Genomic DNA, 55809 nt, shown 5'->3' on the forward strand with positions numbered 1-55809 from the left:
AAATCGAACGGAAATATGCTTGATCGGCTCATAGTTCCACCTTTTTTGCGCACCAATCTCGCTAAAAGGGTGAATTGATCAGCGCTTCCCTAGGGTGGAAATTGTGGGTGAAAGATGTGGGGTTCGCTGTTTCGAAGATACGTCCGTCCGTGGCATTAGCGAATATTTTGGCAGAGGAAGCAATGACTCCAGAGGCCATGGAGGAGGGGGAGGCGGTGGAACCCGCTCTCCTGATACCGGGCCGTCGACGCAAAATCAAGTTCCACCGCCTGCCGAAGACAATACCAAAACCTGTCCCGCAACCAAAAACCCGGTCATTCTTTCAACCGGCGAAAAGATCAAGGAAGAATTGGATTTCGCCGGATATGGCGAGTACGGCATGAGTGTCGGACGCACTTACCGCAGCAAAGAAGGTGGCGGCGGCCGATTCTTCGGCCCCAATTGGCTGTCGAACCTGGACGCGCCGCGCATCAGAATCGATACCGCTGCCGGCTGCACCATCAAACCAAGCGGCGAGTGCATTCCCAAGGCGGCATATATGACCATGCCTGACGGGACCAGATTCAACTACAAGATAGCAAAAACGAATAAGAGCGATTTCAACATCGAGAAAATCCTGATGATGCGGAAAGAATTTGACCGCAAGCAAAGGGTGTCAAAACCGGCGCAACCGCTTGCCGCTGGCGATGAGTATATTTTCCGCGCCAGCCAGGCTGCCTGGGCCGGAGAACTGATTTATACCGAAGGCGGTGGCTGGACGGTTTACAAAGACGACACCACTTACTTCTACAATGTGAATGGCTTGATCGTTGAGATTATCGACAACGCCGGCGCCTCGCAATCTTATATTTACCCCGCTAATTCCTTCAGTGTCAGCCGTATCTATGGCGCAGGTGGGCGGACACTCGATTTCACCTGGGCCGCTAGCGGCCGCGTGAGTACCATTCGGGATGCGGCAGGCAATACCTGGACGTATACCTATAACGCGGGCGGCATGCTGGCCTCGGTGAGTGCGCCTCCCAGCCCCGGCCAGCAGGCCGATGTACGGACGTATCACTATGAAAATGCCGACCCCACGCTGCTGACGGGGATTTCCATCAACAACGTCCGCTACAGCACCTACGCCTATCACGGCGACAAGCGCGTCAGCCAAAGCAGCCTTGCCGGCGGCGAGGAAAGCGAGAGCTTCGCCTATAGCGGCGACCAGACCATCGTCACCGATGCGAAAGGGCAAACTACCACATATGGCTTTCAAACCATCGCAGGTGAGAAGAAACTGGTCGCCGTCTCGCGCGCCGGCACCGCAACCTGTGGTGCGGCCAATGCGCAGACCACCTACCAGTCCAATGGCTATATCGATTCGGCCATCGATTGGAAGGGCAACCGCACCAAATACAATGTCGATGCCGCCGGACGTTTGCTGAGCGTTACCACGGCGGCAGGAACGGCCGATGCCCACACCACGACCAATATCTGGGACGGCAACAAGATTTCGCGCATCGATTATTCTGGCGCCGCAGGCAGTGTGTACCGCCGTGTCTCCTACACTTATTTTCCATCCGGGGCGGAGGAGGGCCGGGTCGCCAGCATTACCGACGACGACGTGAAGACAGGCAAGCAGCGCAAAACGACCTTCGCCTATACCTTTAACTCTGGGCTGATTGCCAGCCGCGTGGCAACGGATTATCTGCCGACAGGCGCCGTGAATACCACGCTGACATACGACGCCGCAGGCAACCTCGTCTCCCGCACCAACGCACTCGGCCATGTGGAGCGCTGGGCCGGCTATACGGCAGCGGGCGTCCCCGGTTCATATACCGACGCGAATAATGTCACCACTAATTACAGCTTCAATCCGAACGGCACCTTGCGCGCCACAACCCAGCTGCTGCCTGAAGGCAACCGCGTCACCAGCTATAGCTACAACAACAACCAGCAGGTGACGGACGTAGCCTATCCCGATGGACGCGTGGCACGCTTCCGCTATAACGCGGCGGGACGCATGGACCGGGTTGGTGATGCGCTTGGCCGGTTTGAATCCACCGCCATCAATGTCGGCGCCAACACCGTGCGCGTCAGCTCCGAGCGCCATGTGCCTGGCAACGGCTCGACGCCTGCGGCATCTTCCTCCGGCGAATTCAGCAGCACAGTCCAGCGCGACTCATTGGGCCGCGCCTACAATGCCCTGGGCAATGCCGGCCAGCGCCAGGAATACCGTTACGACAACAACGGCAACGTTGTGACCATCACCGATGCCGCCGGCCGCGTTACGCGCTACGAGTACGACGCGCAAAACCGCGTGACCCGCATGACAGCGCCCGATTACGGCGCCACGGTCTACGACTACGACGACGAAGGCCAGTTGCAATCGGTGCAGGATCCGCGCGGCCTCGTCACCTCCTACGCCTACAATGGATTTGGCGACCCCGTCCGCATTACCAGCCCGGACAGCGGCACCACGACTTACGATTACGACAGCGCCGGCCGTCTGCGCACGGAAAACAAGGCGAACGGCAAGGCTCTGGCCTACACCTGGGATGCCCTGGGCCGTCTGCAAAACCGCACGAGCGCCGGCTTTGGCGAATACTTTACTTACGACCAGGGAAGCTATGGCATAGGCCGCTTGAGTCGGATCGACGACACCACCGGCAATGCGACCTACCGCTATAACGCCGCAGGCGAACTGGTGGAACAGAGTAATTCCATTTACGGTTCCTCGCATACCACGAGCTGGACCTACGACAGCAGCGGCCGGCTGCTTAGGTTGAACTACCCGACCGGACTGGTGCTGAGCTATGGCTACGATGGCTACGGCCAGGTAAGCGGCATCAGCAGCAATCTGGGCGGAGCGTGGTCCACCATCGCCAACACCTTCCTGTATCAACCGGCCACGGGCCAGCGCTATGCCTGGAAGTTCGGCAACGGCCTGCCGCGCCTGGTGACGCTCGATACCGATGGCCGCATCCAGCAATTGGCCTCGCCGGGCAGGCATGGGCTGGGTTTCAGCTATACCAATGTGGATACGATCTCTGCCATTAGCGATAGCGTCAACGGCATCAGCACGGGCCTGGACTACGATGCGAACCAGCGCGTCAAGCTGGCCAACCGTGGCTCAGATGGCCAGTCGTTCAGTTGGGACGCCGTGGGCAACCGTACCAGCCATACCCGCCAGGGCGTCACGTATTCCTACACGATGGCATCGCAAAGCAACCGCCTCGATGCCTGGAGCGGTGGCGGCAAGTCGCGCAGCTTCGGTTACGATGCGGCAGGGAACCTGAGCAGCGAAAACCGGGAAAATGGTTCTCGCAGCTACACCTATGATGCCTTTAACCGGCTCGATGGCGTGCGGATCAATGGAGGTGAGGCTGGCGCTTATCGTAACAACTCGCTGAACCAGCGCGTGTACAAGTCGGCAGGCGGCTATGTCAGCCGCTTCATCTATAGCCCGTATGGCCAACTGCTGGCGGAAATCGGTCCGCAGGATACCAGCTATGTCTGGATCGGTGGCGAGCTGCTGGGGATTGCGCGTGCCGGTCAATTCTACGCCAGCCATAACGATCAGGTTGGCCGGCCAGAGGTGCTGTCCAATAGTGCGGGTACCGTTGCCTGGCAGGCAGCCAACACGGCGTTCGACCGGACAGTCGTGACTGATAATATCGGCGGCTTCAATGTGGGCTTCCCAGGGCAGTATTACGATAGCGAATCGGGGTTCTGGTATAACTGGCATCGGTACTATGATCCATCTTTGGGGCGCTATGTCCAGAGTGATCCGATTGGCCTCGACGGAGGAATTAATACATATGCGTATGTGGGAGGAAATTCTGTTCTATATACTGACGTCCTTGGTTTAGCCCCAAAGGATAAATATAAGACCATGGATTCTGCGGGGAAAAATGCTATTAGAGATATAAATTCTCTATCCATAAAAATAGATAGAGAGTTTATTGGTTGTATTTATTGCAATAAAGATGGGACTTTTTCATATGGCGCGCCAAGGAAAGGTACAGAAGTCAATGCTCCACCAGAATTTAGGTATTGCGATAAAGATAAAAAGCAAGTCGGGTGGTATCACACACATGCGGCATTTCGCGGAAATCATAAGAATGAAGTTTTTTCAGGCGCTGACCAGTGGTGGAGTGATAATAAGTATGGAGTGGGCTACTTAGGAACTCCCGCTGGTAATATTCTCAAATATTCGCCGAATGGAATACCGTTTGGAGGTGAGGCAATAAAAATAGGAGAAGTAAAGTGAAGAAGGCATCTTTTTTAAGATTGTTAGTATTTTCTGTTGCTATGTTTTTTTTTGGCGGAAGGTAGATCTTTTGAAAAATTTAAAGAATTGCAAGTTTCCGAGGTTGGCAGCGTCCCAAAAGGAGGGTTTTTTCCAAAAGATGGTTTTGTTTCAAATGAGGAGACCGCAATAGCGATTGCAGTGGCAATTTTAATTCCAATTTATGGGAAAAAAAATATTGATGCTCAGAAGCCATTTTCCGCAAAATTGAAAGGAAATACTTGGGTTGTGCAGGGTTCTTTTGAGAAATCTACTGGTGTGGCTGAGGTGGATATCTCAAAAAAGAGCGGTGAAATACTACGCGTCATTCACGGAAAATAAAGGTGATGTCCCTTATCTTTCTCGGGATGCAGTATTTTAGAAATTTGTGCGCTGGTAACGCTCAACCCTGCAGCATCTTCCTCCGGCGAATTCAGCAGCACAGTCCAGCGCGACTCATTGGGCCGCGCCTACAATGCTTTGGGCAATGCCGGCCAGCGCCAGGAATACCGCTACGACAACAACGGCAACGTTGCGACCATCACCGATGCCGCTGGCCGCGTTACGCGCTACGAGTACGACGCGCAAAACCGCGTGACCCGCATGACCGCACCCGACTACGGCGCCACGGTCTACGACTACGACGACGAAGGCCAGCTGCAATCGGTGCAGGACCCGCGCGGCCTCGTCACCTCCTATGCCTACAACGGCTTTGGCGACCCGGTCCGCATTACCAGCCCGGACAGCGGCACCACGACTTACGATTACGACAGCGCCGGCCGGCTGCGCACGGAAAACAAGGCGAACGGCAAATCCCTGGTTTACACCTGGGATGCCCTGGGTCGTCTGCAAAACCGGACCAGCGCCAACTTTGGTGAATACTTCAGTTATGACCAGGGAAGCTATGGCATCGGCCGCCTGACCAGGATCGATGACACCACCGGCAATGCGACCTACCGCTATAACGCCGCAGGCGAACTGGTGGAGCAGAGTAATTCCATTTACGGTTCCTCGCATACCACGAGCTGGACCTACGACAGCAGCGGCCGGCTGCTTAGGTTGAACTACCCGACCGGACTGGTGCTGAGCTATGGCTACGATGGCTATGGCCAGGTAAGCGGCATCAGCAGCAATCTGGGCGGAGCGTGGTCCACCATCGCCAACACCTTCCTGTATCAACCGGCCACGGGCCAGCGCTATGCCTGGAAGTTCGGCAACGGTCTGCCGCCCCTGGTGGCGCTCGATACCGACGGCCGCATCCAGCAACTGGCCTCGCTGGGCAGGCAGCGTCTACGGGCAAACTGCTTCGAATCGCACCACCCTGTTGGTTGAATAGTAATTTTGGCGGCCTACTATATTAGCGTGTATCATGCCGGCAGACATCGCTCAGGTTGATATTCATGGTATTTAGCTCGATCACCTTTTTATTTTATTTCTTCCCCTGCTTTCTTCTCTTATATTATTTCCTACCGTGGAAAAACCTGGTGCTGCTGCTCGGCAGCCTGGTGTTTTATGCCTGGGGGGAGCCGCGCTTTGTCCCCTTGCTGCTGTTGTCGGCGCTGCTGAACTACGGCTGCGGCTACCTGATTTCCCGCGCCGAGGCGCGCCGTAGGGCGGTGCTGATCGTCGGGGTGGCGGCCAATCTGGGTTTGTTGGCTTTCTATAAATACCTGGGCTTCTTCAGCGAGATTTATAACCAGCTGGCCGCACCCTGGCAGCGCAGCGTGGACTTGCCGGCCGTGGTGCTGCCCTTGGGGATTTCCTTCTTCACGTTCCAGGGTATTTCCTATCTGATTGACGTCTACCGGCGTGATATCGCGGTGCAGACCAGTTTCCTGAACTTTGCCATGTATAAGGCCATGTTCCCGCAGCTGATCGCCGGCCCCATCGTGCGCTACAGCCAGATCGCCAGCGAGATCGAACAGCGTCCCGTGCCCAATGAGCGGCTGTGGCGCGGCGTGCAACAATTTGTACTGGGCTTGGCGCAGAAAGTCTTGATCGCCAACGTCGTGGCACTGCCGGCCGACCATTTCTTCGGCCTGCCCACCAATCAACTGGCCTTGCCGGCGGCTTGGCTCGGCATCGCCTGCTATTCGATCCAGATCCTGTACGACTTTGCCGGCTATTCGAATATGGCGATCGGCATCGGCCATATGCTGGGTTTCAGCTATCCCCCCAATTTTGACCGGCCGTATTCGGCGCGCTCGATCACGGAATTCTGGCGGCGCTGGCATATCAGCCTGTCGAGCTGGTTCCGCGACTATCTGTATATCCCGCTGGGCGGCAATCGCGGCTCGGCGGCACGCACGTATTTCAACCTGGGCCTGGTCTTCCTGCTGTGCGGCCTGTGGCACGGCGCGGCCTGGACCTTCATCCTGTGGGGTGTGTGGCATGGCTTCTGGCTGATCGTCGAACGGGCCGGCCTGGGCGCCGTGCTGGCGCGCCTGCCTGGCCTGCTTTCCCAGGCATACACCCTGCTGTTGGTGATGCTGGGCTGGGTGCTGTTCCGCGCCGACTCTCTGCCGCATGCCTTGGGGTATTGGCGCGCCATGCTCGGCATGCAAACCCTGGACCCGGCCACCCAGCCCTGGCAAATGCACTTCAGTAATTCGGTCGCCAGCGCGCTTGCCATCGGCCTTCTGCTGGCGATCTGGCGCCGCGCCGAAGCGCGGCAGCCGGTAGACGGCGTCCGTGCCTGGCTGCTGGCCGGCGCCCGTCCGCTGCTGCTGAGTTTGGCCTTCCTGGTCAGCATTGCCAGCCTGGCCGCTGGCACCTATAACCCCTTCATTTACTTCCGTTTCTGATTATGGTCGCAGCTTCCCATTCTTTGCGCAGCCATATGGCCAAGGCCGCCGTGGTCTTGGTACTGGCCTTGCCCGCCATCGCCGGCCTGATGAAAGCCGACAAATCCAGCGCGGAAAACCGCCGCCTGGCGACGTTGCCCGCCTTGCCGCACAGCTGGCAGGAATTTCTGCGCGTGCCGGGCCAGCTGGACGCCTGGGCCAACGACCATTTCGGCATGCGCGATGGCCTGGTGCGCAGCATGACCCGGCTGCGCTACCGCCTGTTTGGCGAGTTTCCCACCTCCCAGGTGGCGCGCGGCCGGCATGGACGCAACTTCCTGGCCTCGCACAGCCCGGCATTGCCGCCATTCTCGGCGGTGACGGCCGCTTGCGGCATCGGCACCCGAGCGTCGCCGGGGACGGTGGAGTACATCAACCGCATGTTCGCCGATTTTCACCGCATGGGCCTGCAGCCGCGTTTGCTGATCGTGCCCTCGGTGCCGCCGGTATACAGTGCCGACATGCCAGCCTGGCTTGAGCAGCGTTGCGCCTCGCCGCAAACGCCGGTGACCCAGGTGCTGGACGATCCGCAACTGGTGGCCGAGGCGCGCCAGAATATCTACTACCCGCTGGGCGAGATGCGCGCCATCGCCGCGCGCGGCACTTCGCTATTCCCCAAGAACTGGTTCCACTGGTCAGGCCCGGGCCTCGGCGAGGTGGCGCAACTCAGTGTGCAGCATTTCTGGCAGGGGGCGGCCGGCGCCGCGCAGCCGCCGTTGCGCACGCGCGAAGACTGGCTGCAGTCGGATATCGCCCACCTCTTCCCGGGCTTGCATCTGGGTAGTGTGGTCACGCGGCCCGATTATGAAGCCTCGGGAGTGCAGGCCTGCCGCGGCGATGCTTGCTTCCCGGATTTGCAGGGGGTGGGCGACAAGCTGGGTGACGTATCGCTCTACCGCAATCCGGCGGCGCCGGCCCGCCGTCTGGTGCTGGTGACGGATTCCTTCGGCTCGATGGTGGCGGGCTGGTATGCCCGCCACTACAGGACGGTCGAGCACTTTGCCACCAATAATATGGGGCAGTTGAGTGCCGAGGAGATCGGCCGCCTGAAGCGCCATTTATTCGCCGATGCCGGCCAGACCGATCTCCTTTTCCTGTACCACGACGGCGGCGCCATTTACAACGTGCTGAAAGCCGGTGCCGAGCCGCTGCACCGCGATGCGGCCAGCACCGTGGTGGCGGCCCACTAAGATCCGGCATCACAGGAATGTCGCCGCGCTGGGCCGAGCGGCAGCGCCAGGCCCAGTATCCAGGCCATGGCCGGTGAACGCTGGAATTACGAGATTGCTGTTTGTGAAGGGGACTCCACCTCGGGATAGAGGTAGCCGGGCTTGATGGTACGGTGCTGAAATCCGGTGTCGGATCGCTGCACCGTGATGCGGCCAGATTGGCGATGGGTGCCGATGGACATTCTTTAACGCCTGTACCTGATCGCGCAAAGCAGCAGCGGCAAGCCTAGTCCCAGCATCCAGACCATGCCTGGCTCAGGCACCGGCGCCAGGTTGCCGCGGATTTCGCCACCGGTGAAGCTGGTGCTGTGAATATTGAAATAGCTGCGGCGCGACTGCAGGCCGGCCAGAAGGGCGGCCTCGGCCCCGAGGGTAGTGCCGCCATGGCTGGCGATGAAGGTCGGATTCCAGGTCGCGGCCAGCGAGGTGTCGAACGTGGCGTAGTAGCCGCCGTCGTGCACGCCGGAGGGGAAGCCGGTGAAGGTGGGCAGCATGGTGGCGACGCCGGCCGTGCCGCTCAGCGGAGCCGCCGTGCAGCAGTGGATATGGGCTGCCGCGCTGCGGCCGACCAGGCCGGCGAAGTCGGCGTCGATGGACAGGCTGTGGGCGGACAGGTCGAACACCACGGTGACGTGGCCACTGGCGGGCGAGGCATTGGGCGGCACTTCGGCCGCGCCGCTCAGGCTGGCGCTAAAGGTTTTGGGGGCGGCTGCGGCGCAACTGGCCGCCAATAGCAGGGCCAGCGCGGCCAGCCCTTGGGGGAGAGGCATCTTCATTTCAGGCTCCTAGGTGAACAGCGAACGCTGCTTTCCGGATCAGCCTGCTAGATCGGCGGCATCCGCGCGGCAGCTCAAGTATTCTCGCTGAGCCGGCAGGTGGCTTGCCACACGATACCTTTGGAAAAGACGGCCGCTCAGGCCTGCACCTGGCGGCAGAAGTCGAGCAGCATGCGCTCGCCTTCTGGCCAGGGGCCGTAGCCCGCGTCGCCGTTGATGTGGCCGGCCTCGCCGATCAGCACCAGTTTGCCGCCCCAGGCGGCGGCGAAGGCTTGCGCCCGTTCGGCGCTGACGTATTCATCCTTGGTGCTGGCGACCACGATGCTGGGGAAGGGCAGGGCCGCCATCGGCATGGGCTGGAAGCCGCTGGTGCAGTCGGGGTAGGAGGGCGCTTCGGTGTCGCTGGGCGCGACCAGGAAGGCGCCGGCGATCTTGTGCGCGCTGCCCGAGGCGGCCCAATACGACACCAGGGTGCAGGACAGGCTGTGCGCCGCTAGCACCGGCGGGCGCTGACAGGCGGCGATGGCGGCATCGAGTTCGCGCACCCATTCCGCGCGCTCCGGCGTTTCCCAGTCGCGGTGCGCGATGCGCCGCATCCAGGGATGGTTTTTTTCCCAGTGGGTTTGCCAGTGCAGCGGGCCCGAATTCCATAAACCGGGCAGGGTCAGTACCTCGAAATCCATTCCTTCTCCTCTTGGCTTAACGTACGCTTTGCAGCAGGAAGCTGGGTTGGCCGCAGCTTTTCTGCGAACGCTTGATGTCGGCCGCGCCGCAGTTTTGCGGCACGCCGTCCTTGCGGTAGCAGACGCGCACTTCGCGCAGGAAGCGCCCGCTGCCGCTGCAGAAGGGCAGCAGCGAGGCGTCCTTCAGCTTTGGATTAGCGGCGCGGAAGGCTTGCTGCAGTTCGGCCGCCGTGGTGCGCAAGGGCTGGGCCGGTTTTTGATAGGGGGCGGGGATGGCCAGGCCTTGTTTCAGCTTGGCCGACAAGGCCAGGTAGGCGCCAGGTGTCAGGCCGGAACAGGTGCCGTGCTTTCGCCACTCGTGCGCGATCAGGCGCGGCGAGGGATAGAGCGGCGCGTATTCGGCTTTAAGCTTTTCCGGCAGCTGCATGCGCGAGCAGCTTTCCGGATAGCCGTCGAGGAACTGCGGCCACAGGCCGTGCAGCACGAAGCCGAGCTGGCGGCCGGCGGCGCACTGCTCCTCGTCGTCCTTGCCGCGCGTGGCGCAGTAGTCGGGCGACCAGCTCAGCGACAGGGTGTAGTAGTCGAACACGCCGGGCTGCTCGCCGCGCGCCTGGGCGGCGCCGGGCAGGGCCAGGACGCCGGCCAGCAAGACGGCGGACAGGGCGGAAAACAGGGGCAGGCGGGCGGTTGGCATGATGGGTCTTCCAGAACAAATCAAAGCGCGGTGCGCAGGGCGAACAATTCCGGGAAGAGTACCACGTCGAGCATCTTGCGCAGATAGCTCACGCCCGCCGTGCCGCCGGTGCCGGTCTTGAAGCCGATGATGCGCTCCACCGTCGATACGTGGCGGAAGCGCCAGAAGCGGAAGGCCGTTTCCAGGTCCACCAGCTTTTCGCCCAGCTCGTACAAGTCCCAGTAGCGGTGCGGGTCGCGGTAGACTTCCAGCCAGGCCGCCTTCACCGACTCGTTGGCGACGGTGGGCAAGGTCCAGTCGCCGTCCAGGCGCGCGGCGTCGATGGCCAGGCCATGGCGCGCCAGCAGGCGTACCGCCTGGTCGTACAGCGAAGGCGCGCGCAAGGCGCGGTCGAGCAGGGCGTGGTGTTCCGGCGCCGATTCGTGCACGGCCAGCAGATTGGCGTTCTTGTTGCCGAGGATGAATTCGATCTCGCGGTACTGGTAGGACTGGAAGCCGGACGACGCGCCCAGATACGGGCGGATGGCGCTGTACTCGGGCGGCGTCATGGTCGCCAGCACGTCCCAGGCGTGCACCAGCTGGTCCATGATGCGCGCCACGCGCGCCAGCATCTTGAAGGCGGGCGACAGGTCGTCCTGCTGGATCTGGGCGCATACCGCGTGCATCTCGTGCAGCATGAGCTTCATCCACAGCTCGCTGGTCTGGTGCTGCACGATGAACAGCATCTCGTTGTGGTTGGGGGAGAGCGGGTGCTGGGCGCTGAGGATTTTGTCCAGGGCCAGGTAATCGCCATAGCTCATGGACTTGCTGAAGTCCATTTGCGCGCCATGCCATTGTGCGGCGGCTTTGTTTTCGTCGGTCATATCGGATGCTTTTCAGGTTACGGCGCCGCGTTCGGCATGCACATCATAGGCTTTCTCGTCGAGGATCTGCTTCAGGATCTCCACCGCATCCCACACATCGGCAAAGCTGGTGTACAGCGGGGTGAAGCCGAAGCGCATGATGGCCGGCTCGCGGTAGTCGCCGATCACGCCGCGCGCGATCAGGGCCGCCATCACCGCGTAGCCGTGGGCATGGGTGAAGCTGACCTGGCTGCCGCGCCGCGCATGCTCGCGCGGCGTGACCAGGCCCAGGCCGTGGCCGGCGCAGCGTTCTTCCACCAGGGCGATGAAGAGGTCGGTCAGGGCCAGCGATTTGGCGCGCACCGCGTCCATCGTGGTCTGGGCGAAGACATCCAGGCCGCATTCGACCATGGCCAGCGAGACGATGGGCTGGGTGCCGCACAGGGCGCGGCCGATGCCTTCGGTGGGCGCGAAGTCGGGCGCCATGGCGAACGGCGCGGCATGGCCCCACCAGCCGGACAGCGGCTGCTGGAAGCGCGCCTGGTGCTTGCGCGGCACCCAGGCGAAGGCCGGCGCGCCGGGGCCGCCGTTCAGGTATTTATAGGTGCAGCCGACGGCGAAGTCGGCGCCGTCGCGCTCCAGCGCCACCGGCACGGCGCCGGCCGAGTGGGCCAGATCCCAGACGATCAGGGCGCCGCGCGCGTGGGCCAGGGCGCTGGTGGAGGCCATATCGTGCTGGTAGCCGGTGCGGTAATTGACGTGGGTGAGCATGACGACGGCGGTGTCGGCGTCGATCGCTTGCGGCAGCTCATCCACCGTATCGACCAGGCGCACGCTGTAGCCGCGCTGCAGCCAGCCGGCCAGGCCTTGCGCCATATAGATATCGGTGGGGAAGTTGCTGCGCTCGGTGACGATGACGCGGCGTTCGCTGCGCGCCGGATCGCTGGCCTGCATATGCAGGGCGGCGGCCAGCACCTTGAACAGATTGAGCGAGGTGGTGTCGGTGACGACCACTTCGCCGGCGGCGGCGCCGATCAGCGGCGCCAGGCGGTCGCCCAGGCGCTTGGGCAGCTCGAACCAGCCGGCCGTATTCCAGCTGGTGATCAGGTCCTTGCCCCATTCGCGCGCGATGACGTCGCTGGCGCGGGTCAGGGCGGCCTTGGGCCGGGCGCCCAGGGAATTGCCATCCAGATAAATCACCCCGGCCGGCAGGTCGAAGTGTTCGCGCAGCGGGGCCAGGGCGTCCTGGGCGTCGCGGTCGAGACAGTCTTTGCGTGTCGTCATACGGCGTCTTTCATGAGGAAAAATACTTGAAGCTTGAACTAGAGCGGCAGTGTAACAATTTTTTTGCTGACAAAGTGAGCACATCGATGTATTTTTGCTATTATTGATGAAAGCTTTAAATCGCGCAAACCCGCATGGATACTGGCTTGCGCAGGTGTATGGACTTTTTTCGGAAAATTTTAATTTTTTTTTGCGTCCAACCCTAAAGTTCCTGCCGGGCTTGCCGTTACCCGGTATAGAAGTGCGGTAAAGGGCTTGCTGTTCGGCACTTTGGGATGGGCGAAAAAATTTTAAAATTTTTTGCGGAAAACCCTAAAGTTCTCCAAAAGTCTGCCGTTACCGGTTTAGATGTCGCAAAAAAGATGCACTGCGACACTCCGTTTTTACCCCTCGCTCGGGGAGTTTTCTTGAGCTTCAATCCGCCGCAAAGCCGCGCCAGCACTGGCGTGGAGCACCCATCGCCCTGCGTTTGTCAGACAAACGCTGACAGGGCGTGTCCGCCATTTCCTTACTGAAAATACAGAGAGTCGCCTCTTCTGCCTTCCTGCGCCCTCCAGCAGAATGTATCTCAACGGCAATGCACAAGCATTCCAGGCAGAAAATAAACGGATCAAGGAGAGGGAAATGACTGCTAACGATATGATGGCTGAAATTCGCGACGCCAACCTGAGCTACCTGATGCTGGCCCAGCAGATGATCCGCGCCGACAAGGTCACCGCCATCTTCCGCCTCGGCATCTCGGCCGACATCGCCGACCTGATCGAAGGCATGAGCAATGCCCAGATCCTGAAACTGGCCGGCGGCAATATGATGCTGGCCCGCTTCCGCTTCGACGATGGCGCCATCCTCTCCATGCTGACCAATTACAATAAGGACCGCGCCCTGGCCCAGTCGCACGCCGCCATCCTGATGGCCGGCCAGCCCGCCGAAGAAATCGCTTAAACCGAGGAGCCGGGATCATGTGCAAGAAGAGTGTGGTGTCGGACGCCCAGGAAATCCAGCTGGCCATCGAACTGATCAACCTGGGCGCGCGCCTGCAGCTGCTGGAGACCGAAGTCTCGCTGTCGCGCGAACGCCTGCTCAAGCTGTACAAGGAATTGAAGGGCATGTCGCCGCCGAAAGGCATGCTGCCTTTCTCGACCGACTGGTTCCTGACCTGGCAGCCGAATATCCACTCTTCGCTGTTCCTGAACATCCACAGCTTCCTGGTGCAGCACGCTGGCGCCAGCGGCATCCACGCCGTGATGAAGGCTTACCAGCTGTATCTGGAACAGATGCCGCCGGAGCCCGGCCAAGAGCCGCTGCTGTCCCTGACCCGCGCCTGGACCCTGGTGCGTTTCGCCGGCAGCAAGATGCTCGAACTCAAGCCTTGCGGCAAATGCCAGGGCAAATTCATCGTCAATGCGATGGACTTGAACGGCAGTTATGTCTGCGGCCTGTGCCATATGCCTTCGCGCGCCGGCAAGACCAAAAAGGCCAAGGATGCCGAAGCGCTGGCCGCCTGAGTTGCGCCTTCCTCCCTGTTTATATAGTCAAAGCCGGGGCAGCCGATGAGGCCGTCCCGGCTTTGGCGCGCTCCAGCCGTGCAAGCGCTGCTGATCCAGCTGCTGGCGCTGCTGCCGCTGGCGGCCCTGGCCATCGTGCTCGACACGGCCGGCCGCGGCCTGACGCTGCTGACGGCGGCCTTGCTGCAAGGCGGCCTGGCGCTCCTGATCACATGGCGGCTCGGCCTGGCGCCGTGGTGGCGCCCGATCCAGCTGCTGTTCCCCGTGGCCGTGCTGGCGGCCAGCGCCCTGGGTTTGCCGCCCGTGCTCTACCTGCTGCCCTTCCTGTTTTTGCTGGCCCTGTACTGGTCCACCTTCCGCACCCAGGTGCCGTACTATCCGTCCCACGCCGCCGTCTGGCGCGCGGTGGCGGCCGAACTGCCGCCGGGCAGGGCGCTCAAGCTGGTCGATATCGGCAGCGGCCTGGGCGGCATGACCCTGCACCTGGCGCGCCAGCGCCCGGACTGCGACTGTCTCGGCATCGAGCTGGCGCCGCTGCCCTGGCTGGTGGCGCGCCTGCGCGCCGCGCTGAGCGGCAGCCGCGCCCGTTTTGTGCGCGGCGATTACGAGCGCCTCGACTTGGCCCGCTTCGATATGGTGTTCGCGTATTTATCGCCGGCCGCCATGCCGGCCTTATGGCAAAAGGCCAAAAGGGAAATGCGCCAAGGCAGCTTGCTGATTAGTTATGAATTTGAAATTCCCTATTGCGAAGCCGACAAGACCATAGTTACCACAGAGGGTGGGCCGCCGCTGTTTGTCTGGGTAATTTAACTGTCTTTCTCTTGCCGGAGCGGCGTTTGCACGTTATTGTAGTTCCACTGTGGAATTATTCTGTTTTTTGACGTCATAACGTCCGTTTTCCTGGGAGTTTGCACACTTGTTAGTCATAGTCGGTTATCTCATCGTGATGGGCTCCGTGTTCGGGGGCTTCGCGCTGTCGGGGGGACACCTGGCGGCTCTGTTCCAGCCTCTGGAGCTGCTGATGATCGGCGGTGCGGCGCTTGGTGCTTTCTTCGTCGGCAATAACGGCAAGGCCATCAAGGCCACGCTGGGCGCGCTGCCCAGCCTGCTCAAAGGTTCGCGCTACACCAAGGAATTGTATATGGAGCTCATGTCGCTGCTGTTCGACGTGCTCTCCAAGGTGCGCAAGGAAGGCTTGATGTCGATTGAAGGCGATATCGACAAGCCGTCCGACAGCCCGCTGTTCAGTAAGTATCCGATGGTGCTGGAAGACCACCATATTGTCGAGTTCATGACCGATTACCTGCGCTTGATGGTGTCGGGGAATATGGACGCCTTCCAGATCGAAAACCTGATGGATAATGAAATCGATACGCATCACCAGGAAGGCCATGTGCCGGCGCACTGTATCGCCAAGCTGGGCGACGGTCTGCCGGCTTTCGGTATTGTGGCGGCGGTGATGGGCGTGGTGCACACCATGGAATCGGTGGGCATTCCGCCGTCCGAGCTGGGCATGCTGATCGCGCACGCCCTGGTCGGCACCTTCCTCGGCATTTTGCTGGCCTACGGTTTCGTCGGTCCGCTGGCCAGCCTGCTGGAGCAGAAGCTGGATGAGTCGACCAAGATGTTCCAGTGCGTGAAAGTGACCCTGCTGGCCAGCCTGAACGGCTATGCCCCGGCGCTGGCCGTCGAATTCGGCCGCAAGGTGCTGTACTCGACCGAGCGTCCGTCCTTCTCGGAGCTGGAAGAACACATCAAGAAATCGAAATCGAAGTAAGGCCGCAGGCGCGTATTATGGTGAATAAGACTGCACTGAGAAGGAAGGGTCATGGCTGAAGAGGGCATGCGGCCTATCATCGTCAAGCGCATCAAGAAGGGCGGCGGTGGCCACCACGGCGGCGCCTGGAAGATCGCGTACGCCGACTTCGTGACGGCGATGATGGCCTTCTTCCTGCTGATGTGGCTCTTGGGCTCGACCACCAAGGGCGACCTGAACGGCATTTCCGAATACTTCAAGACCCCGCTCAAGGTGGCCATGCAGGGCGGCTCGGGCAGCGGCGACAGCTCCTCCGTGATTCCCGGCGGCGGCAAGGACCTGACCCGGCGCGAAGGCCAGGTCAAGCTGGGCGACGACCCCACGGTGAAAAAGACGTATAACCTGACGGCGGCCAAAAAGGCGCTGGAGCAGGAAGAGGCGGCGCGCCTGCAGGTGCTCAAGGAAAAACTGGAAGAGAAGATCGAGAACAATCCGAACCTGAAGAAATACCGCAACCAGCTGCTGCTCGACTTCACCAGCGAAGGCTTGCGCATCCAGATCGTCGACGAGCAGAACCGCCCCATGTTCGCCCTGGCGCGCGCCGACCTGCAGCCGTATACGCGCGAAATCCTGACCGAGATCGCCCCCGTGCTCAACGACGTGCCGAACAAGATCGGCCTGTCCGGCCACACCGATTCGACCCCGTATTTCAGCGACGCCGGCTACAGCAACTGGGAGTTGTCGGCCGACCGCGCCAACGCTTCGCGCCGCGCCCTGGTGCAGGGCGGCCTGGGCGACGCCAAGATCCTGCGCGTGGTGGGCCTGGCCTCGGCCGCCCACCTCGACCGCAAAGACCCGTTCAACCCGATCAACCGGCGCATCAGCATCATCGTCATGAACAAGAAGGCGGAAGAGAGCGTGATGCGCGATGGCGGCAAGCTGGAAGTCGGCACGGACACCGACGCCACGCGCGAGGCGATCAGCGCCCCCGCGCCAGCCCCGGCCAGGAAATAAAACGAGCCTGCTGTACGAGAACGAGACTGTTATGACGAGAAAAAAAATCCTGGGCTCCCATGTGAAGCGCCTGCTGTCGGGTGTGTCCGACCACGGGCGGCGCCATTTGACCGAGGTGGAAACCGATCTGATCCAGACGAACCTGTTGCTGGAAGAAGCGATTGAAAAACTGTCGCGCAATTTCATGGCCATCCATGATGCCGTCAACGCCCAGCAAGCGACCATCGAGTTGCTGCTGCAAGGCGGCACGCCGACCCCGGAAGACAAGCAGCGCCTGCAGGAAATGAACGAGCAAGTGAGCACCTATGTGAACGCGGCCATCACCAGCATGCAGTTCCAGGACATGACCAGCCAGCTGATCGACCGCACCTTGAAGCGCGTCACCGGCCTGCGCGAATTCCTCGGCACGCTGGGCGCGCATGGCGCGGAAATGCTGCCGGAAAGCGATAACGACGAGATTGTGGATTTGCTGGGCAAGGTCAGCATGGCGCTGGCGATCCAGAGCCTGGAGCTGCGCAGCGTGCTGCGCAAGGCGGTCAGCCAGAAGCACCTGGAGAGTGGCGACATCGAGCTGTTCTGACAGCAGCGGCGCCGGACAACGGTAACACAGTGGGCCTGGGCCCGAACCTAAAATAGTGAGATAAGAAGATGGCTAAAACAATACTTGCAGTTGACGACTCCAGCTCGCTGCGCCAGATGGTCGCCTTCAGCCTGAAGGCCGCCGGCTACCAGGTGGTGGAGGCGGTGGACGGTCAGGACGGCCTGGAAAAAGCCAAGCAGCAGACCGTGGACCTGGTGCTGACCGACCAGAACATGCCGCGCATGGACGGCCTGCAACTGATCAAGCTGCTGCGCGAACAACCGGCCTATGCCAAAGTGCCCATCCTGATGCTGACCACCGAATCGTCCGATGAGATGAAAGCCAAGGGCCGCGCCGCCGGCGCCAATGGCTGGCTGGTCAAGCCTTTCGACCCGCAACGTCTGATCGAGGTAGTCAAGAAAGTTATCGGTTGAGGTGGGCGCCATGAGCTTTGTTCTTGACGGAGTCGCGCCATGACCATCGATATAAGCCAGTTCTTTCAGGTCTTCTTCGACGAGGCCGAAGAGCTGCTGGCTGAAATGGAAAGGCTGCTGCTGGCCGTCGACGTGGAAGCGCCGACCGAAGAGGATCTGAACGCGATCTTCCGCACCGCGCACTCGGTGAAGGGCGGCGCGTCCACCTTCGGCCTGAGCGACATGACGGAAGTGACGCATATCCTGGAAACCCTGCTGGACCGCATCCGCAAAGGCGAGATGGCGCTGACCGGCGAGCATGTCGACGCCTTCCTGGCGGCCAAGGATATCCTGAAGATGCAGCTGGACGGCCACCGCCTCGGTTCGGCCGTGGACCAGGATGCGGTGGGCGATGTGCGCATGATGCTGCAATCGCTGGCCCAGGACGTGCACGTGGCGGCCCTGGCCCCGGTCGCGCCCTCGTTCCAGAGCGCGCGCGACAGCGCGGCGGTCGACCACAGCGGCGGCGCGCGCTACCGCCTGGAACTGCCGAAGATGGACCACCGCGAGGTGACGGCGCTGGCGGCCGAACTGGGCCTGCTGGGCCACGTCACGGTGACGCCGCTCGACCACGACCGCAACGCCATGGTGGTGACCACCCACGAGAGCCTGGACGATATCATCGCCATCTGCTCCTTCGTGCTGAATACCGAAGACATGAGCGTGACCGAGCTGCCGGCCCTGACGCCGGAGCAGGAAGCGAAGGAGCGGGCGGAACGGGCGCGCGTCGAAGGCGAACTCGGTTACGGCTTCTTCGACCCGGTCGACACCGCGCCAGCGGCGCCGGCGGCCGGCCAGGGCGGCGATCCGGGCTACGGCTTCTTCCAGCCGCTGGACGAAATCCGCGCCAACGCCGGCGCGGCCGGCGAGGATGCGCAAGGTTATGGCTTCTTCCAGCCGCTGGAAACCATCCGCGCCCAGGCCGGCATCAAGAACACGCCGCTCGAAGTCAAGCCGGTCGAGGAAGTCGAGAAGAAACCGGTCAAGAAGGAAGCGGCCGACAAGCCGGCCGCGCACGGCGCCGAATCGTCCTCGATCCGCGTCTCGATCGAGAAGGTCGACCAGCTGATCAACCTGGTCGGCGAACTGGTGATCACGCAAGCCATGATCGAGCAGCGCGCCGACTCGCTCGACCCCATGGTCTATGAGCGCCTGCTGAACGGCATCAGCCAGCTCACGCGCAATACCCGCGACCTGCAGGAAGCGGTGATGTCGATCCGCATGATGCCGATGGACTTCGTGTTCTCGCGCTTCCCGCGCATGGTGCGCGACCTGGCCTCCAAGCTGGGCAAGAAGGTCGACTTCATCACCCACGGCGCCGCCACGGAGCTGGACAAGGGCCTGATCGAACGCATCGTCGATCCGCTCACCCACCTGGTGCGCAACAGCATCGACCACGGCATCGAAATGCCGGAGGCGCGCCGCGCCGCCGGCAAGAGCGAGGCGGGGCGCCTGTTCCTCTCGGCCAGCCACCAGGGCGGCAATATCATCATCGAAGTGTCCGACGATGGCGGCGGCCTGAATCGCGAAAAGATCCTGTCCAAGGCCAAGGAGCGCGGCCTGCCGCTGTCCGACAATATGAGCGACGCCGACGTCTGGCAGCTGATCTTCGCGCCCGGCTTCTCCACCGCCGACGCCGTGACGGATGTCTCCGGCCGCGGCGTGGGCATGGACGTGGTCAAGCGCAATATCACGGCCATGGGCGGCTCGGTCGACATCCGTTCGGCCAAGGGCTTTGGCACCACCATGTCGATCTCGCTGCCGCTCACGCTGGCCATCCTGGACGGCATGTCGATCCGGGTCGGCGAGGAAGTGTACATCCTGCCGCTGGGCTTCGTGATCGAATCGCTGCAGCCGACGCCGGAAGACGTCAAGGAAATTTCCGGCAAGGGCAAGGTGATCAAGGTGCGCGGCGAGTACCTGCCGCTGATTCCGTTGTACCAGATGTTCGACATCGTGCCGCGCTTTACCGACCCCTCGCAGGGCATCCTGGTGATCCTCGAAACGGAAGGGCGCAAAGCCTGCCTCTTCGTCGACGAGCTGGTGGGCCAGCAGCAGGTCGTGGTCAAGAACCTCGAATCGAACTACCGCAAGGTGGCCGGCATTTCCGGCGCCACCATCCTGGGGGACGGCGGCGTCTCCCTGATCCTGGACGTGGCGGCGCTGATCCGCTCCTCGCGCCAGCTGGCCGACGAATCCATTTTTTCGTGACGCACTGTAAGTAACCGGGAAGGAAAAACCATCATGTCAGACGCAGTTCAAACCGCAGGCGCCAAGGATATTGCCGGCCACGAGTTCCTGGCCTTCAAGCTCGGCGCCGAGGAATACGGCATCGACATCCTGAAAGTGCAGGAAATCCGCGGCTACGAGGCCGTGACCCGGATCGCCAATGCCCCCGAGTTCATCAAGGGCGTGATCAATCTGCGCGGCATCATCATCCCGGTGGTGGACATGCGCATCAAATTCAATCTGGGCGAGCCGGTGTACGACCAGTTCACGGTCGTCATCATCCTCAATATCAACGGCCGCGTGGTCGGCATGGTGGTCGACAGCGTGTCCGACGTGACCACGCTGGCGCCCGAACAAGTCAAGCAGGCGCCCGAGATGGGCACCGCATTCAGCACCGAATACATGATCGGCCTGGGCACCATCGATGAGCGCATGCTGATCCTGGTGGACATCGACAAGCTGATGTCCAGCCCCGAAATGGGCTTGATAGAACAACTGGCGGCTTAGCACACAACAGCCGGCATCAACCCGCCAGAGGATGAACCGGCATTAGGACAGAAAGGCTACGAGGGAGACTGTGATGAATGTGCGCGACTATAAAATCGGGACAAGATTGGGCTTCGGCTTTGGCGTGCTGTTGCTGATTCTGGTAGGGATGGTCTTGTCGGCCAACATCCTGAACTACCGCAACAAGGCCCAGCTGACGGCCGGCCTGGACCTGACCACGGCCAAGAATCTGCAGGCGCAGACCATGAAGAGCGCGATGCTGGAAACCGGCATCGCCATGCGCAATATCGGCCTGCAATCGGACGTGAATCTGATGCAGAAGGAAGAGGGCAAGGTCAAGGAACAGCGCCAGCGCTACGAGGCCGCGCGCGGCAAGCTGCAAAGCCTGGGCTTGAACGAGACCGAAAACAAGGTGCTGAGCGATATCGCCGCTCTCGACCGCGACGTCGACGCCGCCTTCAAGGAAGCCATCGGCCAGGTGCTGGCCTTCAATAGCGAAGGCGCGGCCAAGGTCATCGCCAGCCGCATCGATCCGCTCAACCAGCAAACCCTGGCTTCGCTCAACAAGCTGGTGGACTTGCAGCAGGCCGCCGCGCGCGAGCTGCAGGAAAGCTCGGTCAAGGCCGATATGAGCCTGATGGTCTTCCTCTTCGTGCTGGGCGCGGCGGCGGTGGCCATCGGCGTCGTCTGCGCCATCTACATCACGCGTTCGATCACCGTGCCGCTGTCGGGCGCCGTGTCGGTGGCGCAGAAAGTGGCCGCCGGCGAGCTGACCTCGGACGTGTACGTGGAAGGCAAGGACGAAACCAGCGAGCTGCTGCAGGCGCTCAAGGACATGAACGACAGCCTGGTGCAAACCGTCAGCCAGGTGCGCACCGGCACCGACACCATCACCACCGCTTCGCGCGAAATCGCTTCCGGCAATGCCGACCTGTCGGGCCGCACCGAATCGCAGGCTTCCTCGCTGGAAGAAACCGCCAGCTCGATGGAAGAGCTGACGTCGACCGTGAAACAGAATGCCGATAACGCGCGCCAGGCCAACCAACTTGCGGTTTCGGCATCGTCGGTGGCGGTCAAGGGGGGCACCGTGGTGGCCCAGGTGGTCGACACCATGGGCTCGATCAAGGAAAGCTCGCGCAAGATCGTCGACATCATCGGCGTCATCGACAGCATCGCCTTCCAGACCAATATCCTGGCGCTGAACGCCGCCGTGGAAGCGGCGCGCGCCGGCGAACAGGGGCGCGGCTTCGCCGTGGTGGCGTCCGAGGTGCGCAATCTGGCGCAGCGCTCGGCCGGCGCGGCCAAGGAAATCAAGGCCTTGATCGACGATTCCGTGGTCAAGGTCGACACGGGCGGGCGCCTGGTGGACGAAGCCGGCCAGACCATGGACCTGATCGTGACCTCGATCAAGCAGGTGGCCGACATCATGGGCGAGATCACCGCCGCCACCCAGGAGCAAAGCAACGGCATCGAGGAAGTCAACCAGGCCATCACGCAGATGGATGAAATGACGCAGCAGAACGCCGCCCTGGTGGAGCAGGCCGCCGCCGCCGCCGAGAGCATGCAGGAACAGGCGCAGCGCCTGGCCGAAGCGGTCAGCATCTTCAAGCTGTCCGGCGACGAGGCCATGCTGAAACGCCCGGTGCTGGCGCCGCGCGCGCCGGCCATCGCCAAGGCGGCCGCGCCGTCGGTGCCGGTAGTGGTGGCGCCGCCGGCCGACGCGCCGGCCGCAAGGGCGGCCGAGAAGCCAGCGGCCAAGCCGGCGCCGAAGAAGATGGCGTCCGCTCCAGCGGGCGACGACTGGGAAGAGTTTTAAGTAGTATTGCGCTGTAGGCAGGGACGGCTGTCATCCGTCCCGCCCTGTGAGGCATTGTTATAAAGTAGTTCATAAGAGGTAAATACACATGCCGCAAACAAGAGACACCGTCAAAGAGTTTGACTTCAACGCCAAGGACTTCGAGCGGGTCCGAGCCATGATTTACAAACGGGCCGGCATTGCGCTGGCCGACAGCAAGCAGGAGATGGTGTATAGCCGCCTGGCGCGGCGTTTGCGCGCCACCGGCATCAATTCCTTCGTCCGCTACCTGGACGAGCTGGAAGCCGGTCGTCTGGGCGCCGAGTGGGAAGCCTTCACCAACGCCCTGACCACCAATCTGACTTCGTTTTTCCGGGAAGCCCACCATTTCCCGCTGCTGGCCGAGCATATCAAGCATAAGCGCGGCGAGCAGCTGAATATCTGGTGCTCGGCCAGTTCCACCGGCGAGGAGCCGTATTCGATCGCCATCACCGCCTGCGAAGCCTTCAACACGCTGACGCCGCCGGTGCACATCATCGCCACCGATATCGACACCAATGTGCTCAACACGGCCGCCAACGGCGTGTATCCGATCGAGCGCATCGAAAAGATGCCGATGGAGCAGCAGCGCCGCTTCTTCTTGCGCGGCAAGGGCGACAAGGCGGGCCTGGTGCGCGTGCGCCCCGAGCTGCGCCAGCTGATCACCTTCCGCCAGCTCAATTTGCTGGAAGACGATTGGGCCATCCGCGGCCCCTTCGATGCGATCTTCTGCCGCAATGTGATGATCTATTTCGACAAGGCGACCCAGCGCAAGATCCTGTCGCGCTTCGTGCCCCTGATGCGTTCCGACGCCCTGCTGTTTGCCGGCCACTCCGAGAACTTCCTGTACGTCTCGGATTCGCTCAAGCTGCGCGGCAAGACCGTCTACGAGCTGGATGCGGCACAGCGCAGCGCAGGCGCCAAGGCGCCCCAACGAGCATGAGATAGACGCCATGGATAAAGAACAATTTGCCACCAATGTCTACTTCGACCGGACCTTCGACTGCGAAGCGGCCAAGATCCTGCCGGGGGAATATTATTTCACCAGCAAGGACATGCTGATCGTGACCGTGCTCGGTTCCTGCGTCTCGGCCTGCATCCGCGACCGCAACACGGGTCTGGGCGGCATGAACCACTTCATGCTGCCGGACGGCGGTTCGGACGCCAACAGCCCGATTTCGGCGTCGGCTCGCTATGGCACGTATGCGATGGAAATCCTGATCAATGACTTGCTCAAAGCCGGTGCGCGGCGCGAGAATATGGAAGCGAAGGTCTTTGGCGGCGGCGCCGTGCTGAAAGGCTTCACGGCCATGAATGTGGGTGAACGCAACGCCGCCTTCGTGCAAAGCTTCCTGCGCAACGAGAAGATCCGCATCGTGGCCGAGGATCTCAACGATATTTACCCGCGCAAGGTGTACTTCTTCCCGCGCACGGGCAAGGTGCTGGTGAAAAAGCTGATGCAGACCCATAACGACACGCTGGCCAAACGCGAAATCGAATACGCCAGCCGCCTCAAAGTGCAGCCGGTGGGCGGCGAGGTCGAGCTGTTCTGACAGCAGGCATAAGAAAAAACGTCACGCAAAAACAACCAAGAGAAAGCAACAGAGGTAGCCATGAAGACCAAAGTCCTGATCGTGGACGACTCGGCGCTGATCCGCAGCGTCATGACCGAGATTATCAATAGCCAGCCCGATATGGAGGTGGTGGGCGTGGCCCCCGACCCGCTGGTGGCGCGCGAGTTGATCAAGCAGACCAATCCCGACGTGCTGACCCTGGACGTCGAGATGCCGAAGATGGATGGCCTGGACTTCCTGGAAAAGCTGATGCGCCTGCGGCCGATGCCGGTGGTGATGGTGTCTTCGCTGACCGAGCGCGGTTCCGAGATCACCATGCGCGCGCTGGAACTGGGCGCGGTCGATTTCGTGACCAAGCCGAAAATCTCGATCCAGACCGGCATGCGCGAATACACCGACCTGATCGCCGACAAGATCCGCGCCGCCTCGAAGGCGCGCATCCGCGCCCGCACCCTGCCGCAGGCCGGCGCGGAAGGCGCGGCGCCGCTGCCGCAGTTGCGCAACCCGCTGATGTCCTCGGAAAAGCTGATCATCGTCGGCGCCTCCACCGGCGGCACCGAAGCGATCCGCGAATTCCTGATGCAGATGCCGTCCGACTGTCCCGGCATCCTGATCACCCAGCATATGCCGGAAGGCTTCACGCGCTCCTTTGCCAAGCGCCTCGATTCGCTGTGCAAGATTTCGGTGGTGGAATCGGCCGGCAACGAGCGTGTGCTGCCGGGCCACGCGTATATCGCGCCGGGCCACTCGCACCTGATGCTGACGCGTTCCGGCGCCAACTATATGACCAAGCTCGACCAGGGCGAGCCGGTCAACCGCCACCGGCCCTCGGTCGATGTGCTGTTCCGTTCCGCCGCCCAGAACGCGGGCAAGAACGCGGTCGGCGTGATCCTGACCGGCATGGGCAAGGATGGCGCCGCAGGCATGTTGGAGATGAAGACGGCGGGGGCGTATAATTTTGCACAGGATGAAGCCAGCTGTGTCGTGTTCGGCATGCCGCGCGAAGCGATTGCGGTCGGCGCCACGCACGAGGTCGGCGCCCTGCAGGCGCTGCCGGGCATGGTGCTGGGCTATCTGGCGCAGCACGGTAAGCGCGCTTTGCGCGTTTGATACGCTATTCCCCGGGATTTGGGGCTGTTTGTTCGCCTTAAAGCAACGAAAATGCTATCCTACAAAGAGCTGGTGCTTCCAGACACTATTTATAACCGCGTAAAAGAATCAACGGAGTAATTCATGGCTGATCCAAAGATGAAATTTTTAGTTGTTGACGATTTTTCGACGATGCGCCGCATCGTCCGGAATCTGTTAAAAGAACTGGGTTATGCCAATGTGGACGAGGCTGAGGACGGCGTCATGGCGCTGGCCAAGCTGCGCGCCGAGCAGTTCGACTTCGTCGTGTCGGACTGGAATATGCCGAATATGGACGGCCTGACCATGCTGCAAAACATTCGCGCCGATCCCGCGCTGGCCAAGCTGCCCGTGCTGATGGTGACGGCCGAAGCGAAAAAGGAAAACATCATCGCGGCGGCCCAGGCCGGCGCCAACGGCTATGTCGTGAAACCGTTCACGGCCGCCACCCTCGATGAAAAACTCAACAAGATCTTCGAGAAACTCGGAGCTTGATGCATGAACCAGCTTTCCGCCATCGACGCCGCCCATGCGGCGCGCGGGCCGGGCGCGACCGGGCTGGCAGCCTGTGGCCATATGGCCACGGCGCTGCCGCTGCGTGAGCGCCGGCCGGGGCCGGGGAGCTGGCGCGGCAAGGCGGGCGGGGCCAGCGCTGCTGGCCGCAAGCGTCCCGGCCATGTGGCTGGCCTGAGCGAAAACGCGGCGCTCCAGGATACCCATGGGGCCGGCGGCCTGCTTGCAAGCGTAGGCTGCTAAAGCCTGAACTGCCGCCTGCGGGCGGCATTTTTTATGGGGCGCGCACATCATGCACCAGACCCATTTCCTCGTCCGGGAGCCGCTGCTCGATCCGAAGCAGCGCGTGGTCGGTTATGAACTGAGCTGGCAGCACGATGCCGCCGTGCCGCCGACCCAGGCCGAGCTCGAAGACCTGGTGGGTTTTGTCGCCGCCCAGGTCTGCCATCCCGACCACGGCTGGCTGCTGCGCGACAAAACCCTCTTTCTCGCGGCCGTGCCGGCCATGCTGTCTACCGACGCCCTGCACAATCTGCCGCCGCAGCACACCGTGCTCTCGCTCAAGACCGCCGAACTGGCCAATGCCGACACCATGGCCGCCGTGCAGGCGCTGCGCGCCGGCGGCGTCGGCATCCTGCTGCGCGAAGCCGACCTGGCGCGCGTCGGCAGCCGGCTTGGCACCGTGTGTTCGTATGTGGAGGTGCGCTTTTCCGGCGCCGATGTGGGGGCGCAGGCGCGCACCTATGCCGCGCTCAAGCAATCGACGGTGAGAATGGTGGGGCGGCCCGTGACGACCTGGGCCGATTTCGACGCCTGCGCCGCGCTTGGGCTCGACGCCTTCGTCGGCAAGCTGCACCTGACGCCGCGTCCCGGCACCGATGGCAAGGGCATGAATCCGGCGCAGACCGTGATCCTGCAGCTGATGCAGATGGTGAACGCCAATGCCGACGTCGCCCAGCTCGAAAACGTGCTCAAGCGCGACGCCGCGCTGTCCTACAAGCTGCTGCGTTACATCAATTCGGCCGGCTTCGGCGCCGGGCGTGAAATCCAGTCCTTGAAGCAAGCGATTACCTTGCTCGGCTACCAGCCACTGTACCGCTGGCTGACCCTGCTGCTGGCCACCGCCAGCAGCAGCGGCTACTCGCCGGTGCTGCTGGAAACGGCCGTGGTGCGCGGCCGGCTTGCCGAACTGCTGGGCGTGGGCGCCGTCGGCAAGGCCGAGGCCGAAAACATCTTCGTCGCCGGCATGTTCTCCCTGCTCGACAGGCTGCTTGGGATTCCGATGAAAGAAGTGCTCGACGCCATCCAGCTCTCCGACGAAGTGATGCGGGCCCTGCTGACGCGCGGCGGCAAATACGGCCCCTATCTGGCGCTGGCCGAAGCTTGCGAGCTCAACTCGAATCTCGTCTCCAGCCTGGCCGCCAGCCTGCACATCAGTCCCGCCGACGTCAACAAAGCCCACCTCTCCGCGCTCGCCTGGACCCAATCCCTGACCAGCGCCTGAGCCCAGCGAGTTTGCGCCAAATCAAACAATGTCCCACCCTGGTGTCAGGCGGGGCCGCCGAGGCACCAGAGCAGGACATTGTTTGATTTTGCTCAAAGAATGTCCGACCGCAGTGCCTGACACCAGGGTGGACATTGTTTGCGCTGGATCAAAGCGCAGGCGGGCTTAGATTTCGAGGTTGTCGATGAGGCGGGTGGTGCCGAGCTTGGCGGCGGCGAGCACGACCAGCGGGCTGCCTTGGGCCAGGTCGCCGGCGGTCGGCGGCTGCAGGTCGTTGCGCTTGCGGATGGAGATATAGTCCGGCTGCCAGCCGCGCTTGGCCAGCTCGTCCATGGCCTTGCGCTCGAGCTGGAAGGTGTCGAGGTGGCCGGCGCGCATTTCCTCGGCGACGAAGTTCAGATTCTGGTACAGGGCCGGTGCTTCGGCGCGCTCGGCGGCCGACAGGTACATATTGCGCGAAGACAGCGCCAGACCGTCGTCGGCGCGCCAGGTTTCGGCGGCGATGATATTGGTCGGCAGCGCGAATTGGCGGCACATATTGCGCACGATCATGAGCTGCTGGTAATCCTTCTTGCCGAACACGGCCACGCGCGGCTGCACGCAGGACAGCAGCTTCAGCACCACGGTCGTGACGCCGGTGAAGAAGCCGGGGCGGAATTCGCCTTCCAGGGTGTTGCCGAGGTCGTCCGGTGGACGCACGCGGTATTCCTGCGGCTCGGGGTACATATCTTTTTCGGTCGGCGCGAACAGCACGTAGACGCCTTCCTTCTCCAGCTTTTCCACGTCAGCCTGGAAGGTGCGCGGATATTTGTCGAAGTCTTCGTTCGGCCCGAACTGCAGGCGGTTGACGAAGATGGAGGCGACCACCGGGTCGCCATGCTTGCGCGCCAGCCGCATCAGCGACAGGTGGCCTTCGTGCAGATTGCCCATGGTGGGGACGAAGGCGGTGCGCAGTTGGCCGCTGAGCTGGTCGCGCAGTTCTTCGATGGAGGAGATGATTTTCATATTGCTTTTGTTAGGTTAGGCAGGCGAATACGCCAGGCGCACATAAATGGGCGCGAACGGTTCGGCCTGGGTAATTTCAATCAGGGTTTCCTTGGCCAGTTCGAGCAGGGCAACAAAGTTGACCACCAGCACGGGCACGCCGCCCGCCACGTCGAACAGGTCGGCAAACTCGACAAAACGGCTCGATTGCAGCCGGCGCAGAATGCCCGTCATATGTTCGCGCACGGACAGTTCCTCGCGCGTGATCTTGTGGTGCTGCTTGAGCTTGGCCCGTTTCAGCAAGTCTTTCCAGGCCGCCTGCAGATCGTCGGCATTCACCTCGGGCCAGACCGGGATCAGGCTTTGCTCGATGAAAATTTCGGCGCGCTGAAAATCGCGGTCGAGCTGGGGAATGCTGTTGAGGTCGTAGGCGGCCAGCTTGATCTGCTCGTATTCGAGCAGGCGCCGCACCAGTTCCGCGCGCGGGTCTTCCGCTTCCAGCTCGATATCGTGCTGGCGCTGCGGCAGCAGCATGCGCGACTTGATCTCGATCAGCATGGCGGCCATCAATAGATATTCGGCCGCCAATTCCAGATTCGACAAGCGGATCTGCTCGACGTATTTCAAATATTGCAGGGTGACCTGCGCCATCGGAATGTCGAGGATATTGAAGTTCTGCTTGCGGATCAGGTAGAGCAGCAGGTCGAGCGGGCCTTCAAACGCTTCCAGGAACACTTCCAGGGCGTCGGGCGGGATGTAGAGGTCGTTCGGCAGGCGCAGCAGCGGCTCGCCGTAGAGGCGGGCATACGCCGCGTCGGTGCTGGCGGTGTCGGCGGTATTGCCGCCGCCCGCCTCGGCGCCGCCCGGTGCTGCGATGCCGGCAGCGTCGTCCGCCGCCCCATCCTGCACCGCGTCTTTTGGCAACATCCCTTGCCGTCCCGGCTCTTACAGCTTGTTCTGGTACACGTAAGCTTGCTGTTTGATCGCCGATTCGCGCTGACGGGCTTGCTCGTCGAGCGGCGTCGGGGCTTTATCCCACAGAATGGAACGGCCTTGGCGCTGGCCTTCTTCGATGGCCGGATTCTTTTCCTTCAGCGCCTTGATGAACAGCGAGTGGTCCGACTCGTACATGCTATGTTGTTTGGAGAGTTTCATATCGCAAAATAAGGTGAATACCAAAGCGTATTTTACCGCGCCGCAGCGTGCCGGAGGGAATTTCTGTCGCCCACCTGCGACGTGGGCCGGATTCCGGTATGCTCTTTGTTCATGAATGCAAGACTTAATCTATCGACAGTGTTCCTGCTGATCGTGCCGCCCCTGCTCTGGGCCGGCAACGTCGTCATCGGCCGCGTGGTGAGTACCCTGGTGCCGCCGATTACCTTGAATTTCCTGCGCTGGGCGATTGCCTTCCTGATTTTACTGCCCCTGGCCGGTCCGATATTCCGACGCGGCAGTTCCTTATGGCTGCACTGGCGCCGTTTTGCCCTGCTCGGTTTATTGGGCGTCGGTTTATATAATGCCCTGCAATATATGGCCCTGCAAAGCTCGACGCCGATCAATGTCACCCTGGTCGCGGCCGGCATGCCGGTCTGGATGATGTTGACCGGCTGGCTGTTTTTCGGCGTGGCTATTGTGCGCCGTCAGATTATCGGGGCGATATTATCGATAGGCGGGGTATTGCTGGTACTGGCGCGCGGGGAATTGGCGCATTTGCTGGAATTAAGGCTGGTGGCCGGCGATATATTCATGATTTTCGCCACCATCGTCTGGTCGATTTATAGTTGGCTATTAACCCGCTCGCAGGAACCGGCCGATATTCGCGCCAATTGGGCCAGTTTCCTGCTGGCGCAAGTGGGATTCGGCGCGGTCTGGTCGGGCTTATTCGCGGCGGGTGAATGGGCTTATACCGACGCCGTTATCCACTGGAATACCACTTTATTCGCCGCGCTGGCCTATGTCTCGATCGGTCCGGCGATTATCGCATTCCGCTGCTGGGGCGCCGGCGTGCAGCGCGCCGGTCCCGCAGTGGCGGCTTTCTTCAGCAATCTGACGCCGTTGTTTGCCGCCGTCCTGTCTTCGGCCGTGCTGGGCGAGACGCCCCACCTCTACCACGCCATCGCCTTCCTCTTGATCGTCGGCGGCATTGTCGTCTCCTCGCGCCGGGCTGCTTAGACGAGCCAGTTCCCGGCGCATTCGTGCCAGATTCTGGTTTGCCAGGGACAAAAAAACGCGCCGGACGGCGCGTTGGCGGCTCAGCAGCGCAAGGTGCGCCGCATGACCAGCGGTGAGGGCTCAAGCGGATTGGCGTGGGAATATTCCAATTCCTCGGCCAGCTCGAATTCAAAAGCGGAATAAAAGTCGATCAATTTCGGTTGATCGCTGCGCACCGCAAGCCGCAATTCCTCCACGCCAATCGCCAGGCCGTGGTGAATTACCGCTTCCAATAAATGCTGGGATAAATTACTGCCGCGATATTCCGGCAATACGCCCATGCGCAGGATTTCCCAGACATCGGGTTCCGCGTCCAGCGGCAGCCAGCGCACCGAGCCAATCGGCTTTTCATCGACCAGCAAAATAAAACCGCCGCCGTCGCGCAAATGCTGGGCGACGAAAACGGCGGTTTCGCGGTGGCCGCTGGAAGTTACATTGACCTTGCCGGCCCACGCGGCACGCGTGAGATCGGCAAGTAATTGGGCATCGTCGCTACCAGCTTCGCGCACCACTATATTCATTGCAATAACCTTTTAGCCGATGCGCATGCCTGGTTCGGCACCCGGCCATGGATTCAGGATATACAGGCCGGGATTGGCCTTTTCATCCGCCGCCGAAGCAGCCAATACCATGCCTTCGGAAATGCCGAATTTCATTTTACGCGGCGCCAGATTGGCGACCATGACGGTCAATTTGCCGATCAAGTCTTCCGGTTTATAAGCAGCCTTAATGCCGGAGAAAACATTGCGGTGGCGGCCTTCGCCCACATCCAGGGTCAGGCGCAGCAGCTTGTCGGAACCTTCGACGTGTTCGCAGTTGACGATCTTGGCCACGCGCAGGTCGATCTTGGCGAAATCGTCGATCTTGATTTCCGGCGCCAGTGCTTCGATGCCGGTAGCCGGGGCGGCTTCGGCGGCGGCAGGAACAGCGGCAGCGGCGGCAGCCTGCTGGGCCGGCGCATCGAACAGATCCTCGATCATTTTGGCATCGACGCGGGTCATCAGGTGCTCGTAGGCGCCGATGGTGCGGCCCAGCATGGACTGGTAGACGGCGCCGGAAGCGACTGCCGTATCGGCCCACACCATGCGCTCGTCCTTGAGGAATTTGCGCACATTGGCGGCCACGCCCGGCAGCACCGGCGACAGCAGGATGGCCAATTGACGGAACAGGATCAGGGCCGTGGTGCAGACTTCGTGCAGTTCGGCAACCTTCTCGGCGTCCTTGGCCAGCACCCATGGCTTGTTCTCGTCCACATACTGGTTGGCGGCGTCGGCGATTTCCATGATTTCGCGCAAGGCCTTGCCGAACTCGCGGTTTTCGAAATTGTGCGCGATGCTGGCCTGGCGTTCCTTGCCCTCGGCCGAGAGCAGGGCGCGCTTGATCCAGTCCTGGGCCGACGGCGACAGCTCGCTCGCCAGTTTGCCGTCGAATTTCTTGGCGATGAAGCCGGCGCAGCGGCTGGCGATGTTGACGAATTTGCCGATCAGGTCGGAATTCACGCGGGCCACGAAGTCGTCGCCGGTGAAGTCCAGGTCTTCCACTTTGGAATTCAGCTTGAAAGCGATGTAATAACGCAGCCACTCAGGATTCATGCCCAGGTTCAGGTAGCGCAGTGGCGAAATGCCGGTGCCGCGCGACTTGGACATTTTCTCGTTGTTCACGGTCAGGTGGCCGTGGACGTTGACTTTCAGCTTCTCGATCACCGGATGGTCGGCGAATTTCAGCATGGCCGGCCAGAACAGCAGGTGGAAGGACACGATGTCCTTGCCGATGAAGTGGATCTGCTCGGTGGCCGGATCGTTCAGCAGGGCGTTGAAGTCCATGCCCTGCTTCTCGCAGTAATTTTTCAGGCTGGCCAGATAGCCGACCGGCGCGTCCAGCCACACATAGAAGAACTTGCCCGGCGCGTCCGGAATCGGGATGCCGAAATAGGGCGCGTCACGCGAAATATCCCAGTCGGCCAGCTTTTCGCCGGCTTCGCCCAGCCACTCGCTGACCTTGTTCACCATTTCCGGCTGCAAGCGGCCTGGGGTGTTCAGCCAATCGCGCAGGAATTCGAAGCAGCGCGGATCGGACAGCTTGAAGAAGTACTGCTCGGACGGCTTCAGGATCGGCGTGGCATTGGTGAAGACCGAGAACGGATTCACCAGCTCGGTCGGCTGGTAAGCGGCGCCGCATACCTCGCAGTTATCGCCATACTGGTCCTTGGCGTGGCATTTCGGACACTCGCCCTTGATATTGCGGTCGGCCAGGAACATACCTTTGACCGGATCGTAGAAACGGTCGACGGTCTTGGTCTGGATCAGGCCGGCGTCGCGCAGCTTGCGGTAGATGCCCTGGGACAGCTCGACGTTTTCCGGCGAATCGGTGGAATACCAGTTATCGAAGGCGATGTGGAAGCCGTCCAGGTACTGGGCGCGGCCGGCCGCGATCTTGGCCACGAATTCCTGCGGCGTGATGCCTTCTTTTTCGGCCGCGATCATGATCGGCGTGCCGTGGGTATCGTCGGCGCCGACGAAATGCACCTCGCGCAGGCCGTTGCCTTCGCGCTGCATTCGCTGGAAACGAACCCAGATGTCGGCCTGGATGTATTCCATCATATGGCCGATGTGGAAGGCAGCGTTTGCGTAGGGCAGGGCAGTAGTGACGAACAGCTTGCGGGTCATGGTTAGTGCGCTTGTTGGGTGAATAAAAGAAGCATTTTACCAGCGGACGGCGGCGCTGCGCAGCTTGCGCGGGGTGGCGCCATGTAAAAGTGTCCATTTTGCGCTAGACTGCGGCATCACCAACGGAGATTCACATGAGCATCACAGTAGAAGACGTCAAGGCAGCGCTGGCCAAAGTTATCGATCCGAACACGGGCAAGGACTTCGTATCCACCAAATGCGTGCGCAAGCTGCAAGTCGAGGGCGGCACGGTCAGCCTGGAAATCGAACTGGGCTACCCGGCGCGCAGCCAGATCGACGGCTTGCGCGCGAGCGTGCTGGCGGCCCTGGCCCCGCTCGCCGGCGCCGACAAGATCAGCCTGAATATCTACAGCAAGATCATTTCCCACGCGGTGCAGCGCGGCTTGAAGCTGATGCCGAACGTGAAGAATATCATTGCCGTCGCCTCGGGCAAGGGCGGTGTGGGCAAATCCACCACGGCCGTCAACCTGGCCCTGGCGCTGGCCGCCGAAGGCGCGTCGGTCGGCGTGCTCGATGCCGACATCTACGGTCCCTCGCAGCCGATGATGCTGGGCGTGAGCGGCCGTCCCGGCACGCGCGACGGCAAGACCATGGAACCGATGGAAAACCACGGCGTGCAAGTCTCCTCGATCGGCTTCCTGATCGATCCGGACGAACCGATGGTGTGGCGCGGTCCGATGGTCACGCAAGCCCTGCAGCAGCTGCTGGAGCAAACCAACTGGCGCGACCTCGACTACCTGATCGTCGACATGCCGCCGGGCACGGGCGACATCCAGCTGACCTTGTCGCAAAAAGTGCCGGTGACCGGCGCCGTGATCGTCACCACGCCGCAGGACATCGCCCTGCTGGATGCGCGCAAGGGCTTGAAAATGTTCGAGAAAGTCGGCATCCCGATTCTGGGCGTGGTGGAGAATATGAGCACCCACACCTGTTCCAACTGCGGCCACACCGAGCAGATATTCGGCGAAGGCGGCGGCCAGAAAATGTGCGCCGACTTCGACACTGAATTCCTCGGCTCCCTGCCGCTGACCATGGCGATCCGTGAGCAGACCGATTCCGGCAAGCCGACCGTGGTGGCCGAGCCGGAAGGCAAGGTTGCTGCCGTATACAAGGAAATCGCGCGCAAAGTCGCGGTGAAAGTGGCTGAAAAAGCCAAGGATATGAGCAGCAAGTTCCCCAGCATAGTGATCAAAAACGACTAAGGAGACTTACGATGCACAAACAGCAAGTGATGGTGCGCCTGGCGGCGGCCGCGGTCCTGGCCATGGCCTCGCTCGGCGCGGCGGCGCAATCGGTATCGTTTGTAGAGCCGGTGGATGGCGCCACGGTCAGCAGCCCGTTCAAGGTCAAATTCGCCGTCAGCGGCATGGAAGTCAAGCCGGCGGGCGAAATGGCCGCCAACACCGGCCACCACCACCTGCTGATTGATGGCGAAAGCATGAAAGCCGGCGAATCCATCCCCTTCGACGACAAGCATCTGCACTTCGGCAAAGGTCAGACCGAAGCCGAAGTCAAGCTCCCGCCCGGCAAATACAAGCTCACCATGCAATTCGCCAACGGCGCCCACCAAAGCTACGGCGCCGGCCTCAGCAAGACCATCAACGTCACCGTCAAATAAGCCACATCGTTTGATCTGCATCAACCAATGTCCCACCCTGGTGTCAGGCACGAGGGTCGGACATTCCTTGATCGATATCAAAGAATGTCCGCCCGTGGTGCCTGACACCAGGGTGGACATTTTTTGATGTGGGTCAAAGGTGGGGCTTATTTGAGGCGGGTGAAGGCGGTGGTGGTGGTGCCGATGAGGGCGCGACCGTTGTTGTTGCTGTCGAAGCGCAGTTCGAGGTCTTGCGAACTCAGGAAGTAGGCGCCGTTGCCTGCGCTGTAGAGGGTTTCGGGCTCGCTTTGGCCGATGGCGATGGTCAGGCCTTCGCCGGAACGCGCGATGTGGAATTCGTTGGCGCCGAGCTGGTATTGACCGGGCAGTTGCTGGATGGCGCTGGCGTCGTGCGCGACGGCGCGGCGCTCGCGGCTGCGGTGGGTGGGCCAGTTGTATTCGGCGGCGATGGCGGCAACCAGTTGGTGGATGAGCTCGCTGCCGCGCTCGCCATTGCTCATGATGACCAGGCCGTCGCCGCGCTCGGTGTAGGCGATCAGGCGGTTGCGGTAGCCTTCATTCGAGCCGCCGTGGCTGAAGGTCTGGGCCTGGCCTTCGCCGGCCATGCGCAGGCCGAGGCTGAAGTCGTCGAGCACGGGATTGAGCATGAGGTTGGCCATGGTTTGCGAGAGCACGTGGTTGGCCTGACCGGCGGCCGAGCGGCGCAGTTCGATGGCGAAGCGGGCGACGTCGCTGGGCGTGGTCCACAGGCCGGCCGCGGCCAGCTCGGGATAGGTGTGCGGGCCGCCGACGACCGGCTTGCCCTGGCGATCGTGCGGCAGGGCGGCGCGCGCCAGGCGGGCAGGGGGCAGCGGCTGTTCGAAGCTGCTGTCGGCCATGCCGACGGGTTTGAGGACCGTGCTGTCCATCAGGGCGGCGAAGCCTTCCGGGCTTTTCTGCGTCATCACGTATTGCACCACGGTGTAGCCGCCGCCGGAGTAGCGCCACATGCTGCCCGGACGCGTGCTGACGTGCACGCCGCGCGAGTTGGCCGGCGCGGCGCCGTTCAGGACTTGCACCAGTTGCGGCACCGGTTTGCCGGCGGCATAGCCGGCGAAGCCGCTGACCGTGGTGCCGCCCGTGTGCGACAGCAGTTGGCGCAGCGTGACGGGGGAATTGTCGATATCCTTGGGCAGTTTCCAGAACGTGGTGTAGCTGTTGATGTCGCGGTCCAGCGCCAGCTTGCCGTCTTCGACCAGTTTCAGGGCGGCCATGGCCGTCACCGGCTTGCTGATGGAGGCGGCCTGGAATAGCGTGGACGGGGTGATGGCCGGTCCGCCCGCATACGCCACGCCATAGCCTTTGGCCCATTCGATCTCGCCGCCATGGATCACGGCGATGCTCACGCCCGGCACGCCAAGCCGCGCCATTTCCTCGCTCAGCTTGCGCTTGACCGGCGCCATGCCCTGCACCGTGACGGCGGGCAGCAGCCCTTGTTCGATATTGGCGATATGCCGCTCCAGCACCGGGTTGGCGGTATCGGCGGCAAAGGCGGGCAGGGCGGCGAGCAGCGCGAGGGCGGCGGGGAGGCGGACGGCCATGGGTTCTCCTGAGGTGTTGTCGGCTGAGTATATGTGAAGCCGCCCGTCCTTGCTTGCCGTCATGATTATCTTGGCGCCCCGGCGCCACAGCGGCGGCGGCCCGCCATCCGATTAATGTCTAGTCCGGCATGCTGCCGGCCCGCCGCCTGTAATAAAATACCGCCTTTACCTATTCGCTTTTGACCGAGATGACCACTGCACCAGCCAAACCAGTCCGTACCCGTTTCGCTCCCAGCCCGACCGGCTTCCTCCACCTGGGCGGCGCCCGCACGGCGCTGTACTCCTGGGCCTATGCCCGCCACTTCGGTGGCACCTTCGTGCTGCGCATCGAGGACACCGACCTGGAACGTTCGACGCCGGAAGCGGTGCAAGCCATCCTGGACGGCATGAAATGGCTGGGCCTGAACCATGACGAAGGCCCGTTCTACCAGATGCAGCGCATGGACCGCTACCGCGAGGTGGTGGCGCAGATGCTGCAGGACGGCACGGCCTACCACTGCTATTCCTCGCCGGAAGAAGTGGAAGCGATGCGCGAGCGCATGCGCGCCGCCGGCGAGAAGCCGCGCTACGACGGCACCTGGCGTCCGGAAGAGGGCAAGGCGCTGCCGCCGGTGCCCGCCGACCGCAAGCCGGTGGTGCGCTTCAAGAATCCGCTCGATGGCGAAGTAAGCTGGAACGATGTGGTGAAGGGCACCATCACCATCGCCAATAAGGAGCTGGACGATCTGGTGATCGCCCGTCCGGACGGTACGCCGACCTATAACTTCTGTGTCGCGGTTGATGACTGGGATATGGGCATCACCCACGTGCTGCGCGGCGACGACCACGTCAACAATACCCCGCGCCAGATCAATATCCTGCGCGCCATCGGCGCCCCGCTGCCGGAATACGGCCACCTGCCGATGATCCTGGGTTCGGACGGCCAGAAGCTGTCCAAGCGCCACGGCGCCGTCAGCGTGATGGAATACCCGGCGCAGGGCTATCTGCCGGAGGCCATGCTGAACTACCTGGCCCGCCTGGGCTGGAGCCACGGCGACGATGAAGTGTTCTCGATGCAGCAGTTCTGCGAATGGTTCAATCTGGAGCACCTGACCGCTTCGGCCGCCCAGTTCAATAACGAGAAGCTGGCCTGGCTCAACAATCACTGGATCAAGCAGGCCGACAACGCTCGCCTGGCCGAGCTGGCCAAACCGAAGCTGCTTGCCGACGGCGCCCAATTCGACGGCGCGCCGGAACTGGCCACCGTGCTGGGTCTGCTGAAAGAGCGCACCAACACCATCAACGAGCTGGCCGATGCCGCCATGCTGTTCTACCGCCAGCCGCAGCCGGACGCCGCGCTGATGACCCAGCATTTCACCGATGCCGTGAAACCGGTGCTGGCCCAGTTCGCCGAGCGTATCGCCACGGTGGAGTGGAGCAAGGAAGCGATCTCGGCCATGATGAAGGAAGTGCTGGCGGCGAACGGCCTGAAAATGCCGCAATTGGCCATGCCGTTGCGCCTGATGATTACCGGCCAATTGCAAACGCCGGCCATCGATGCGGTGCTGCAGCTGTTCGGCCGTGAAACCGTTTCAGCGCGTTTGGCAAAATACCTCTGATATTTTCTGAGGGAATTGCAATTCAGTATTGCATTTTGCGGAGGGGCTGCTACAATGCTGTCTCTTTCGCAAACGGGGGTATAGCTCAGCTGGGAGAGCGCTTGCATGGCATGCAAGAGGTCAGCGGTTCGATCCCGCTTACCTCCACCAGTTAAGCGAAAGAAAAAAGAAGTTGTGCGCAGTTGCAGTAAGTTGTGTTAAAATGCTGCGCCTGTTGTTCAGGGTCCCCATCGTCTAGAGGCCTAGGACATCACCCTTTCACGGTGAGTACCGGGGTTCGAATCCCCGTGGGGACGCCAAGGTAGTAAAGTGGTAGCTGTAGTAAATTGTTCGTGCCAGATGGGGGTATAGCTCAGCTGGGAGAGCGCTTGCATGGCATGCAAGAGGTCAGCGGTTCGATCCCGCTTACCTCCACCAAAAGGTGGCACGGATAATCGGTAGTTCAAGGTCCCCATCGTCTAGAGGCCTAGGACATCACCCTTTCACGGTGAGTACCGGGGTTCGAATCCCCGTGGGGACGCCAAGGTAGTAAAAGTAGTTGCTGTAGTAAATTGTTCGTGCCAGTGGGGGTATAGCTCAGCTGGGAGAGCGCTTGCATGGCATGCAAGAGGTCAGCGGTTCGATCCCGCTTACCTCCACCAAAAGGTGGCACGGATAATCGGAAGTCCATTCAGGTCCCCATCGTCTAGAGGCCTAGGACATCACCCTTTCACGGTGAGTACCGGGGTTCGAATCCCCGTGGGGACGCCAAAGAAATGAAAATGATCAAGCCGCCTAAGCGGCTTTTTTGTTTTTCTGCCTGCTGTTTTCCAATCCTCTTTGTTGTAAATCAAAGCTCCCTGCGCTTCCTGCAAAATTAACTCGATTGCAGCGGCCGGAATCTGACCTATAGTGAATTGATGACCGTATCGCCATTGGGGAGGAGACGTCATGGAACTGCATCTACATTCGCATCGCTGGATTTCGCGTCAGCCGGACTGGCTGGCCGCTTCGATCGCAGGGTTTGGCGCCGGCGGCGTCATGATGCTGGTCGAGCTGTTGTGGTCCAGCCTGTCCGGCGGCAATCCTTGGGTGACCACCCGCATGGTGGCGGCCATGGCGATGGGCTGGGAAGTCTTGCAGACTTCCGGCTACGCGCTCGATGTCGTCATTGTCGCCCTGGTTGTCCATTATGTGCTGGGCGTCGTTTTCGCCATGATGCTCGCCGCCCTGATCGCTCCCTTCCAGCTCGACTCCAGCACCGGCATGGTGTTGCTGGCGGGCGCTGTCTTCGGCGTGGTGCTGTATGTGCTGAATTTCTACGGCATGTCCGGCGCCTTCTCCTGGTTCGCCGAAATGCGCGGCTGGTCCACCGTGGTGACGCATATCATCTACGGCATGGCGGCGGCGTACATCTATCGCAAGCTGGAGCGTCCCGACAAGCAAGTTTGAGCGGGAGCCGACATGGCACTCGCCCTGGCTTTGGTGCTGATCGTCGTTGCTGCGCTGGTGTTCCATTATGTGAGTCCCTGGTGGCTCACGCCCATCGCATCGAACTGGCAGGCAATGGATGATGCGCTGATGCTCACGCTGGTGATTACCGGCGTGGCTTTCGTCGTCATCCATCTTTTCGTCGCTTACGCGGTGGTGCGTTTCCGCCACCGTGAGGGACAGCGCGCTTCGGCCGAGCATGGCAACAAGAAACTTGAATGGTGGTTGATCGGCGGCACGACGCTGGGCATCATCGCCCTGCTGGCGCCGGGCTTGTCCGTGTATGCCAAACTGATCGATCCGCCCAAGGATGCGCTGGTCTTCGAGGTCATGGGCCAGCAGTGGAACTGGCATTACCGCTTGCCGGGCAAGGATGGCAAGCTGGGTCGCACCGAAGTGCGCTTCATGACGGCGGCCAATCCCTTCGGCATCAATCCGGAAGACCCCAATGGGCAGGATGATCTGCTGGTCGACGGCCAGGAAATCCACCTGCCGCTGAACAAGCCGGCCAAGGCGCTGCTGCGCGCCCAGGATGTGCTGCACGATTTCTACGTTCCGCAATTCCGCACCCGCATGAATATGGTGCCGGGCATCGTCACCACCTTCTGGTTCACGCCGACCCAGGTCGGCAAATTCGAGGTGCTGTGCGCCCAGCTGTGCGGCATGGGCCATTCGAATATGCGCAGCCAGGTGGTGGTGGAAGATGAGACGGCGTGGCAAGTCTGGCTGACCAAGCAGCCGACCTTCGGCGGCGGCACGCCGGCCGGCGTCGGTGGTCCGGCCGAGCCGGGCAAGATGGGACGGCTGCTGGCACAGTCCAAGGGCTGCGTCGCCTGCCATAGCGTGGACGGCACGCAAAGCGTGGGGCCGGGCTGGAAGGGCTTGTTCGGCAAGACCGAAACCCTGGAAGGCGGCAAGACTGTGGCCGTGGATGAGGCATATCTGAAGGAGGCGATCGCCACGCCGCAAGCCAGTCTGGTCAAGGGTTTCCCGCCCGTGATGCCGCCGTCGCAGTTGAGCGATGCCGAGCTGGCGGCGCTGATCGACTACATCAAGACAATCCGCTGAGGGGAGGGCGCGATGGCATACGGCAAAGAGCACGGCGGCCACGAGGCGGGGCATGAGCACGGCCCGCAAAGCTTCTGGACGCGCTATGTCTGGAGCCAGGACCACAAGGTGATCGCCATCCAGTACACGCTGACGGCCATCTTTGTCGGCCTGATCGGCCTGATCCTGTCCGACCTGATGCGTCTGCAGCTGGGCTTTCCCGGCAAATTCTCCTTTATTGATCCCGCCAGCTATTACCAGTTCATCACCATGCACGGCATGATCATGGTGGTGTATCTGCTGACGGCGCTCTTTCTGGGTGGCTTCGGCAATTACCTGATTCCGCTGATGGTCGGGGCGCGCGATATGGTCTTCCCCTTCCTGAACATGCTGAGCTACTGGATGTATCTGCTGGCGGTGGTGATCCTGCTGGCCAGCTTTTTCGTGCCGGGCGGGCCGACCGGCGCCGGCTGGACCCTGTATCCGCCGCAGGCGATCCTGCCCGGCACGCCGGGCGTGGAATGGGGTATTGTCGTCATGCTGGTTTCGCTGGCCGTGTTCATCGTCGCCGCCACCATGGGCGGGCTGAATTATGTGACCACCGTGCTGCAGGCGCGCACGCGCGGCATGACGCTGATGCGCATGCCACTGACGGTGTGGGGCATTTTTGTCGCCACCATTCTCGCGCTGCTGGCGTTTCCGGCGCTCTTCGTCAGCGCCGTCATGATGCTGTTCGACAAGGCGCTCGGCACCAGCTTCTTCATGCCGGCCTTGCTGTCGATGGGGCAGCAGCTCGGCTACAAGGGCGGCAGCCCCTTGCTGTTCCAGCACCTGTTCTGGTTCTTCGGCCACCCGGAAGTGTATATCGTGGCCTTGCCCGCCTTCGGCATCATTTCCGATCTGATCAGCGTGCACGCGCGCAAATGCATTTTCGGCTACCGCATGATGGTGTGGGCCATCGTGATTATCGGTGGCCTGAGTTTCGTGGTCTGGGCCCACCATATGTATGTGAGCGGCATGCATCCCTGGTTCGGCTTCTTCTTCGCCACTACCACGCTGATCATCGCCGTGCCGACCGCGCTCAAGGTCTACAACTGGACGCTGACGCTGTGGCGTGGCGATATCCATCTGACGGTGCCCATGCTGTTCGCGCTGGGCTTCATCAGCACCTTCTTGATTGGTGGTTTGACCGGGCTTTTCCTCGGCAATGTCAGCGTCGATATTCCGCTGTCGAACACCTATTTCGTGGTCGCCCACTTCCATATGGTGATGGGTGTTTCACCCGTGCTGGCAGTGTTTGGCGGGATTTACCACTGGTTTCCCAAGGTAAGCGGACGCATGTACAACGATGCCCTGGGCAAGGCGCATTTCTGGATCACCTTCCTCGGCACGTATGCGATTTTCTTCCCCATGCATTACCTGGGCATACTCGGCATGCCGCGCCGTTACTACGCGTATGAGAACTACAATTTCATTCCGCAATCGGCGCATCAGATGAACGCCTTCATCACCGTGGCGGCCTTGGTGGTGGGCGTGGTGCAGCTGTTGTTTGTCGCCAACCTGGCCTGGTCCACCTTCCGCGGCAAGCGTGCCGACGGCAATCCGTGGCGCGCAGGCAGCCTGGAATGGCAGACGCCGCAAACGCCGCCCGTTCACGGCAACTGGGGCGCGGAACTGCCGGTGGTGTATCGCGGCGCCTACGATTATGGCCGCAGCGGCGCCAGCGACTACCTGCCGCAGAACGTGGGGCCGGATGAGGATGATCCCGTCCCTCCGGCGCCGAAACGGGGCGCTGTCGGCGCGGCTCGTGGCGGCGAGGCCGGCATCACGGACGAGGCGCAAACCGGTAGCACGGCGCCGAGCGGGGTGCCGAAATGAATCCCGAAATCGGTGCGGGCGTACTGCGCGGCGACCCGGGATTCCCTTTGCCACCGGCTGGCGGCGGCGATCCCGGCAAGCTGCCGGCGCGCCCCGGCGGGCAGCCCGCGCCGCGCGCCGCGCGCAAGACCGGCTTGTGGGTTTTTATGGCCGTGGTGCTGACGCTCTTCATGCTGTTCGGCGTTGCCTATGTAATGCGCATGGCGTATGAGGACTGGCGCAGCTTGCCGCCTCCGCCCTGGCAGCTCTGGCTCAGTACTGCGTTGCTGGGCGCCAGCGGTGCTGCCTGGGAGCTGGCGCGCATGCATGCCGCGCGTGGGCAATGGCCGCGCGCGCGCAGCGCCACGCTGGCCGCCTGTCTGCTGGCGCTGGCCTTTCTGGCCAGTCAGCTCTGGGCCTGGCAGGCGCTGGTGGCGATGAATTATCCGGTGGCGGCCAATCCGTCCAACAGCTTCTTCTATCTGATCACGGCCCTGCATGGCGTGCACTTGCTGGGTGGCCTGCTGGTGGGGGGCGGCGTGGCCGTGCGGCTGGCGCAGGGCGCGCGTGGCGAACGCGTCGAAACCAGCATCCTGCTGTGCGCGCGCTACTGGCATTTCCTGTTCCTGCTCTGGCTGGGCGTGTTTGGTTTGCTGTTTTATGTGACGCCGGACCTGGTGCAAGCCGTTTGCACCAGCCTGGGCATACCGAGGAGTTGAATCATGTCCGAGTCTACGCAAGGCGCAATGCAAAGCCTGGTGGCCGACTGGTCGTCCGATCGCGTCGCCTTCCACGTTCCCTGGGGCAAGGCGATGATGTGGATCTTCCTGCTCAGCGACACCTTCATCTTCGGTAGCTTCCTCACCGGTTATATGGCTGTGCGCATTTCCACCACGGCCGCCTGGCCCAATCCCAGCGAGGTGTTCGCGCTGACCATCGGCGGCCACACCTTGCCGCTAATTCTGATCGCCATCATGACCTTCGTGCTGATCACCAGCAGCGGCACCATGGCCATGGCCGTCAACTATGCCTACCGGCGTGACCGTAAAATGGCGGCGCGCCTGATGCTGGCGACCGCGCTGTTCGGCGCCTGCTTCGTCGGCATGCAGGCTTTCGAATGGTCCAAGCTGATTGCCGAGGGCGTGCGGCCTTGGGGCAATCCCATGGGCGCGGCGCAATTCGGCTCCTGCTTCTTCATGATCACCGGCTTCCATGGCCTGCACGTGACGGCGGGCGTGATCTATCTGAGCATCGTGGCGGTGCGCGTGCTGCGCGGCCGCTATGAAAAGGTCGGCTACGATATTGTCGAGATAGCGGGGCTGTACTGGCACTTCGTCGACCTGGTATGGGTGTTCATTTTCGCGCTGTTCTATCTGTGGTGAGGGGAGGGCGTCATGTCGGCCGTCAGCGGTACCCAGCAGCATCCGATCGGCTTGTACTTCAAGGTGTGGGGCTTGCTGTTCGTGCTCAGCGCCTTTTCCTACCTGGTCGATTTCTTCCATGTGCAGGGTTTGCTGCGCTGGAGCCTGATCCTGATTTTAATGGTGGCGAAAGCCGGTTTGATCATCGCCATTTTCATGCACATGCGCTGGGAGCGGATCGCCCTGGTCAGCGCCATTCTATTGCCGCCCTTATGCCTGCTGGTGCTCTGCGGTTTGATGTTCGTTGAATCAGATTATGTTTTCCTCAATCGCATGCTGCATTTCGCGCTGCGCCCTTGATGCAAAAGAAGTTGCGGTGATATAATTCGCGCACGCTTTTACGACGTCCCCATCGTCTAGAGGCCTAGGACATCACCCTTTCACGGTGAGTACCGGGGTTCGAATCCCCGTGGGGACGCCAGCGACAAATAAGCCAGTCGCAGCAGAAATGGTTTATACAGTTTTAGTCCAGGGTCCCCATCGTCTAGAGGCCTAGGACATCACCCTTTCACGGTGAGTACCGGGGTTCGAATCCCCGTGGGGACGCCAAGAATATAGAAAAAGCCGCCTGCAGCGGCTTTTTTGTTTTGCGCGTCCATCCGGTGGAATCGTCAATATGACCCAAGCAACAAGCCTTGCCCTGTTCTGCAAAGTCGTCGACAACTATGGCGACATCGGCATCTGCTGGCGCTTCGCGCGCCAGCTGGCGCAGGAGCACGGCATCGCCGTCACGCTGTGGGTGGATGATCTGCACACCTTCCAGCGCATCTGCCCCGCAGTGCAGACCGGCGCTGCTCTGCAGCAGATCGGCGCCATCGCCGTGCGCCATTGGGCGACGCAGGAAGGCGCGTTCGCCCCGGCCGATATCGCCGACATCGTGATCGAATTCTTCGGCTGCGAAATCCCGCCCGGCTATATCGCCGCCATGGCCGAGTGCGAGCCGCGTCCGGTCTGGCTGAATCTGGAAGGCTTGAGTGCCGAAGAGTGGGTGGAAGGCTGCCACACCTTGCCCTCCATGCATCCGCGCTTCTCGCTGACCAAGCATTTTTTCTTTCCGGGCTTCACCGAAAAAACCGGCGGCCTACTGCGCGAAGCGGCGCTGGAAGAGGAGCGCCGGCAATTCCAATCCGACCCGGCCGCCATGGCCGCCTTCCTCGGGCAATTCGGCCTGACGCCGCAGGAAATCGCGGCGCGCAAAGTGACGCTGTTCTGCTACCCGCATGCGCCGGTGGCGCAGCTGTTCAAGGCCTGGGAAGAGGGCGATGAAGACATGGTCTGCCTGGTGCCGCAGGGCGTGGCTGCGCAAGCGGTGCATGCCTTCCTCGGCGAAGCGGCCAATCCCGGCGTCATGCGCCGCCGCGGTGCGATCAGCGTACGCGTGCTGCCCTTCGTGCCGCAGCAGGATTACGACAAACTGTTGTGGGCCAGCGACCTGAATTTCGTGCGCGGCGAAGATTCCGTCGTGCGCGCCCAGTGGGCCGGCAAGCCCTTCATCTGGCATATCTATCCGCAAGACGAAAACCTGCACCACAAGAAGCTGCGCGCCTTCCTGCAGCGGTACGCGGCGCGCAGCGCCAGTCTTGATGCCTTTTCCCTGTACTGGAACGGCGCCCATCCGCAAGGCGGCGCCGAGACGGCCGACTGGGCGGCCTTGTGGACTGATCTGCGGGCCGATATGGCGGCACTGACACGGCATTCCCTCGAATGGCAACGCCACCTGTATACGCTCGGTGATTTGACCACCAATTTACTGAAGTTTTCCTCCTCGCTGCGCTAAGTTCGCCTGCGAAACATGCTACAATGCGCGGTTACTGCAACCTACCTTAAGTACACTTTATCTTATGAAACCTGCAAAAGAAATTCGTGTTGGCAACATCATCATGGTTGACGCCAAGCCCTTCATCGTGCTGCGTTCGGATGTTAACGGTTCGAGCCGCACGGGCTTCACCTACAAATGGAAGATGAAGAATCTTCTGACCAACGCTCCGCTGGAAAACGTGTTCCGCGGCGACGACAAGTTCGACGTGGTGGTTCTGGACAAGAAGCCAGTGACCTACTCCTACTTCGCCGACCCGCTGTATGTCTTCATGGATCAAGAGTACAACCAGTACGAAATCGAAGAAGAAAACCTGGGCGAAGCCCTGAACTACCTGAAAGACGGCATGGAATGCGAAGCCGTGTTCTACGACGGCAAAGCCATCTCCGTGGAACTGCCAACCACCATCGCCCGCCAGATCGTTTACTCCGAGCCAGCCGTTAAAGGCAACACCTCGGGCAACGTGCTGAAAGACGCGCTGATCGAAAACGCCATCGAAGCCAAGCGCTTCACCGTTCAAGTGCCACTGTTCGTGAGCCAGGACGACGTGATCGAGATCGACACCCGTACCAACGAGTACAAGCGCATCGTGCGTAACTAAGATGTGCTCAGGTCGCTTCGGCGGCCTCGAAAAAAACGCCCGTTTTCACGGGCGTTTTTTTCGCCTGTAACTTTTGACTTTCCTGGTGTCATTTTATCGCCATGCTGGTGACACTTTGCCTCCATCGTGCTATTCTGGGTAGTAGTTTCGATCATTCATGGAGGTTCCAATGCGCTAACGTCAACCTATACATTTGCATATCATCCGCTCAAATACGTTCACCCACATATCAGGCCGAGAGCCTGTTGCCTGTCAACGTTCCCTCCTTTCGGAGCGTATTTGAAGATATGACGATTCATCGAAGGCGTTGCAATGATGCCTGGCGTCTCAACCGGGGCAGTTCACATTACACCGAATGCTGCAAGGGCATTCATACAGGAGTTTCTACATGTCTAACACAACAGAAGAGCGCGACCGCATAACGGCGCGTTTGCCTAAGTTGCTAGTCGAAAAGTTGCAAGAGGCAGCGGATTTAAGCGGCGCCACCCTGAACCAATTCCTGGTGCAGGCTGCCGTCGAAAAAGCAGACAAGATTATTGATCGAGAGCGTGCGATCCGATTTACTGCTGAGGATGCTGCCATGTTCATCCACATGCTCGACAATCCACGTCCGCCGAATCAAGCGGTCACAAGGGCGTTTGAGCGGCTCAAGAAAGTTGAAGATGGCTCAAATAGTACGCGCGCTGGACAAAGCGCATGATGTAAAAAATTTTGATTGTGGTTCGGAAGCGCTCAATGTCTGGCTGTGCGAAACGGCGAGCCAGCATATTCAAAAAATGCTCTCCAGGACTTATGTCCTGATTGATGAGGACGCGCCAGAAATAATACTGGGCTTTTACACCGTGGCGATTCGCGCCATGACGCCGGTCGGCGACTTGCCTGCGGCGATGCAGCGCCGCCTGCCGCGCGATGTGCCTGGTTTCACGCTGGGGCGCTTGGCGGTATCCCGCGAAGCGCAGGGCCAGGGTTGGGGCGAATATCTGTTGGCGCATGCGATGCGGCGTATCCGCGAGGCTGCCGAGTCGGTCGGCGGTACATTCATGTTTGTCGATGCCAAGGATGCGGAAGCGGCGGCGTTTTACGCAAAATACGATTTCTCTCCGATGCCAAGCAATCCGCTCAGGCTGCTGAAGCCGATCGCGGAAATTCCGGCTTAGCGCGACGCGATACGAAGGCCCGCCGGTGCGGGCTTTTTGCATTGAGGCTGGGGAGCGTGAAAATTTCCTAAAAGCATCGAATACTGTCAAGAAATATTTTCTTTTGCATAGCAATATTGTTAAACAAGCTGTTATGCTAATGGTTTGCATTTCTTGACAATGTGTTGAAATTTTGCGGTGTTCGTTAAGCGGAGACGGTATGGATCGCAGGGATTTCGTTCGGATGGGGCTGGCTGCAGGCGGCGCAGCGTCATTGGGCCGGGCCGAAGGGGCCTTACCCACGGCCAAGGCGGCATCCTCCATCCTCGATGCCGGCATCCTTCAGCAGCAGGAGCAGATGGCCGCCAACAAGCTCACCTCCCACTCCCTCACCTCGCAATACCTGGCCCGCATCGGCAGCATCGACAAGTCCGGCCCCCGCATCAACTCCATCATTGAAATCAACCCGGAAGCGCTGAAGATCGCGCGCGAGATGGACCGCGAACGCCTGCTGCGCAAGCTGCGCGGCCCGCTGCACGGCATTCCCGTTCTGCTCAAGGATAATATCGCCACCGCCGACCGCATGAGCACCTCGGCCGGCTCGCTGGCGCTGGCCGGCATCCGCGCCGCGCGCGACGCCCATATCGTGGCCCAGCTGCGCGCCGCCGGCGCCGTCATCATCGGCAAGACCAATTTGAGCGAGTGGGCCAATATGCGTTCCACCCATTCCGTCAGCGGCTGGAGCGCGCGCGGCGGCCTGACGCGCAATCCGTATTCGCTCGACCGCAACTGCAGCGGCTCCAGCTCCGGTTCCGGCGCGGCCGTCGCCGCCGGCCTGGCCACGCTGGCGGTCGGCACCGAAACCGACGGCTCCATCGTCTCGCCGGCCTCGATCTGTGGCGTGGTCGGCATCAAGCCGACCATGGGACTCTTGAGCCGCAGTGGCATCATCCCCATCGCCCACTCGCAGGACACGGCCGGCCCCATGGCGCGCAGCGTCACCGACGCCGCCCTGATGCTGGCGGCCATGAGCGGCGTGGATGCCAACGACGCGGCTACCGAGGCCAGCGCCGGCAAGATCGGCGATTATGCGGCCGCGCTGCAAACCAACAGCCTGCAAGGCAAACGCCTGGGCGTGGCGCGCAACTTCTTCGGCACCAACGACGATCTGGATAACGCCATCGAAAAAGCCCTGGCCGTGCTGAAAGCCCAGGGCGCCGAGCTGGTGGACGTGACGGTGCCGAACATCGACAAATACAGCGCCTCCGAATTCGAAGTGCTACTGCATGAATTCAAATCCGACCTGGCGGCCTATCTGCAGGACTACGCGCCCAATGCGCCGGTCAAGAACATGGCCGACATCATCGCCTTCAACAAGCAGCACCATAAGCAGGAGATGCCTTACTTCGGCCAGGAACATCTGGAAAGCGCCGAAAGCAAGGGAGGGCTGGACAGCAAGGAGTATCTAGAAGCGCTGGCCAACAACCAGCGCTACTCGCGCGACGAAGGCATCGACCAGGTAATGAAAGAGCACAAGCTGGACGCCCTGGTCGCGCCCACCGGCGGCCCGGCGTGGCTGACCGACTTCATCAACGGCGACCACTACGGCGGCAGCTTCTCATCGCCCGCCGCCGTCGCCGGCTATCCGCACATCACGGTGCCGGCCGGCTATGTACACGGCCTGCCAGTCGGTCTGTCCTTTGTCGGCGGCGCCTACAGCGAAGCGGCCCTGATCGGCATGGCCTACGCCTTCGAACAAGCCACGCGCCATCGCCGTGCGCCGCAATTCCCGGCCAGCGTGTCGCTGGCGGTGCGCTGAGCGCTTAAACCTCGATAAAGCGCATCTTGAAGTTGCGACCCTTGAAGCTGCCGAAGTCGGCGCCAAGGCCGCTGGCCGCGTTCAGGCGGTCGAATGCTTCGTAGGCGATGCGGCGGTCGATCGCCACATAGGTCTGGAACTCGGTCACATTGATCTTGCCCACCTGCTCCTTGAGCAGCTTGGCGTCGCCGGTCAGCGCGCCCAGCACGTCGCCGGGACGCAGCTTGTCCTTTTTGCCGCCCAGGATACAGAGCGTCATCATCGGCGCGGCGTCGCCTTGCGCGTACTCGTCGTCGTCCAGCGCTTTCAGATCGTGCCATTCGGCGGGCGCCTGCTGGTATTCCTCGATCAGCTTGACCCACTTCTTCTCGTTCGGCGCGCACAGCGTCAGCGACAGGCCTTTTTCGCCGCCGCGGCCGGTGCGGCCGATGCGGTGGATGTGCACCTCGGTATCCTTGGAGACGTCGGCATTGATCACCGCCGCCAGGTTCGAGATGTCCAGGCCGCGCGCCGCCACATCGGTGGCGATCAGGATGGAGCAGCTGCGATTGGCGAACAGCACCAGGATCTCGTCGCGCTCGCGCTGTTCCAGTTCGCCGTACAGGGCCAGCGCCGAGAAGCCCTGGCCGCGCAGCTCTTCGAGCAGCTCGCGGCAGTGCACCTTGGTATTGCAGAACACGATGGCCGATTCGGGCTGGTAGTGCTTGAGCAGGCGGCCGACGGCGGCGTCGCGCTCGTCGAAGCCGATTTCGTAGAAGCGCTGCTCGATCTTGCTGTTGTCGTGCTTGGCCTCGACCGTGATTTCCACCGGCTCGTACAGGAAGGCTTCGGTGGCCTGGCGGATATCGTCCGGATACGTGGCCGAGAACAGCAAGGTCTGGCGGCGTTTCGGGCAGGCGCTGACGATGCCCGCGATCTCGTCGTAGAAGCCCATATCCGTCATGCGGTCGGCTTCGTCAAGCACCAGGGTCTGCACGGTGGACAGGTTGATGGTCTGGCGGCTGATATGGTCACGGATGCGGCCTGGCGTGCCGACCACCACATGCGCGCCGTGTTCCAGTGACGCGATCTGCGGCCGCATCGGCGCGCCGCCGGTCAGCACCAGCACCTTCACATTGCCCACGCTGCGCGCCAGGCGGCGCAGCTCATTGGCCACCTGGTCGGCCAGCTCGCGCGTCGGGCACAGCACCAGCGCCTGGGTGGCGAACCACGCGGGATTCAGCTTCTGCAGCAGGCCAATGCCGAAAGCGGCCGTCTTGCCGCTGCCGGTCTTGGCCTGGGCGATCAGGTCGCGGCCTTCCAGCACGGGCGGCAGGCTTTGCGCCTGGATGTCGGTCATCTCGTGGTAGCCCAGCGTTTCCAGGTTTTTCAGGAAGGAGGGCGACAATGGCAGGCTGGCAAAGGAGGTGGTCATGGCGGATGAGGGGTAAGGGGCCGTTGCCACAGTCTAGCAAACTTGGCGGCGGGCCGGATGATGGGATTGGCGCTGGCGCCACGCTGGACGAGGCGGCGCCTCAGTCCTTGCGCCAGACGGGCAGGCCGGTCAGGTCCAGATTCTCGTCGTGCTGCCAGACCGGCAGGCCGGTGGTGTCGGTCGGTTCCAGCAGTTCAAGCTGTTCCTGTTTCAGCGCGGGTCTTCTGGCGCGGGGCGATGGAGGGCGCTTGGGTTCCGGTTCCATCGGCGCGGCCGGGGCGAAGCCGGGCAGGTCGAATGTCGCGATGTCTTTCTTGTCTCTCATTTCCCAAAGCGTTCTTCAAAACGCGCCACAAAAAAACAGAAGCCCGGCTGTAACAGTCGGGCTTCGATTACTCAAGCGGCACGGAGTGTATCACAAACCGTTGCCGCCGTGGGCTTCTTAGCGGAAGGACAGCGCGCCGGTCAGGTCGCCCGGCGGTAGCGCGCCGCGTTCGGCGAAGGATTTATTGCGCAGCGCCAGACCTTCCAGCAGCGGCAGATCGTGCAGGCGGGTGATGAAGCGCAGGATGGACGTGGTGTCGTAGAAGCTGTGATCGACCGCGCCTTTTTTCGCATGCGGCGAGATGATAATCGCCGGAATGCGCGAACCAGGACCCCAGCGGTCGCCTTTGGGCGGTGCCACGTGGTCCCACCAGCCGCCGTTCTCGTCGAAGGTGACGACAACGACCATATCCTTCCACTGCGGCGATTTCTTCAGGTGCTCCAGCACATTGACCACGTGCTGGTCGCCCGATTCGATGTCCGAATAGCCGGCGTGCAGGTTCAGATTGCCCTGCGGCTTGTAGAAGGACACGGCCGGCAGCTTGCCCGCCACCACATCGGCCAGGAAGCGGTTCGAGATCGGGCTGTCGCCCAGGCCGCCGTCGCGCAGGTGGACCTCGCGCTCCTTGCTGCCGGGCGCGAAGCTCTTGAAGTAGTTGAATGGCTGGTGGTGGTACTGGAAGTTCGGCTTGGAGCCGCCGCCCTTATGATCCAGCGCGGCCTGCCAGGCGCCGCCATACCAGGCCCAGCTCACGCCTTTGCGCGAGAGCAGGTCGCCGATGGTGTCGTAGCTTTGCGGCGGCAGCGTGCTGGCGTTGTCCGGATCGGCCAGCAGCGTGTCGCCGCCGGCGGCTGGACGGATAAAGCTTGGCTGGTACGGCGGCGCCATGGTGTTGACCGCGTAGCCGTCCGGCGTGATGGCGCCGTCCTGCACGTATTTGACGTGGCCGTCCAGGGCCGAGGCGTGATTGTCCGGCGCGATGGCCAGGCGCGCGCCGGTCGGGCCGTCGCTGGTCACGGCGATCTTTTTCTTCGCCGCCGTATTCGGCGCGTTGAAGTATTCCGGCGTGCGGCCGGAGATCAGGAACTGGTGGTTCAGATACGAGCCGCCGAAAGCGGCCATGAAGAAGTTATCGCACAGCGTGTACTCGCGCGCGACCTGCCACAGGCCCAGGTTCTTGCCGGTTTCGCTGTAATAGCCCATCACCATGCCGCCGGTATTGCCGTAGGCGGCAAAGCCGTCGTTCTTGCCGCCGTTGATCTGCATCTGGTTCTGGTAGAACAGATGCCACAGATCGCGCGTGATGACCGATTCCGGCAGCGGCTTGCCTTCGGCGTCGCTTAGCTTGAACGGCGCGTTCGGCAGATCTTTGACCTGGTCTTCCTTGAGTTCGTAGCGCTTGCCGGCGATATCCTGCGGCACCGGCACCATGCCGCCCCAGACCTTGGGCAGTTTGGGCATGATCGAACCGTCGAAATCGCGCTGCTGGTATTGGTGCGGCTTCAGCTCGGACATGGGCGCGGCCAGGCCGGGGAAGTCGGCGAACAGATTGTTAAAGCTGCGGTTTTCCAGATAGATGACGACCACGTTCTTGACGTGGGCCTTCAGCTTGGCATCCAGTGAGCCCTTCACTGGTTTGCTTTGCGCCGTTGCCGCGCCGGCCAGGCCGGGGACGGTGGTCGCCAGGCCGGTCGCTGCGGCAGCCTGGAAGATACGGCGGCGCGAGGGATTGGTGGGAAGATCGGCAGTGCCAACCTGCTGTTCGTGTTGTTGCTCTTTCACGCAGGGCTCCTTCTTGTTAGTGATACTTCGCGGGGGAGTGTAACACTTGAGAAAGCCGAACGTGAAATCGGCTAATACTGATTGACGCTGTCGCAAGGGTCTTGCGACAGCGTCACGCCGCCATTGGCGGGCGCTTCGCACAGATAGGCGCTGTACGTGTGGCCGCGCCGTTCCACATCGCGCACCAGCTTAAGACCGGGCAGCAGCGGCGTTTCCCGGCGCAGCAGCACGCTCCAACTGGAGCGCGCGCCGCCGCTGAGGCGATACAGTCTGTAATGGTCGCCGCCGCTGCGCAGGCTGGCGACCGGCTCGTCCTCCGCCGTTTCGCTCTGTGCCAGCGCCGTTCGCAGGGGATAGGACGCCATGAACACAAAGGCTAGCGCCGGCAGCCAGGTGAGCAAGGCCAGTCCCGTCATCCCCGCCTGCCAGCCGCGCGCGCGGATGCGCAAGGCCAGCCAGCACAGCGAAAATGGCAACAGCATGGCGAGCGCCATGGCCGCGAGATAGTTCAGCGGCGCGTAGTCGAAGCGCGGCGACACCGGCGCGAGAATCAGCGCGATGGTGGCAAGGCAGGCGCCCAGCATGGTCAAGGGGGAGAGGCGCTGTATTGCTTGTTTGTTCATCGTGGAGGGGAAAGGGGCGATTGCACGCGTGCGCCGCGACGCCGCAGGCTATTGTGCAATCGCATCCGGTTTAGTCCAGATTTCGACTCTGCGATTGGGCGCCAAGCATTGGATTAGTTCGGCCTCGGCCTTGCCCGGACATTGCGCGGCCTTGATTATGGGGTAGTGGTCGGCAACGCCGATGGCAAACACGGATTGCGGCCTGATCTTTTTGGATTTGAGTAGTTGTTCGCGCACCGCATCAGCCCTTGCCTGGCTTAGTTTGCTGTTAAAACTGGTCGAGCCCAGGGCGTCGGTATGGCCCACAATGATCACTTTGGCTGGCGCTTCCTGTTCCAGGCTGGTGGCCAGTTCCGCCAATGTTTTCAGGCCGGTCTGGCCAATGACGCTGGATGCAAACTCGAACAGCTGGTCGGCCGGAAGTGTTTTAGCTGCGCCAGGGCTTGCTTCCGGACTGAGAACGATGGTGGGAACATTGCTGCCCTTGTCCGTTGTGGGTTTAAGAAACCGGGCTCCGCTCACCACCAGCGCCAGCATGCAGATGAGCACCATGAAGGGGATCAGCTTATTCAGGATCGGATACCAGAATTGCTGGCTCGACGTGGCATTGTCCTGCTCGCGGCTGGCGCTCATGATCCGGACTTGTCACTAGACGAGTCGCGCTGCCGCCCGGCCTGGGAGCCAAAATAAAATCCGATTACCGAGGAAAGCAAGGTAATGACCGGCCCCATGATAACGTCGAGCAGCGTTTTCAGCCGCTCGTAGCGCTTCTCGAACATGGTGCTGTCGTCATCCATGAAGAGGGCGATGAACGCCAGGGCAACGATGGCACAAAGCAGGCCGATCAGCCAGACGGTGATCGTTTCCCGCATGCCTAGCTGAGAATGGCGCTCGCGGCTATCCCCGATCGGAATATTCTCAATCGGAACCACGAGCGCTAGCGACTCGTCAGGCTGATGAGCGTGATTGCCGGTGTTCGGAGTGGAGGCGCTCTCTTGCATAACTCCGCTTACATCCGCGGACGGCGCACGGGCAGGTTGGGCGTGGTGATTTGCACCACAGGTTTGCTGTCGGCGCCGGCGGCGACGATGGCTAATCCATCATTGGATTGATCAATCACCCATTTATAGACGGCGATAGCCTCGCGGCCAATGTCGTTGGCGGATAAGCGCGTTCCCGGCGGATTGTCATTAATCTTGTTCAGTTTGTCATTGATTGAATCGATCACCGACTGAGGAATGTCCAGACGTATTTCAGGCATGATTCACCTCCCTGGCATAGGGTTCCATATATTGTCCAATGCTACTCCGCTTTTTATCCATGCTCAAGCAAGGAAGGCGCGCGCGTGCAAAGAAAAAGCCGTTGACTCTGCTTGAGAATCAACGGCTTTCCGGTATCTGGTTGCGGGGACAGGATTTGAACCTGTGACCTTCGGGTTATGAGCCCGACGAGCTGCCAGACTGCTCCACCCCGCGTCTGAGGCAAGAATTATATACGGCCTCGCCGCATTGCGCAAGGCTCGTTTTTAGTTGGCGGCTTGCAAACGCCACAGCGAAGTGACTTCGGCGCTGCGCGCGGCGTGCAGCGGATCGCTGGCGTCGCTGGCGCGCGGATGCATGGGGCGCACGTCGTGGCGGTCCGCAACCTGCAAGCCGGCGGCGGCGATCCACTCCAGCAGTTGCTCGCGTGGACGCAGACCGAGGTGCTCGGCCAGATCCGACAGAATCAGCCAGCCTTCGCCGCCCGGTGCCAGATGCGCGGCCAGGCCGTCGAGGAAGCCGCGCAGCATGCGGCTGTCCGGGTCGTATACCGCGTATTCGATGGAAGAGCTGGGGCGGGCCGGCACCCAAGGTGGATTGCAGACTACCAGCTGCGCCTGACCGGGCGGGAACAGGTCGGCTTCCATCAGCTCGACCTTATCCTGCAAATCCAGGCGCGCCAGGTTTTCGCGCGCGCAGCTCAGGGCGCGGCGGTCCTGGTCGGTGGCGACCACGCGGGCGATGCCGCGCCGCGCCAGCACGGCCGACAGAACGCCGGTGCCGACGCCGATGTCGAAAGCGGTTTCGGTCTTCTTCGGCAGCGGCACGTTGGCCACCAGTTGTACATACTCGCCGCGCACCGGCGAGAACACGCCGTAATGCGGATGGATGCGCGCGCCCAGCACTGGAATCTCGACGCCGCTCTTGCGCCACTCGTGCGCGCCGATCAGGCCGAGCAGCTCGCGCAGCGAGGCAACGAAAGGCTCGCTACCGCGTCCATACGCTTCATTGCAGGCCTGCTTCACATCCGGCGCGCGGCGCAGAGGAATGCTGTAGTCGGCCTCGAAGGGGATCAGCAGCATGGCCAGGGTGCGGGCGCGCTGCGATTGCGCCTGGCGGTGCAGGTGGAAGGCTTCGGTCGGCGAAGCGGCGGCCTTGGGCGCCTTCTTCTTGCCCTTGCCGTGCTTATGGTCGGCGCGCCGCGCCAGCGCCTGCAGCAACTGGCGCGCATTCTGGAAATCGCCGCGCCACAGCAGGGCCGTGCCTTCGCAAGCCAGGCGGTAGGCCGTGTCGGCATTGGTGGTGTCGTCGGCGACCTGCACG

56 protein-coding genes and 9 tRNA genes (1 of these 65 only partly in view) are annotated in these 55809 nt (G+C 61.7%); 44 read left to right on the forward strand and 21 right to left on the reverse strand.

Translation table 11 applies throughout. The features are described 5' to 3' along the window. The first annotated feature begins 103 nt into the window (after positions 1–103). The 5 genes from FHS03_RS23145 to FHS03_RS23165 all read left to right on the forward strand — a co-directional run bounded on the left by FHS03_RS23145 (position 104) and on the right by FHS03_RS23165 (position 8303). On the forward strand, positions 104–4252 hold the full coding sequence (locus tag FHS03_RS23145) for a DUF4329 domain-containing protein (protein WP_221208239.1): 4149 nt from the start codon (positions 104–106) through the stop codon (positions 4250–4252). Positions 4253–4303: 51 nt separating this feature from the next. Continuing rightward, entirely contained in the window at positions 4304–4612 is a 309-nt protein-coding gene (locus tag FHS03_RS23150; RefSeq protein ID WP_183443295.1) for an NTF2 fold immunity protein, read from the forward strand. A gap of 117 nt (positions 4613–4729) precedes the next feature. Beyond that, positions 4730–5602 (forward strand): RHS repeat protein, encoded by an 873-nt coding sequence (locus FHS03_RS23155; protein ID WP_183443296.1) that lies wholly within the window; start codon positions 4730–4732, stop codon positions 5600–5602. A 152-nt stretch (positions 5603–5754) separates the two neighbouring features. After that, positions 5755–7074: an MBOAT family O-acyltransferase gene (locus FHS03_RS23160; protein ID WP_221208240.1), complete on the forward strand. Its 1320-nt coding sequence runs from the start codon at positions 5755–5757 to the stop codon at positions 7072–7074. Between the two features lie 35 nt (positions 7075–7109). After that, entirely contained in the window at positions 7110–8303 is a 1194-nt protein-coding gene (locus FHS03_RS23165; RefSeq protein ID WP_183443298.1) for an alginate O-acetyltransferase AlgX-related protein, read from the forward strand. A gap of 86 nt (positions 8304–8389) precedes the next feature. Here the strand turns inward: FHS03_RS23165 and FHS03_RS28450 are convergent, their stop codons facing one another. From FHS03_RS28450 to kynU, 6 genes are all read right to left on the reverse strand, one after another. Continuing rightward, positions 8390–8524: a hypothetical protein gene (locus tag FHS03_RS28450; RefSeq protein ID WP_260110668.1), complete on the reverse strand. Its 135-nt coding sequence runs from the start codon at positions 8522–8524 to the stop codon at positions 8390–8392. 3 nt (positions 8525–8527) lie between these two features. Continuing rightward, positions 8528–9118 (reverse strand): CHRD domain-containing protein, encoded by a 591-nt coding sequence (locus FHS03_RS23170; RefSeq protein WP_229426371.1) that lies wholly within the window; start codon positions 9116–9118, stop codon positions 8528–8530. 137 nt (positions 9119–9255) lie between these two features. Continuing rightward, positions 9256–9801: an RBBP9/YdeN family alpha/beta hydrolase gene (locus FHS03_RS23175; protein ID WP_183443299.1), complete on the reverse strand. Its 546-nt coding sequence runs from the start codon at positions 9799–9801 to the stop codon at positions 9256–9258. 16 nt (positions 9802–9817) lie between these two features. Then, positions 9818–10495 carry a ribonuclease T2 family protein gene (locus FHS03_RS23180; protein WP_183443300.1) on the reverse strand — a complete coding sequence of 226 codons (678 nt, stop codon included), beginning with the start codon at positions 10493–10495 and terminating at the stop codon, positions 9818–9820. Between the two features lie 20 nt (positions 10496–10515). Next, complete coding sequence (kynA, locus tag FHS03_RS23185; protein WP_183443301.1) at positions 10516–11358, reverse strand: tryptophan 2,3-dioxygenase; 843 nt, start codon at positions 11356–11358, stop codon at positions 10516–10518. 12 nt (positions 11359–11370) lie between these two features. Beyond that, entirely contained in the window at positions 11371–12621 is a 1251-nt protein-coding gene (kynU, locus tag FHS03_RS23190; protein WP_183443302.1) for a kynureninase, read from the reverse strand. Between the two features lie 624 nt (positions 12622–13245). On the opposite strand from kynU, the gene flhD reads away from it, so the two are divergent. The 16 genes from flhD to FHS03_RS23270 all read left to right on the forward strand — a co-directional run bounded on the left by flhD (position 13246) and on the right by FHS03_RS23270 (position 27238). Further along, entirely contained in the window at positions 13246–13563 is a 318-nt protein-coding gene (gene flhD, locus FHS03_RS23195) for a flagellar transcriptional regulator FlhD (protein ID WP_050407074.1), read from the forward strand. A 17-nt stretch (positions 13564–13580) separates the two neighbouring features. Further along, the gene (flhC, locus tag FHS03_RS23200) at positions 13581–14126 is read left to right on the forward strand and encodes a flagellar transcriptional regulator FlhC (protein WP_183443303.1); all 546 of its coding nucleotides are present in this window, start codon (positions 13581–13583) and stop codon (positions 14124–14126) included. A gap of 45 nt (positions 14127–14171) precedes the next feature. After that, on the forward strand, positions 14172–14936 hold the full coding sequence (locus FHS03_RS23205) for a class I SAM-dependent methyltransferase (RefSeq protein WP_183443304.1): 765 nt from the start codon (positions 14172–14174) through the stop codon (positions 14934–14936). A gap of 106 nt (positions 14937–15042) precedes the next feature. Beyond that, positions 15043–15903: a flagellar motor stator protein MotA gene (gene motA / locus FHS03_RS23210; protein ID WP_183443305.1), complete on the forward strand. Its 861-nt coding sequence runs from the start codon at positions 15043–15045 to the stop codon at positions 15901–15903. A gap of 51 nt (positions 15904–15954) precedes the next feature. Then, complete coding sequence (gene motB, locus FHS03_RS23215; protein ID WP_183443306.1) at positions 15955–16896, forward strand: flagellar motor protein MotB; 942 nt, start codon at positions 15955–15957, stop codon at positions 16894–16896. 31 nt (positions 16897–16927) lie between these two features. Beyond that, positions 16928–17476, forward strand: a complete 549-nt coding sequence (locus FHS03_RS23220; RefSeq protein ID WP_176345574.1) for a chemotaxis protein — start codon at positions 16928–16930, stop codon at positions 17474–17476. A gap of 68 nt (positions 17477–17544) precedes the next feature. Further along, on the forward strand, positions 17545–17910 hold the full coding sequence (locus tag FHS03_RS23225; protein WP_050407081.1) for a response regulator: 366 nt from the start codon (positions 17545–17547) through the stop codon (positions 17908–17910). Positions 17911–17949: 39 nt separating this feature from the next. Then, positions 17950–20160, forward strand: a complete 2211-nt coding sequence (gene cheA / locus FHS03_RS23230; RefSeq protein ID WP_183443307.1) for a chemotaxis protein CheA — start codon at positions 17950–17952, stop codon at positions 20158–20160. Between the two features lie 33 nt (positions 20161–20193). Further along, a complete protein-coding gene (locus tag FHS03_RS23235) occupies positions 20194–20685 on the forward strand; it encodes a chemotaxis protein CheW (RefSeq protein WP_050407083.1) in 492 nt (163 codons plus the stop codon). Between the two features lie 73 nt (positions 20686–20758). Beyond that, complete coding sequence (locus tag FHS03_RS23240; protein WP_183443308.1) at positions 20759–22501, forward strand: methyl-accepting chemotaxis protein; 1743 nt, start codon at positions 20759–20761, stop codon at positions 22499–22501. 88 nt (positions 22502–22589) lie between these two features. Beyond that, positions 22590–23462 (forward strand): CheR family methyltransferase, encoded by an 873-nt coding sequence (locus tag FHS03_RS23245; RefSeq protein ID WP_183443309.1) that lies wholly within the window; start codon positions 22590–22592, stop codon positions 23460–23462. Positions 23463–23472: 10 nt separating this feature from the next. Beyond that, positions 23473–24072 carry a chemoreceptor glutamine deamidase CheD gene (gene cheD / locus FHS03_RS23250; protein WP_183443310.1) on the forward strand — a complete coding sequence of 200 codons (600 nt, stop codon included), beginning with the start codon at positions 23473–23475 and terminating at the stop codon, positions 24070–24072. A 60-nt stretch (positions 24073–24132) separates the two neighbouring features. Next, positions 24133–25203, forward strand: a complete 1071-nt coding sequence (locus FHS03_RS23255; RefSeq protein WP_183443311.1) for a protein-glutamate methylesterase/protein-glutamine glutaminase — start codon at positions 24133–24135, stop codon at positions 25201–25203. A gap of 123 nt (positions 25204–25326) precedes the next feature. After that, positions 25327–25716 (forward strand): chemotaxis response regulator CheY, encoded by a 390-nt coding sequence (gene cheY, locus FHS03_RS23260; RefSeq protein ID WP_028104141.1) that lies wholly within the window; start codon positions 25327–25329, stop codon positions 25714–25716. A gap of 3 nt (positions 25717–25719) precedes the next feature. Then, the gene (locus tag FHS03_RS23265; protein WP_183443312.1) at positions 25720–25977 is read left to right on the forward strand and encodes a hypothetical protein; all 258 of its coding nucleotides are present in this window, start codon (positions 25720–25722) and stop codon (positions 25975–25977) included. Between the two features lie 49 nt (positions 25978–26026). Continuing rightward, entirely contained in the window at positions 26027–27238 is a 1212-nt protein-coding gene (locus tag FHS03_RS23270; protein WP_183443313.1) for an EAL and HDOD domain-containing protein, read from the forward strand. Positions 27239–27403: 165 nt separating this feature from the next. Here FHS03_RS23270 and panC read toward each other — a convergent pair whose 3' ends face one another. The 3 genes from panC to FHS03_RS23285 are packed head-to-tail and all read right to left on the reverse strand — an operon-like array spanning position 27404 to position 29353. Then, complete coding sequence (gene panC / locus FHS03_RS23275) at positions 27404–28243, reverse strand: pantoate--beta-alanine ligase (RefSeq protein WP_183443314.1); 840 nt, start codon at positions 28241–28243, stop codon at positions 27404–27406. Between the two features lie 15 nt (positions 28244–28258). After that, complete coding sequence (locus tag FHS03_RS23280) at positions 28259–29149, reverse strand: segregation and condensation protein A (protein WP_183443315.1); 891 nt, start codon at positions 29147–29149, stop codon at positions 28259–28261. A gap of 18 nt (positions 29150–29167) precedes the next feature. Then, positions 29168–29353: a DUF3460 family protein gene (locus tag FHS03_RS23285; RefSeq protein ID WP_371871764.1), complete on the reverse strand. Its 186-nt coding sequence runs from the start codon at positions 29351–29353 to the stop codon at positions 29168–29170. Between the two features lie 135 nt (positions 29354–29488). On the opposite strand from FHS03_RS23285, the gene FHS03_RS23290 reads away from it, so the two are divergent. Then, positions 29489–30394 (forward strand): DMT family transporter, encoded by a 906-nt coding sequence (locus FHS03_RS23290; protein ID WP_183443378.1) that lies wholly within the window; start codon positions 29489–29491, stop codon positions 30392–30394. A gap of 80 nt (positions 30395–30474) precedes the next feature. Here the strand turns inward: FHS03_RS23290 and FHS03_RS23295 are convergent, their stop codons facing one another. Further along, positions 30475–30954, reverse strand: a complete 480-nt coding sequence (locus tag FHS03_RS23295) for a GNAT family N-acetyltransferase (protein WP_183443316.1) — start codon at positions 30952–30954, stop codon at positions 30475–30477. 12 nt (positions 30955–30966) lie between these two features. Then, the gene (gene metG / locus FHS03_RS23300; protein ID WP_183443317.1) at positions 30967–33099 is read right to left on the reverse strand and encodes a methionine--tRNA ligase; all 2133 of its coding nucleotides are present in this window, start codon (positions 33097–33099) and stop codon (positions 30967–30969) included. A gap of 134 nt (positions 33100–33233) precedes the next feature. On the opposite strand from metG, the gene apbC reads away from it, so the two are divergent. Beyond that, a complete protein-coding gene (gene apbC / locus FHS03_RS23305) occupies positions 33234–34322 on the forward strand; it encodes an iron-sulfur cluster carrier protein ApbC (RefSeq protein ID WP_183443318.1) in 1089 nt (362 codons plus the stop codon). 11 nt (positions 34323–34333) lie between these two features. After that, positions 34334–34738 (forward strand): DUF4399 domain-containing protein, encoded by a 405-nt coding sequence (locus FHS03_RS23310; RefSeq protein ID WP_183443319.1) that lies wholly within the window; start codon positions 34334–34336, stop codon positions 34736–34738. A 146-nt stretch (positions 34739–34884) separates the two neighbouring features. Here FHS03_RS23310 and FHS03_RS23315 read toward each other — a convergent pair whose 3' ends face one another. Then, a complete protein-coding gene (locus FHS03_RS23315; protein ID WP_221208241.1) occupies positions 34885–36318 on the reverse strand; it encodes a serine hydrolase domain-containing protein in 1434 nt (477 codons plus the stop codon). 188 nt (positions 36319–36506) lie between these two features. Between FHS03_RS23315 and gltX the strand changes: the two genes are divergently transcribed. The 20 genes from gltX to FHS03_RS23415 all read left to right on the forward strand — a co-directional run bounded on the left by gltX (position 36507) and on the right by FHS03_RS23415 (position 49083). Beyond that, complete coding sequence (gene gltX / locus FHS03_RS23320; RefSeq protein ID WP_183443321.1) at positions 36507–37916, forward strand: glutamate--tRNA ligase; 1410 nt, start codon at positions 36507–36509, stop codon at positions 37914–37916. Between the two features lie 74 nt (positions 37917–37990). Beyond that, positions 37991–38066 (forward strand) — tRNA-Ala (locus tag FHS03_RS23325). Between the two features lie 73 nt (positions 38067–38139). After that, positions 38140–38215 (forward strand) — tRNA-Glu (locus FHS03_RS23330). A gap of 42 nt (positions 38216–38257) precedes the next feature. Further along, positions 38258–38333: transfer RNA gene (locus FHS03_RS23335), tRNA-Ala, on the forward strand. Positions 38334–38363: 30 nt separating this feature from the next. Beyond that, positions 38364–38439 (forward strand) — tRNA-Glu (locus FHS03_RS23340). A gap of 42 nt (positions 38440–38481) precedes the next feature. Beyond that, positions 38482–38557: transfer RNA gene (locus tag FHS03_RS23345), tRNA-Ala, on the forward strand. Between the two features lie 33 nt (positions 38558–38590). Then, positions 38591–38666 (forward strand) — tRNA-Glu (locus FHS03_RS23350). A gap of 180 nt (positions 38667–38846) precedes the next feature. Beyond that, positions 38847–39347 (forward strand): hypothetical protein, encoded by a 501-nt coding sequence (locus tag FHS03_RS23355; protein ID WP_176345591.1) that lies wholly within the window; start codon positions 38847–38849, stop codon positions 39345–39347. Positions 39348–39359: 12 nt separating this feature from the next. Further along, positions 39360–40454, forward strand: coding sequence for a cytochrome c oxidase subunit II (locus FHS03_RS23360; protein WP_183443322.1), 1095 nt, complete (start codon positions 39360–39362; stop codon positions 40452–40454). Between the two features lie 12 nt (positions 40455–40466). Continuing rightward, positions 40467–42311 (forward strand): cytochrome c oxidase subunit I, encoded by a 1845-nt coding sequence (gene ctaD, locus FHS03_RS23365; RefSeq protein WP_183443323.1) that lies wholly within the window; start codon positions 40467–40469, stop codon positions 42309–42311. Continuing rightward, a complete protein-coding gene (locus FHS03_RS23370) occupies positions 42308–43009 on the forward strand; it encodes a cytochrome c oxidase subunit 3 (protein WP_183443324.1) in 702 nt (233 codons plus the stop codon). Before ctaD ends, FHS03_RS23370 begins: the two co-directional genes overlap by 4 nt. A 3-nt stretch (positions 43010–43012) precedes the next feature. Continuing rightward, positions 43013–43672, forward strand: a complete 660-nt coding sequence (locus FHS03_RS23375) for a heme-copper oxidase subunit III family protein (protein WP_183443325.1) — start codon at positions 43013–43015, stop codon at positions 43670–43672. A gap of 12 nt (positions 43673–43684) precedes the next feature. Beyond that, entirely contained in the window at positions 43685–44011 is a 327-nt protein-coding gene (locus tag FHS03_RS23380) for a cytochrome C oxidase subunit IV family protein (RefSeq protein ID WP_183443326.1), read from the forward strand. A gap of 45 nt (positions 44012–44056) precedes the next feature. Then, positions 44057–44132, forward strand: a tRNA-Glu gene (locus tag FHS03_RS23385). A gap of 52 nt (positions 44133–44184) precedes the next feature. Next, positions 44185–44260, forward strand: a tRNA-Glu gene (locus tag FHS03_RS23390). Between the two features lie 67 nt (positions 44261–44327). Next, complete coding sequence (earP, locus tag FHS03_RS23395; protein ID WP_183443327.1) at positions 44328–45488, forward strand: elongation factor P maturation arginine rhamnosyltransferase EarP; 1161 nt, start codon at positions 44328–44330, stop codon at positions 45486–45488. Between the two features lie 64 nt (positions 45489–45552). Beyond that, positions 45553–46128, forward strand: coding sequence for an elongation factor P (locus FHS03_RS23400; RefSeq protein WP_050407108.1), 576 nt, complete (start codon positions 45553–45555; stop codon positions 46126–46128). 388 nt (positions 46129–46516) lie between these two features. Next, positions 46517–46828 carry a type II toxin-antitoxin system TacA family antitoxin gene (locus FHS03_RS23405; RefSeq protein ID WP_183443328.1) on the forward strand — a complete coding sequence of 104 codons (312 nt, stop codon included), beginning with the start codon at positions 46517–46519 and terminating at the stop codon, positions 46826–46828. Beyond that, complete coding sequence (locus tag FHS03_RS23410; RefSeq protein ID WP_183443329.1) at positions 46791–47285, forward strand: GNAT family N-acetyltransferase; 495 nt, start codon at positions 46791–46793, stop codon at positions 47283–47285. Before FHS03_RS23405 ends, FHS03_RS23410 begins: the two co-directional genes overlap by 38 nt. Positions 47286–47484: 199 nt before the next feature. Beyond that, positions 47485–49083 carry an amidase gene (locus tag FHS03_RS23415; protein WP_183443330.1) on the forward strand — a complete coding sequence of 533 codons (1599 nt, stop codon included), beginning with the start codon at positions 47485–47487 and terminating at the stop codon, positions 49081–49083. A 4-nt stretch (positions 49084–49087) separates the two neighbouring features. On the opposite strand, the gene dbpA is transcribed toward FHS03_RS23415, so the two are convergent. The 9 genes from dbpA to FHS03_RS23460 all read right to left on the reverse strand — a co-directional run. After that, the gene (gene dbpA, locus FHS03_RS23420) at positions 49088–50497 is read right to left on the reverse strand and encodes an ATP-dependent RNA helicase DbpA (protein ID WP_183443331.1); all 1410 of its coding nucleotides are present in this window, start codon (positions 50495–50497) and stop codon (positions 49088–49090) included. A 100-nt stretch (positions 50498–50597) separates the two neighbouring features. Further along, a complete protein-coding gene (locus FHS03_RS23425; protein WP_183443332.1) occupies positions 50598–50822 on the reverse strand; it encodes a hypothetical protein in 225 nt (74 codons plus the stop codon). A gap of 117 nt (positions 50823–50939) precedes the next feature. After that, positions 50940–52604 (reverse strand): acid phosphatase, encoded by a 1665-nt coding sequence (locus tag FHS03_RS23430; protein WP_183443333.1) that lies wholly within the window; start codon positions 52602–52604, stop codon positions 50940–50942. Between the two features lie 71 nt (positions 52605–52675). Further along, positions 52676–53227, reverse strand: coding sequence for a hypothetical protein (locus FHS03_RS23435; RefSeq protein ID WP_183443334.1), 552 nt, complete (start codon positions 53225–53227; stop codon positions 52676–52678). A 48-nt stretch (positions 53228–53275) separates the two neighbouring features. Continuing rightward, positions 53276–53860 (reverse strand): OmpA family protein, encoded by a 585-nt coding sequence (locus tag FHS03_RS23440; protein WP_183443335.1) that lies wholly within the window; start codon positions 53858–53860, stop codon positions 53276–53278. Beyond that, a complete protein-coding gene (locus tag FHS03_RS23445) occupies positions 53857–54228 on the reverse strand; it encodes a hypothetical protein (protein ID WP_183443336.1) in 372 nt (123 codons plus the stop codon). Before FHS03_RS23445 ends, FHS03_RS23440 begins: the two co-directional genes overlap by 4 nt. Before the next feature lie 8 nt (positions 54229–54236). Further along, positions 54237–54488, reverse strand: a complete 252-nt coding sequence (locus FHS03_RS23450) for a hypothetical protein (RefSeq protein WP_183443337.1) — start codon at positions 54486–54488, stop codon at positions 54237–54239. Between the two features lie 137 nt (positions 54489–54625). After that, positions 54626–54702, reverse strand: a tRNA-Met gene (locus FHS03_RS23455). Positions 54703–54752: 50 nt separating this feature from the next. After that, positions 54753–55809, reverse strand: the 3' portion of a protein-coding gene (locus FHS03_RS23460) for a methyltransferase (RefSeq protein WP_183443338.1). It continues 104 nt past the right edge of the window; 1057 of the gene's 1161 nt are visible here — the last part of the coding sequence; its start codon lies off the right edge, out of view — the gene reads right to left on this strand; it ends in the stop codon at positions 54753–54755.

The sequence above is a fragment of the Pseudoduganella violacea genome (genome assembly GCF_014191875.1).
In the GTDB taxonomy this organism is placed as follows: Bacteria; Pseudomonadota; Gammaproteobacteria; order Burkholderiales; family Burkholderiaceae_D; genus Rugamonas; species Rugamonas violacea_A.

Bases quoted from the DNA above. Each gene is read 5' to 3' on its own strand.
- FHS03_RS23310 (WP_183443319.1), top strand. From the start codon at position 34,334: ATGCACAAACAGCAAGTGATGGTGCGCCTGGCGGCGGCCGCGGTCCTG.
- FHS03_RS23255 (WP_183443311.1), top strand. From the start codon at position 24,133: ATGAAGACCAAAGTCCTGATCGTGGACGACTCGGCGCTGATCCGCAGC.
- FHS03_RS23290 (WP_183443378.1), top strand. From the start codon at position 29,489: ATGAATGCAAGACTTAATCTATCGACAGTGTTCCTGCTGATCGTGCCG.
- kynA (WP_183443301.1), bottom strand. From the start codon at position 11,358: ATGACCGACGAAAACAAAGCCGCCGCACAATGGCATGGCGCGCAAATG.
- FHS03_RS23355 (WP_176345591.1), top strand. From the start codon at position 38,847: ATGGAACTGCATCTACATTCGCATCGCTGGATTTCGCGTCAGCCGGAC.
- FHS03_RS23450 (WP_183443337.1), bottom strand. From the start codon at position 54,488: ATGCCTGAAATACGTCTGGACATTCCTCAGTCGGTGATCGATTCAATC.
- FHS03_RS23315 (WP_221208241.1), bottom strand. From the start codon at position 36,318: ATGGCCGTCCGCCTCCCCGCCGCCCTCGCGCTGCTCGCCGCCCTGCCC.
- FHS03_RS23440 (WP_183443335.1), bottom strand. From the start codon at position 53,860: ATGAGCGCCAGCCGCGAGCAGGACAATGCCACGTCGAGCCAGCAATTC.
- kynU (WP_183443302.1), bottom strand. From the start codon at position 12,621: ATGACGACACGCAAAGACTGTCTCGACCGCGACGCCCAGGACGCCCTG.
- FHS03_RS23265 (WP_183443312.1), top strand. From the start codon at position 25,720: ATGAACCAGCTTTCCGCCATCGACGCCGCCCATGCGGCGCGCGGGCCG.
- cheY (WP_028104141.1), top strand. From the start codon at position 25,327: ATGGCTGATCCAAAGATGAAATTTTTAGTTGTTGACGATTTTTCGACG.
- FHS03_RS23225 (WP_050407081.1), top strand. From the start codon at position 17,545: ATGGCTAAAACAATACTTGCAGTTGACGACTCCAGCTCGCTGCGCCAG.
- metG (WP_183443317.1), bottom strand. From the start codon at position 33,099: ATGACCCGCAAGCTGTTCGTCACTACTGCCCTGCCCTACGCAAACGCT.
- panC (WP_183443314.1), bottom strand. From the start codon at position 28,243: ATGAAAATCATCTCCTCCATCGAAGAACTGCGCGACCAGCTCAGCGGC.
- FHS03_RS23410 (WP_183443329.1), top strand. From the start codon at position 46,791: ATGGCTCAAATAGTACGCGCGCTGGACAAAGCGCATGATGTAAAAAAT.
- FHS03_RS23405 (WP_183443328.1), top strand. From the start codon at position 46,517: ATGTCTAACACAACAGAAGAGCGCGACCGCATAACGGCGCGTTTGCCT.
- FHS03_RS23205 (WP_183443304.1), top strand. From the start codon at position 14,172: ATGAGGCCGTCCCGGCTTTGGCGCGCTCCAGCCGTGCAAGCGCTGCTG.
- FHS03_RS23280 (WP_183443315.1), bottom strand. From the start codon at position 29,149: ATGTTGCCAAAAGACGCGGTGCAGGATGGGGCGGCGGACGACGCTGCC.
- gltX (WP_183443321.1), top strand. From the start codon at position 36,507: ATGACCACTGCACCAGCCAAACCAGTCCGTACCCGTTTCGCTCCCAGC.
- cheD (WP_183443310.1), top strand. From the start codon at position 23,473: ATGGATAAAGAACAATTTGCCACCAATGTCTACTTCGACCGGACCTTC.
- FHS03_RS23170 (WP_229426371.1), bottom strand. From the start codon at position 9,118: ATGAAGATGCCTCTCCCCCAAGGGCTGGCCGCGCTGGCCCTGCTATTG.
- motB (WP_183443306.1), top strand. From the start codon at position 15,955: ATGGCTGAAGAGGGCATGCGGCCTATCATCGTCAAGCGCATCAAGAAG.
- apbC (WP_183443318.1), top strand. From the start codon at position 33,234: ATGAGCATCACAGTAGAAGACGTCAAGGCAGCGCTGGCCAAAGTTATC.
- FHS03_RS23295 (WP_183443316.1), bottom strand. From the start codon at position 30,954: ATGAATATAGTGGTGCGCGAAGCTGGTAGCGACGATGCCCAATTACTT.
- earP (WP_183443327.1), top strand. From the start codon at position 44,328: ATGACCCAAGCAACAAGCCTTGCCCTGTTCTGCAAAGTCGTCGACAAC.
- FHS03_RS23180 (WP_183443300.1), bottom strand. From the start codon at position 10,495: ATGCCAACCGCCCGCCTGCCCCTGTTTTCCGCCCTGTCCGCCGTCTTG.
- FHS03_RS23435 (WP_183443334.1), bottom strand. From the start codon at position 53,227: ATGAACAAACAAGCAATACAGCGCCTCTCCCCCTTGACCATGCTGGGC.
- FHS03_RS23175 (WP_183443299.1), bottom strand. From the start codon at position 9,801: ATGGATTTCGAGGTACTGACCCTGCCCGGTTTATGGAATTCGGGCCCG.
- FHS03_RS23220 (WP_176345574.1), top strand. From the start codon at position 16,928: ATGACGAGAAAAAAAATCCTGGGCTCCCATGTGAAGCGCCTGCTGTCG.
- FHS03_RS23415 (WP_183443330.1), top strand. From the start codon at position 47,485: ATGGATCGCAGGGATTTCGTTCGGATGGGGCTGGCTGCAGGCGGCGCA.
- FHS03_RS23360 (WP_183443322.1), top strand. From the start codon at position 39,360: ATGGCACTCGCCCTGGCTTTGGTGCTGATCGTCGTTGCTGCGCTGGTG.
- FHS03_RS28450 (WP_260110668.1), bottom strand. From the start codon at position 8,524: ATGTCCATCGGCACCCATCGCCAATCTGGCCGCATCACGGTGCAGCGA.
- FHS03_RS23270 (WP_183443313.1), top strand. From the start codon at position 26,027: ATGCACCAGACCCATTTCCTCGTCCGGGAGCCGCTGCTCGATCCGAAG.
- FHS03_RS23380 (WP_183443326.1), top strand. From the start codon at position 43,685: ATGTCGGCCGTCAGCGGTACCCAGCAGCATCCGATCGGCTTGTACTTC.
- FHS03_RS23285 (WP_371871764.1), bottom strand. From the start codon at position 29,353: ATGTACGAGTCGGACCACTCGCTGTTCATCAAGGCGCTGAAGGAAAAG.
- FHS03_RS23370 (WP_183443324.1), top strand. From the start codon at position 42,308: ATGAATCCCGAAATCGGTGCGGGCGTACTGCGCGGCGACCCGGGATTC.
- dbpA (WP_183443331.1), bottom strand. From the start codon at position 50,497: ATGACCACCTCCTTTGCCAGCCTGCCATTGTCGCCCTCCTTCCTGAAA.
- FHS03_RS23400 (WP_050407108.1), top strand. From the start codon at position 45,553: ATGAAACCTGCAAAAGAAATTCGTGTTGGCAACATCATCATGGTTGAC.
- FHS03_RS23375 (WP_183443325.1), top strand. From the start codon at position 43,013: ATGTCCGAGTCTACGCAAGGCGCAATGCAAAGCCTGGTGGCCGACTGG.
- FHS03_RS23165 (WP_183443298.1), top strand. From the start codon at position 7,110: ATGGCCAAGGCCGCCGTGGTCTTGGTACTGGCCTTGCCCGCCATCGCC.
- FHS03_RS23445 (WP_183443336.1), bottom strand. From the start codon at position 54,228: ATGCAAGAGAGCGCCTCCACTCCGAACACCGGCAATCACGCTCATCAG.
- flhC (WP_183443303.1), top strand. From the start codon at position 13,581: ATGTGCAAGAAGAGTGTGGTGTCGGACGCCCAGGAAATCCAGCTGGCC.
- FHS03_RS23240 (WP_183443308.1), top strand. From the start codon at position 20,759: ATGAATGTGCGCGACTATAAAATCGGGACAAGATTGGGCTTCGGCTTT.
- cheA (WP_183443307.1), top strand. From the start codon at position 17,950: ATGACCATCGATATAAGCCAGTTCTTTCAGGTCTTCTTCGACGAGGCC.
- FHS03_RS23245 (WP_183443309.1), top strand. From the start codon at position 22,590: ATGCCGCAAACAAGAGACACCGTCAAAGAGTTTGACTTCAACGCCAAG.
- flhD (WP_050407074.1), top strand. From the start codon at position 13,246: ATGACTGCTAACGATATGATGGCTGAAATTCGCGACGCCAACCTGAGC.
- ctaD (WP_183443323.1), top strand. From the start codon at position 40,467: ATGGCATACGGCAAAGAGCACGGCGGCCACGAGGCGGGGCATGAGCAC.
- FHS03_RS23425 (WP_183443332.1), bottom strand. From the start codon at position 50,822: ATGAGAGACAAGAAAGACATCGCGACATTCGACCTGCCCGGCTTCGCC.
- FHS03_RS23235 (WP_050407083.1), top strand. From the start codon at position 20,194: ATGTCAGACGCAGTTCAAACCGCAGGCGCCAAGGATATTGCCGGCCAC.